General features: G+C 65.4%; 33 protein-coding genes, 1 other RNA gene and 1 pseudogene. 21 read left to right on the top strand and 14 right to left on the bottom strand.

Annotated elements, in window-relative coordinates:
- Positions 1–75 precede the first annotated feature (75 nt).
- From ruvA to AYJ54_RS19280, 3 genes are all read right to left on the bottom strand, one after another.
- Positions 76–693 (bottom strand): Holliday junction branch migration protein RuvA, encoded by a 618-nt coding sequence (gene ruvA, locus AYJ54_RS19290; protein WP_063701130.1) that lies wholly within the window; start codon positions 691–693, stop codon positions 76–78.
- 171 nt (positions 694–864) lie between these two features.
- Positions 865–1,392, bottom strand: a complete 528-nt coding sequence (gene ruvC, locus AYJ54_RS19285; RefSeq protein ID WP_063701128.1) for a crossover junction endodeoxyribonuclease RuvC — start codon at positions 1,390–1,392, stop codon at positions 865–867.
- 272 nt (positions 1,393–1,664) lie between these two features.
- Positions 1,665–2,411 carry a YebC/PmpR family DNA-binding transcriptional regulator gene (locus tag AYJ54_RS19280; RefSeq protein ID WP_063701126.1) on the bottom strand — a complete coding sequence of 249 codons (747 nt, stop codon included), beginning with the start codon at positions 2,409–2,411 and terminating at the stop codon, positions 1,665–1,667.
- Between the two features lie 212 nt (positions 2,412–2,623).
- Between AYJ54_RS19280 and AYJ54_RS19275 the strand changes: the two genes are divergently transcribed.
- The 5 genes from AYJ54_RS19275 (at position 2,624) to AYJ54_RS19255 (ending at position 10,271) form a co-directional block, all read left to right on the top strand.
- The gene (locus AYJ54_RS19275; RefSeq protein WP_063701125.1) at positions 2,624–4,369 is read left to right on the top strand and encodes a methyl-accepting chemotaxis protein; all 1,746 of its coding nucleotides are present in this window, start codon (positions 2,624–2,626) and stop codon (positions 4,367–4,369) included.
- Positions 4,370–4,519: 150 nt separating this feature from the next.
- Positions 4,520–5,944, top strand: a complete 1,425-nt coding sequence (locus tag AYJ54_RS19270; RefSeq protein WP_063701124.1) for a methyl-accepting chemotaxis protein — start codon at positions 4,520–4,522, stop codon at positions 5,942–5,944.
- A 336-nt stretch (positions 5,945–6,280) separates the two neighbouring features.
- Positions 6,281–6,745, top strand: coding sequence for a (2Fe-2S)-binding protein (locus AYJ54_RS19265; RefSeq protein ID WP_201724224.1), 465 nt, complete (start codon positions 6,281–6,283; stop codon positions 6,743–6,745).
- A gap of 8 nt (positions 6,746–6,753) precedes the next feature.
- Positions 6,754–8,931, top strand: a complete 2,178-nt coding sequence (locus AYJ54_RS19260; RefSeq protein ID WP_063701122.1) for a xanthine dehydrogenase family protein molybdopterin-binding subunit — start codon at positions 6,754–6,756, stop codon at positions 8,929–8,931.
- Positions 8,928–10,271 (top strand): c-type cytochrome, encoded by a 1,344-nt coding sequence (locus AYJ54_RS19255; protein ID WP_063701120.1) that lies wholly within the window; start codon positions 8,928–8,930, stop codon positions 10,269–10,271. The genes AYJ54_RS19260 and AYJ54_RS19255 overlap by 4 nt, the downstream gene beginning before the upstream one ends.
- Before the next feature lie 197 nt (positions 10,272–10,468).
- On the opposite strand, the gene AYJ54_RS19250 is transcribed toward AYJ54_RS19255, so the two are convergent.
- The 5 genes from AYJ54_RS19250 to AYJ54_RS19230 form a co-directional block, all read right to left on the bottom strand.
- A complete protein-coding gene (locus AYJ54_RS19250) occupies positions 10,469–11,293 on the bottom strand; it encodes a TIGR00282 family metallophosphoesterase (RefSeq protein ID WP_063701118.1) in 825 nt (274 codons plus the stop codon).
- Positions 11,271–11,867, bottom strand: a complete 597-nt coding sequence (locus AYJ54_RS19245) for a 5-formyltetrahydrofolate cyclo-ligase (protein WP_063701116.1) — start codon at positions 11,865–11,867, stop codon at positions 11,271–11,273. The genes AYJ54_RS19250 and AYJ54_RS19245 overlap by 23 nt, the downstream gene beginning before the upstream one ends.
- 186 nt (positions 11,868–12,053) lie before the next feature.
- Positions 12,054–12,215: non-coding RNA, 6S RNA (ssrS, locus tag AYJ54_RS19240), on the bottom strand.
- Positions 12,216–12,489: 274 nt separating this feature from the next.
- The gene (locus AYJ54_RS19235; RefSeq protein WP_063701114.1) at positions 12,490–12,873 is read right to left on the bottom strand and encodes a cell division protein ZapA; all 384 of its coding nucleotides are present in this window, start codon (positions 12,871–12,873) and stop codon (positions 12,490–12,492) included.
- Positions 12,870–13,190 carry a DUF4164 domain-containing protein gene (locus AYJ54_RS19230; RefSeq protein ID WP_063701112.1) on the bottom strand — a complete coding sequence of 107 codons (321 nt, stop codon included), beginning with the start codon at positions 13,188–13,190 and terminating at the stop codon, positions 12,870–12,872. Before AYJ54_RS19230 ends, AYJ54_RS19235 begins: the two co-directional genes overlap by 4 nt.
- 359 nt (positions 13,191–13,549) lie before the next feature.
- Here AYJ54_RS19230 and tkt point away from each other — a divergent pair, with 359 nt between their 5' ends.
- The 8 genes from tkt (at position 13,550) to AYJ54_RS19190 (ending at position 23,127) form a co-directional block, all read left to right on the top strand.
- Complete coding sequence (tkt, locus tag AYJ54_RS19225; RefSeq protein ID WP_136623804.1) at positions 13,550–15,565, top strand: transketolase; 2,016 nt, start codon at positions 13,550–13,552, stop codon at positions 15,563–15,565.
- Positions 15,566–15,721: 156 nt separating this feature from the next.
- The gene (gap, locus tag AYJ54_RS19220; protein ID WP_063701110.1) at positions 15,722–16,729 is read left to right on the top strand and encodes a type I glyceraldehyde-3-phosphate dehydrogenase; all 1,008 of its coding nucleotides are present in this window, start codon (positions 15,722–15,724) and stop codon (positions 16,727–16,729) included.
- A gap of 140 nt (positions 16,730–16,869) precedes the next feature.
- Complete coding sequence (locus AYJ54_RS19215; protein WP_063701109.1) at positions 16,870–18,066, top strand: phosphoglycerate kinase; 1,197 nt, start codon at positions 16,870–16,872, stop codon at positions 18,064–18,066.
- Between the two features lie 55 nt (positions 18,067–18,121).
- Positions 18,122–19,189 carry a class II fructose-bisphosphate aldolase gene (fba, locus tag AYJ54_RS19210; RefSeq protein ID WP_063701107.1) on the top strand — a complete coding sequence of 356 codons (1,068 nt, stop codon included), beginning with the start codon at positions 18,122–18,124 and terminating at the stop codon, positions 19,187–19,189.
- Positions 19,190–19,431: 242 nt separating this feature from the next.
- Entirely contained in the window at positions 19,432–20,457 is a 1,026-nt protein-coding gene (locus AYJ54_RS19205) for a class I fructose-bisphosphate aldolase (protein ID WP_063701105.1), read from the top strand.
- Positions 20,458–20,459: 2 nt separating this feature from the next.
- Entirely contained in the window at positions 20,460–21,134 is a 675-nt protein-coding gene (locus tag AYJ54_RS19200; protein WP_063701103.1) for a thiamine phosphate synthase, read from the top strand.
- Positions 21,135–21,143: 9 nt separating this feature from the next.
- Entirely contained in the window at positions 21,144–22,238 is a 1,095-nt protein-coding gene (locus tag AYJ54_RS19195) for a tetratricopeptide repeat protein (RefSeq protein WP_063701101.1), read from the top strand.
- A 100-nt stretch (positions 22,239–22,338) separates the two neighbouring features.
- Positions 22,339–23,127, top strand: a complete 789-nt coding sequence (locus tag AYJ54_RS19190) for an inositol monophosphatase family protein (protein ID WP_063701099.1) — start codon at positions 22,339–22,341, stop codon at positions 23,125–23,127.
- Positions 23,128–23,509: 382 nt separating this feature from the next.
- Here AYJ54_RS19190 and AYJ54_RS19185 read toward each other — a convergent pair whose 3' ends face one another.
- Both AYJ54_RS19185 and AYJ54_RS19180 read right to left on the bottom strand, forming a co-directional pair.
- Positions 23,510–26,671: a multidrug efflux RND transporter permease subunit gene (locus tag AYJ54_RS19185; protein WP_063701097.1), complete on the bottom strand. Its 3,162-nt coding sequence runs from the start codon at positions 26,669–26,671 to the stop codon at positions 23,510–23,512.
- Positions 26,672–26,677: 6 nt separating this feature from the next.
- Positions 26,678–27,871: an efflux RND transporter periplasmic adaptor subunit gene (locus tag AYJ54_RS19180; RefSeq protein WP_136623803.1), complete on the bottom strand. Its 1,194-nt coding sequence runs from the start codon at positions 27,869–27,871 to the stop codon at positions 26,678–26,680.
- 743 nt (positions 27,872–28,614) lie between these two features.
- Between AYJ54_RS19180 and AYJ54_RS19175 the strand changes: the two genes are divergently transcribed.
- The 3 genes from AYJ54_RS19175 to AYJ54_RS19165 all read left to right on the top strand — a co-directional run bounded on the left by AYJ54_RS19175 (position 28,615) and on the right by AYJ54_RS19165 (position 31,362).
- Entirely contained in the window at positions 28,615–29,631 is a 1,017-nt protein-coding gene (locus tag AYJ54_RS19175; protein WP_082905745.1) for a flagellar motor protein MotA, read from the top strand.
- A 146-nt stretch (positions 29,632–29,777) separates the two neighbouring features.
- Complete coding sequence (locus AYJ54_RS19170; protein ID WP_063701453.1) at positions 29,778–30,806, top strand: peptidoglycan -binding protein; 1,029 nt, start codon at positions 29,778–29,780, stop codon at positions 30,804–30,806.
- A gap of 109 nt (positions 30,807–30,915) precedes the next feature.
- Positions 30,916–31,362, top strand: coding sequence for a GNAT family N-acetyltransferase (locus AYJ54_RS19165; protein ID WP_063701092.1), 447 nt, complete (start codon positions 30,916–30,918; stop codon positions 31,360–31,362).
- 418 nt (positions 31,363–31,780) lie between these two features.
- Here the strand turns inward: AYJ54_RS19165 and AYJ54_RS19160 are convergent, their stop codons facing one another.
- Entirely contained in the window at positions 31,781–33,631 is a 1,851-nt protein-coding gene (locus tag AYJ54_RS19160; RefSeq protein ID WP_063701090.1) for an ABC transporter ATP-binding protein/permease, read from the bottom strand.
- 201 nt (positions 33,632–33,832) lie between these two features.
- Here AYJ54_RS19160 and rpmE point away from each other — a divergent pair, with 201 nt between their 5' ends.
- Positions 33,833–34,060, top strand: coding sequence for a 50S ribosomal protein L31 (gene rpmE / locus AYJ54_RS19155; protein WP_063701089.1), 228 nt, complete (start codon positions 33,833–33,835; stop codon positions 34,058–34,060).
- A gap of 173 nt (positions 34,061–34,233) precedes the next feature.
- Here rpmE and rcdA read toward each other — a convergent pair whose 3' ends face one another.
- Entirely contained in the window at positions 34,234–34,743 is a 510-nt protein-coding gene (gene rcdA / locus AYJ54_RS19150; RefSeq protein WP_063701087.1) for a protease adaptor protein RcdA, read from the bottom strand.
- 692 nt (positions 34,744–35,435) lie between these two features.
- A complete protein-coding gene (locus tag AYJ54_RS19145; protein WP_063701085.1) occupies positions 35,436–35,627 on the bottom strand; it encodes a DUF1192 domain-containing protein in 192 nt (63 codons plus the stop codon).
- Between the two features lie 115 nt (positions 35,628–35,742).
- On the opposite strand from AYJ54_RS19145, the gene AYJ54_RS19140 reads away from it, so the two are divergent.
- Together AYJ54_RS19140 and AYJ54_RS19135 are read left to right on the top strand one after the other, a co-directional pair.
- Positions 35,743–36,741, top strand: coding sequence for an NAD(P)H-quinone oxidoreductase (locus AYJ54_RS19140; protein ID WP_063701084.1), 999 nt, complete (start codon positions 35,743–35,745; stop codon positions 36,739–36,741).
- A 139-nt stretch (positions 36,742–36,880) separates the two neighbouring features.
- A complete protein-coding gene (locus tag AYJ54_RS19135) occupies positions 36,881–39,757 on the top strand; it encodes an EAL domain-containing protein (protein ID WP_063701451.1) in 2,877 nt (958 codons plus the stop codon).
- 175 nt (positions 39,758–39,932) lie between these two features.
- Here the strand turns inward: AYJ54_RS19135 and AYJ54_RS19130 are convergent, their stop codons facing one another.
- Positions 39,933–40,193, bottom strand: a complete 261-nt coding sequence (locus AYJ54_RS19130) for a DUF7662 domain-containing protein (protein ID WP_063701082.1) — start codon at positions 40,191–40,193, stop codon at positions 39,933–39,935.
- A gap of 142 nt (positions 40,194–40,335) precedes the next feature.
- Between AYJ54_RS19130 and AYJ54_RS19125 the strand changes: the two genes are divergently transcribed.
- Complete coding sequence (locus AYJ54_RS19125) at positions 40,336–41,823, top strand: sensor domain-containing diguanylate cyclase (protein ID WP_063701081.1); 1,488 nt, start codon at positions 40,336–40,338, stop codon at positions 41,821–41,823.
- A gap of 225 nt (positions 41,824–42,048) precedes the next feature.
- Positions 42,049–42,163 (top strand): annotated as a pseudogene (locus AYJ54_RS52500) (IS110 family transposase); the annotation flags it as partial.

Raw genomic sequence — 42,163 nt, 5'->3', positions numbered from 1 at the left:
CCTCCCCAACCCTCCCCCGCAAGGGGGGAGGGAGCGCAGATAGGCGCGCGGCAAGAGCGATGATGGAGAACTCGCTCACTTCGCGAGCTCCTTCAAGCCGAGGCGAATGAGTTGCGCCGTCTCGGCATTCTCACCGGCGCTGCGCGAAGCCGACGCGATGGCCGCGGCCGCCTGCGGCTGGCCGTAGCCGAGATTGACGAGCGCGGAGATCGCATCCGCCACGGGGCGCGGCGCGCGCTGGTCGTCGACGGCGCCGGCGAGATGCACGACGGCGGGATCGACATTGGCGAAGGCCGGCGCCTTGTCCTTCAATTCGGTGACGATGCGCTCGGCGACCTTGGGGCCGACGCCGGGCGTGCGCGACACCGCCGCCTTGTCGCGCAGCGCGATGGCGTTGGCGAGATCGGCCGGCGACAGCGTGCCGAGCACGGCCAGCGCGACCTTGGCGCCGACGCCCTGCACGGTCTGGAGCAGGCGAAACCATTCGCGCTCCTGATCAGAGCGGAAGCCGAACAGCTTTATCTGGTCCTCGCGGACATAGGTCTCGATCGACAGCACCGCGGCTTCGCCCGGCGACGGCAGATGTTGCAGCGTGCGCGACGAGCAATGCACCTGATAACCGACGCCGCCGACGTCGAGGATGACGAACTCCTCGCCATAGGAGTCGATAAGGCCCTTGAGCTTGCCGATCATCGTGTCGCGTTCCCCTCGTCACCTCCCCCCTTGCGGGGGAGGTCGGCGCGTAGCGCCGGGAGAGGGGTCAGCCGCGAGCGCCGGCGCCCGGGGCTACCCCCCTCCCCGGCCCTCCCCCGCAAGGGGGGAGGGAGAAGTATGTGCCTGTGGCTCATGACGTGCCCCACACCATTAAATCCCCACCACCTTCAGCCTTAGCGCCGTGCTCTGGCGGTGATGGGCGTGGGTGATGGCGATGGCGAGCGCGTCGGCGGCATCCGCTGATGGCGGCTCGGCTTTCGGCAGCAATATCTTCAGCATCATCGCGATCTGTTGTTTGTCGGCGTGGCCGGCGCCGACGACGGTCTTCTTCACCTGGTTCGGCGCGTATTCGGCGACCGTGATACCGAACATCGCGGGCGCGAGCATGGCGACACCGCGGGCCTGGCCGAGCTTCAGCGTCGCAACGCCGTCCTTGTTCACAAAAGTCTGCTCGACCGCGGCTTCCATCGGCTTGTGGTCGGACAAGACCGCGGCGAGCCCCTCATGGATCGCGAGCAGCCGGCTCGACAGCGGCAGCCCGTCCGGCGGTTCCACCGAGCCGCAGGCGACATAGACGAGACGATTGCCTTCGGCCTCGATCACGCCCCAGCCGGTGCGGCGCAGGCCGGGGTCGATGCCGATGATGCGAACGGGCTGGCGAATCGGGAGCGCGGTCATGGGCCAGTGATAGCGGCTGGCCGCGGTGGGGGAAACAGAAACAGAACAGAAGTCCCCGGGGAAGTATGGTCTCGTGGTCGAATGCTCGCGCGGCCTGCCACAAGAACCTGCCACAATGAACGGTGTCATACCCCGCGAAGGCGGGGTATCCAGTACGCTGCGGCTTCGCCGTAACACTCCGGCGTCTCTGGAATACTGGATCGCCCGCCCCGGTGCGCAAGCGCGCACAAGGCGGGCGATGACGGCAGAGTGTGGGAGAGACAGACGAGCCGTTACCCGCCCATCTTCGCCAGCAGCGCGTCGGACACCTCGAAATTGGCGTAGACGTTCTGGACGTCGTCGTGCTCGTTGAGCAGGTCCATCAGCTTGAGCAGCTTCTCGCCGGTCTCGTCGTCGACCGACACCGTGTTCTGCGGCTTCCAGATCAACGCGGCCTTGCGCGGCTCGCCGAACTTGGCTTCCAGCGCCTTGGCGACGTCGCGGTAGCTCTCGGTCGAGGCGTAGATCTCGTGGCCGCTCTCGCTCGAGATCACGTCATCGGCGCCGGCCTCGATCGCGGCATCCAGCACCGCGTCGTCGGAGGCGACGCTGCGGTCATATTCAATGATGCCGGTGCGATCGAACATGAAGGAGACCGAGCCGGTTTCGCCGAGGTTGCCGCCGGACTTGGTGAAGAAGGAGCGGATGTCGGAGGCGGCGCGGTTGCGGTTGTCCGTCAGCGCCTCGACGATGACGGCGACGCCGCCGGGGCCATAACCCTCGTAGCGGATCTCGTCATAGTTCTCGCCGTCGCTGCCGATCGCCTTCTTGATCGCGCGCTCGATATTGTCCTTCGGCATGTTCTCCTGGCGCGCCGCGATCACGGCCGCGCGCAGGCGCGGATTCATGTTGGGATCGGGCGTCCCCAGCTTGGCCGCGACGGTGATTTCCCGCGCCAGCTTGCCGAAGATCTTCGACTTCTGGGCATCCTGCCGCCCCTTGCGGTGCATGATGTTCTTGAATTGGGAATGTCCGGCCATGCGTGGTCTCTTCGAGTGCTCTCTTGGAATCGTCCGCCAATGAGGGTGGGAAGCGCGGCCTTATAGGCCGCCAACCCACCGGAATGAAAGGGTCTCTCGTACTTTACGGTAATATCGTAGGGGCTAATGCCTAGAGGTGAGGCATCGTTAACCCTGATTTCATTCCGACTTGCGAAAATAGCGTCCGCCCGTCCCCCGACAAGAGAGACCTGATGGCGTTCGGACTATTTCGGAAGCGTCTGCCGGACACAGTCGCGCCTGTGGCACCCACGCAGGCCGAGCCATCCGCCCGTTCCGAACCGATCCAGACGTCCGACGGCGATTCGGCCCGGGAAATCCTGGAGCTGCTGGAACTCGAGCTCGGTGCCATGATTCGCCAGCTCGAGCGTGCCGCCAATTCGGTCGCCGGAGGCGCGGAGGCGACCGCGGCGACGCTGGCCGCCATCCGCGAGCGCACCGATGCGCTGACCGGACGCACCAACGCCGCCCAGTCGACCGCGACCACTTTCGCTGAGGCCGCCGACAAGTTCACCCAGTCCGCGCAGGGAATCGGCACGCAGGTCCGCGCAGCCGGCAAGCTCGCCGATGAGGCCAGCGCCGCGGCGCAGGAAGCCCGCGCCAATGTCGACCGCCTGCGCGAATCCTCGGCCGCCATCGGCAACGTCGTCAATCTGATCGCGCAGATCGCGCGGCAGACGACGCTGCTCGCGCTCAACTCGACCATCGAGGCTGCACGCGCCGGCGCTGCAGGAAAAGGCTTTGCGGTCGTCGCCACCGAGGTCAAGGCGCTCGCGGTGCAGACGCAGGGCGCGACGGAAGAGATCACGAGGAAGATCGACGCGCTCCAGAAGGACGCTGCCAGCTCCGCCGATGCGGTGCACCGCATCTCGCAGGCGATCGAGGCGATCCGCCCGGTGTTCGAGACGGTCGACGGCGCGGTCGCGGAGCAGAACGCGACCACCAGTGAGGTCTCGGGTAACGCCACCAGCGCGTCCCAGTTCATCGTTGCGGTCGGCGAAAGCGCTGCCGAAATCGACGCCGCGACCAAGGCCGCCGAGACCCATGGCGAGGGCGTTGCCAGCGCCGGCAAGGCCGTCACCGCCTTCGCGCAGAAGCTGAAGTCGCGATGCGCGGTTCTGCTGAGGCAGAGCGAGCAGGACGACCGCCGCAAGACCGAGCGGCTGCCCTGCCACCTCAGATTCGAAAGCGCGCGCGGCGTGATGCCGGTCTACGAAATCGCAATGGACGGCGTGCTGATCGGCGGTGCGGATGCGGCAAGGCTTGCGCCGCACGCGGTGATCGAGGGCACTCTCGAAGGCGTCGGCGCCTGCCGCCTTCGCGTGACCGAGCAGTCGAAGTCCGGCGCTCGCGCGCGATTCGTCAGCCCTGTTGCGGAGCTGAGCGAAAAGATCGAAGACAAGCTCTGGTCGATCCACGAGGAGAACACCGAGTTCGTCACCCGCGCCATGGAAGCGGGCAACGCGCTGACGAAGATCTTCGAGCAGGCGGTCGCGCGCGGCGAGGTCAAGATCGACGACCTCTTCGACACCGACTATGCGGAAATCGCCGGCACCAATCCGCAGCAATACCGCACGAAGTATCTGGACTGGGCCGACCGCGCGCTGCCGCCGTTCCAGGAAGCCTTTCTGGCGAAGGAGCCGCGCATGGCGTTCTGCGCCATGGTCGATCGCAACGGTTTCCTGCCGGTGCACAACAAGATCTATTCCCACCCGCAGCGGCCGGGCGACGTCGCCTGGAATACGGCCAACAGCCGCCACCGGCGCATCTTCAACGATCCGGCGGGGTTAGCTGCGGCGCGCAACCTGCGCTCGTATCTGATCCAGAGCTATGCGCGCGACATGGGCAACGGGAATACGGTGATGATGCGCGAGATCGACGTCCCGATCCGCGTGCAAGGCCGGCACTGGGGTGGATTCAGGACGGCCTACAAGCTGTAGAGCATGATCCGGAACGCGCGACGACGATTCTTCGCGCTGAGTGCACGCTCAGGCAAGACGCCGAAGCGCGAATCACCTCCTAAACTCGGACTGGAATGGGAATGCCGCGGGGGAGCCGGCGAACGGCTCTGACTGGAGGACTCATCGAACATGTCCGTCGCACAACTTGCAGTACTGGACACCGTATCCAACCGCACGCTGGCCGAGCGTCTCATTGATCAGCTTGCCGACCGCATCGGCGGTCTCGGTGTGGAACTCGCCGACATCGCCGGGAACGTCCAGGAAGTCGCAAACCGCGTTGCGAACCAGTCGGAACGATTCCATCACCTGCAGAAGACGGCCGAGACTATGGTCTCGGCCAATCACGACATCGCCAATGCATCGCAGGCGGTGCAATCGACCACATCCGCCGCCGTCGGCGAGATCGCCCAGTCGCGCAGAGCGGTCGACACGGCGGTCAGCCACATCTCGGAGCTCGTCGCGGCCGTGGGACGGATCGAGGCGCGGCTCAGCGCAGTCGGCTCAGCGCTGGCACAGGTCGCGAAGGTGTCCGGGTCGATCGAGGCGATCGCGAAGCAGACCAACCTGCTCGCGCTGAATGCAACAATCGAAGCCGCGCGCGCCGGCAATGCCGGCCGCGGCTTCGCGGTGGTCGCAAGCGAGGTCAAGAACCTCGCGGAAGCCACCCGCCAGGCCACGCATCAGATCTCCGACACCGTGCGCGATCTCGACGGCCAGATCGAAGGCCTGATCGGCGAGAGCAGTGACGCCTCGCTGCGCGCGAAGACCGCCGGCGAAGGCGCCCAGCAGATCTCCGGCATCATCACCCGGGTGCAGCAGGGCTTTGCGTCCGTCGAAGCGGAGATCGACAGCGTCACCCGCGCCGCGACCTCCAATCTCGGCCATTGCGACACGGTCATCAGCGAGCTCAACGAGCTCGCCAAGGGCGTCGACCTCTCCTGCCGCGACCTCAAATATGCCGACGAGCGGGTGGCGAAGCTGCTCGACACCTCCGAAAACCTGATCGCGCTGATCGCCGACAGCGGCGTAGAGACGTCGGACGCGCCCTTGATCCGCGTCGTCGTCGATACCGCGAAACGGATCTCGGCCGAGTTCGAGGCCGCGATCGACCGCGGCGAGATCACGCTCGATCAGCTCATGGACGAGACCTATCGGGAGATCCCGGGCACCGATCCCAAGCAATATCTCACCAAGTACGTCGCGTTCACCGATCGCGTGCTGCCCACGATCCAGGACCCGATCCAGAAATCCGATCCCCGCATCGTGTTCTGCGTCGCCTGGGCCAAAGGCGGCTATCTGCCGACCCACAACCCGAACTACCGCCTGCCGCAGGGCAAGGACCCAGTCTGGAATAACGCCAATTGCCGCAATCGCCGCCTGTTCACCGACCGCGCGGTGAAGAAGGTCGCGGCCAACACCAAGCCGTTCCTGCTCCAGACCTATCGCCGCGACATGGGCGGCGGACAGTTCGTGCTGATGAAGGACCTGTCGTCGCCGATCGTGGTCCGCGGCAGGCATTGGGGCGCGTTCCGGATGGGCTTCCGGCAGGGCTGACGGCCGGCCGGACGCCGATCACGCGACGCCCTCGCTTGCGGGCCTTTCGCAATCGCACGAAATTCGTCATCGCACAGCTTGCGAATTCGCAGATCGCTTTGCGATGATCGTCGCCGCATGTGAAGAAAATGCGTCAAAAAATGATGCTTATCATATCAATTAGTCCAAAACTGAAGCAATCGTCCAGCACGATTGCGTGAAACGGATTGTCTGCTGCGTCGCGCGCGCAAATCTGCATTGCGAAAATTTTGTCGCCTCGCGCGCTGCATCAGTGCGATATGAACGCGCGATTTCGCAAATGTCCGCTGTCTGCGGCCATTGAGTAAGAGGATGCATATGGCAACGACGCTGACAATCAACGGCGAGCGGAAAACGCTCGACGCTCCGCCCGAAATGCCCCTGCTCTGGGTGCTGCGCGACATCCTCGGAATGACCGGCACCAAGTTCGGCTGCGGCATCGCGCAATGCGGCGCCTGCACCGTGCATGTCGATGGCAAGGCGGTGCGCTCCTGCGTGCTGCCGGTGAGCGCGGTCGAGAACCGCGCGATTACCACCGTCGAGGCTGTCGGCAACACGCCGGCAGGCGCGAAGGTGCAGAAGGCCTGGCTCGATCTCGAGGTGATCCAGTGCGGCTACTGCCAGTCCGGCCAGATCATGGCGGCAGCCGCGCTGCTGGCAGCAACGCCCAATCCCGATGACTCCGACATCGACGCTGCGATGGCCGGCAACATCTGCCGCTGCGGCACCTATGTACGGATCCGGGAGGCGATCAAGCAGGCCGCCTCCGGCCGTCAGTCGTGAGGTCCGCCATGATCGCAGACAAGACTCTTTCGAGCGTCTCCCGCCGCGCGCTCCTCACCGGCGGCGTTGCGACCGGCTTCCTCTTGGCCTTCCACCTGCCGCTGCGCGCTGCCGTCAACGAGCCGGTGCAGCCGCGCGATGCGACCGACGGCAAGTTCGCGCCTAACGCCTTCATCCGCATCGATGAGACCGGCCACACCGTCCTGATCATGCCGCAGGTCGAGATGGGCCAGGGCACCTACACCTCGATTTCGGCGGTGCTCGCCGAAGAGCTCGACGCCGACTGGGCCAAGGTCGAGGTCCAGCACGCGCCGCCCAATGACAAGCTGTACGGCAATCCGACTTTCGGCCTTCAGGTCACCGGCAACTCCAACTCGATCCGCGCCTGGTGGACACCGCTGCGCAAGGCCGGCGCGACCGCGCGCGCGATGCTGGTGCAGGCTGCCGCTGCCGAATGGCAGGTCGAGCCGGCAAGCTGCACGGCGTCGAAAGGTGAGGTCACGCATGCCGCAAGCGGCCGCAAGCTTGCCTATGGCGCGCTGGCGCAAGCCGCGCAAGGCCAGACGCCGCCAAAGGACGTCGTGCTGAAGGACCCCAAGGACTTCGTCTATATCGGCCAGCCGCTGAAGCGGCTGGACACGCCGGACAAGGTCAACGGCAAGACGGTCTATGGCATCGACGCGATCCTGCCCGGCATGAAGATCGCGACGGTCGCCACCTGCCCCGTGTTCGGCGGCAAGGTCGGCAAGGTCGACGACAGCGCTGCGATGAAAGTCCCGGGCGTGCGCAAGGTCGTGGTGCTCGACGACACCGTCGCCGTGATCGGCGATCACATGTGGGCGGCAAAGAAGGGCCTTGAAGCAGTCAAGATCGAGTGGAACGAGGGGCCGCACGCGAAGCTCACCACGAAGGACATCTGGCAGGACCTGCGCGCAGCCAGCGCGAAGGACGGCGCGGTCGCGAAATCCACCGGCGACATCGCAAAGGGCCTTGCGAGCGGCGACAAGTTCGAGGCTGCATACGAGCTGCCGTTCCTGGCGCATGCGTCGATGGAGCCGATCAACGCCACCGTGCATGTGAAGCCGGACTCCTGCGAGATCTGGACCGGCACGCAGATCATGACGCGGGTGCAGTCGGAGGCGGCGAAGGCTGCCGGCCTCCCCGTCGACAAGGTGATCGTCAACAACCATCTGCTCGGCGGCGGCTTCGGCCGCAAGCTCGAACCGGACATGGTGATCACGGCGGTGAAGATCGCCAAGCAGGTCGACTATCCCATCAAGGTGATATGGACCCGCGAGGAAGACATCCAGCACGACGTCTATCGCCCGGTCTATCGCGACCAGATCACCGCGTCTCTGGTCGACGGCAAGGTCGCGGCCTGGAAGTACAAGGTCGCCGGCTCCGCCGTGGTGGCGCGCTGGCTGCCGCCGGCGTTCCAGAAGGGCATCGACATTGACGCCGTCGACGCAGCCGTTGATGCGCCCTACGACTTCGCCAACTTCCATGTCGAATATGTCCGTGCCGAGCCGCCGGCGGTGCCGACCGGCTTCTGGCGCGGCGTCGGCCCGAACAACAACGTGTTCGCGGTCGAATGCGCGATGGACGAGCTCGCACGCAAGGCCGGCAAGGATCCCGTGGAATTCCGCAGGTCCATGCTGACCAAGAACCCGCGCATGCTCGCGGTGCTCAACCACGCGGCCGAAAAGGCCGGCTGGGGCCAGCCCTTGCCGGCGCGCGTCGGCCGCGGCGTCTGCGTGCAGCCATCGTTTGAGACCTTCATCGCAACCATCGTGGAGGCGGAGATCGACGACATCGGCGAGATCGCGCTCCGCCGCGTCACCTCGGTGGTCGACACCGGCATCGCGGTCAACCCTGATACGGTGAAGGCGCAGATCGAGGGCGGGCTGATCTTCGGTCTCACCGCCGCGCTCTATGGCGAGATCACCATCGAAAAGGGGCGCGTGCAGCAATCGAACTTCCACGACTACCGCATGATGCGCATCAACGAGACGCCGAAGATCGAGGTCATCGTGGTCAAGAGCGGCGAAGCGCCCGGCGGCATCGGTGAAGCCGGCGTCAACGCCGGACCACCGGCGCTGCGCAACGCGATTTATGCCGCAACCGGCGTCGCGCTGCGGCGCCTGCCGATCGATCGGAAAGCTTTGGCTGTGGGGAAGAAGGCATGAGTGGGGTGATGCGCATCCTCGCAAGCCTGGTCGTGATCGCGATCGTCGCGGTGGCGCTCGGCGTCTGGTACATCCGCGGGCCCGGCCCGCTCGATTTCGCGGGCGGCACGAAAGTAGCGCTGGCGGATTACCGCGCCGGCAAGCCGACCGGCGTGCCGGCGTCGCTCGAGAAGGCGAGCCTGGTCGAACGCGGCGAATGGCTTGCGAAGGCGGCGGACTGCATGGTCTGCCACACCAAACCGGGCGAGAAGGAATATTCCGGCGGGCTCGGCTTCAAGCTGCCATTCGGCATGCTTTATTCGACCAACATCACGCCGGACAAGGAGACCGGCATCGGCAATTACAGCGACCAGGACTTCCTCAACGCGGTCCGGCGCGGCAAGCGCCACGACGGCGCGCGGCTCTATCCGGCGATGCCTTATGCATCCTACGCCTACATGACGGACGAGGACGTTCTGGCGGTGAAGGCCTATCTGTTCAGCCTGCCGCCGGTGCGCGCCAAGGCGCCGGAGAACACGCTGTCCTTCCCGTTCAACCAGCGCTGGGCGATGATCTTCTGGTCGGCCGTGTTCAATCCCGACACGCGCTTTACGCCCGACACCTCGAAGAGCCCGGAGTGGAACAGAGGTGCGTATCTTGCGGAAGCGCTGGCGCATTGCGGCGAGTGCCACACGCCGCGCAACCTCGGCTTTGCGCTGGACAACCGCAAGAAGTTCGCCGGCGCCATCACGGCGGGCTGGCGCGCCTTCAACATCTCCTCCGACAAGGCGACGGGTCTCGGCAATTGGCGCGACCAGGATCTGATCTCGTATCTCTCGCTCGGACACGCGGCGGGCCACGGCTCGGCCTCGGGCCCGATGGGCGAAGCGGTCGATCACAGCTTCAGCCAGTTCGCGCCCGAAGACATCCGCGCCATCGTCGTTTACCTGCGCAGCGTACCGCCGCAGCCTTCGCCTGATCTGCCCGCAGTCACCGCGCCCGCGGCTCCTGCCTCGCACAGGGACGGCGTGACGGCGGATGCGCGCGGCAAGAGGGTGTTCGCCAGCGCCTGCGTCAGCTGCCATGGCTGGAGCGGCGAAAGCCCGATGTCGCCGATGGCGACGCTGACCGGCACCTGGGCCGTCAACGACCCCGCCGCCATCAACGTCGCGCAGATCGTGCTGTCCGGCACCAAGCGCCACACGCCCGACGGCGCACTCTCGATGCCGGCCTTCGGTAACGCCTACACCGACGACGAGATCGCGGCGGTGGCGAACTACGTGACGGCGCGGTTCGGCACGGAGGGCTCGAAGCTGACGGCGAAGGACGTCGCGGAGTTGAGGGAGCAGACGGCGGAGTAATTGCGCTGCAAATGCCGCTGCACCTTCTCCCCTTGTGGGAGAAGGTGGCGCGAAGCGCCGGATGAGGGGTTGCTTCCGCGAGTTCGAATGCGCGAGGCTCACGCGCGGAAAGAGACCCCTCACCCGTCTCGCCGCTAGGCGGCGAGCCACCCTCTCCCACAAGGGGAGAGGGCGCAGCGGATGTGTGACTCCGCTGTTCAGCTCAACCAGAACCTCGGCGTCGCCGGCTCGAGCCGGCCGCCGGCACGCACCGGGGCGATGCGGAGTGCAAGCCCCGTCGCATCATCCGTCTCCACTGCAACGCCACTCAGCGTCGCCGCGCCCGCCGCCGGCTCGAACCGGCCTGACGGAATGCCCGACGTAAACCGCCGCAGCGGTTCTTCCTTCTGCATGCCGATGATGGAATCGTAGTCGCCGGTCATACCGGCGTCGGTCATGTAGGCGGTGCCGCCGGTGAGGATCTGGTGATCGGCGGTCGGCACGTGCGTGTGCGTGCCGACGACGAGGCTGGCGCGGCCGTCGCAGAAGAAGCCGATGCCCTGTTTCTCGCTGGTCGCTTCGCAATGGAAGTCGACGACGATGGCATCGGCGGCTTGGCCGAGCGGACAGGCACCAAGCTCGCGCTCGAGCGCGGCGAAGGGATCGTCAAATGGAGTCATGAAGACGCGGCCGAGCGCATTGACGACAAGCGCATGCTTGCCGTTCTTGGTCTCGATCAACGCGGCGCCGCGGCCGGGCGTGCCGCGCGGGTAGTTCGCGGGCCGCACCAGGCGCTCCGCACGCTCGATGAACACCAGCGCCTCGCGCTGGTCCCAGGAATGGTTGCCGAGCGTCACCGCGTCGGCGCCGGCATCGAGAAGCTCCTGATAAATCGCTTCGGTGATGCCGAACCCGCCGGCGGAGTTCTCGCCATTGACGACGACGAAATCGAGCGACCAATCCTTGACCATGCCGGGCAGATATTCGGCGACCGCCGCGCGCCCGGCTCGGCCGACGACATCACCCACGAAGAGAATGCGCAACTTCAGGACTCCGGAAATCGAATACGTCCGATTCCGTTAGCACATAATCCAGCGCGACGTCGTGCGATAGTGCCGGAACCGCCTTGATCTCCTGCGCCGCGAAGGCGAGCCCGATGCCGACGATGTGCTTGGCCTTGCGCAAATGGGCAAAGGTGAAGTCGTAATGCCCCGCCCCATAGCCGATGCGATGGCCGAGACGGTCAAAGGCCGCGAGCGGTGTCAGCATGATGTCCGGGATGACCTCGGCCGCCGCAGGCGACGGCTCGGGAATGCCGAGCGGACCGAGCATCAGGCGGTCGTTCGGATGCCAGATGCGGAAGATCAGCGACTGGCCGCGCGCAGTGACGCAAGGCAGCGCGAGCCGGGCACCTTCGCCAGCGAGCTTCACCATCAACGGCATCGGATCGATCTCGCTGCGGATCGGCGAGTAGCCGGAGACGATGCTGCCGGGCAGGAGTTCGAACGGCAGGCCGCGCTTGGCGAGCTTTGCGGCAGCGGCGGTGCGCTTCTTCTCGCTCAGCGCGTCGCGCGCCGCGAGGGCCTTGGCGCGCAGGTCGGCTTTCGAATTGGACATGTGCTGGGTCCCCCAAGGTCATCACCCGCGCAGGCGGGTGATCCAGTATTGCAGAGGCGGTGGTGTTCACACTCGAACGCCGCGGCGTACTGGATGCCCCGCTTTCGCGGGGCATGACATCGTACCGAACTGAACCGCCGCAGTCTGACGCGCAATTCGACGGGCACAAAACGAAACGAACAGAAGCGCGAAGCCGCGGACGCCGTTGAAGCACTCGATCCCGGAGTTCCCTACGAAAGTAGGTGGGCACCATATGTCCGGGCCCACGGGCCCGGCCAGGGACAGTTCCCTAAAGGATCGATAAGGCCCCGGGGATATTATGGCTCCTGACGTGCGTCGCAGCCTCGCAACCGCAATCTAACAACGATACTGCCGAATCACCAGCCCAAGGGCAGCGGCCCCCCAAGGAACGATGAGATGAGGCGCCGTCGGGCGCCGCGGTGTTCACCTCTCCCCAGCGGGGAGAGGTCGGATTGCGAAGCAATCCGGGTGAGGGGCCGCAGCGCTCGGTGAGGACGTAACTCCTCACCCGGATCGCATCTTTCGATGCGATCCGACCTCTCCCTACGGGAGAGGTGAACCGAGCTCTCCTGGCAGTGCTCCAATCAAAACTGATCAAGTATCAGCCTATCGCGATCCCGCCGCCGACGGTCCGGTTCAGGACCTGGGTCGATTTCTCGATTCGCTCGGCTGCGGCATTCAGCGCATTCACCACCGCGGTCTGGGTCATCCTGGCGCGCTCGACGGCGGCATTGCGGAAATCCCGCAGTTCGTTCAGCTCCTGCTCCATGGTGCGGATGCGGTTGCCGGCATCGACCAGTTCGTCGCACGCAGTCAGCGCCGCCATCACCGTGAGCCGCGCATCGCCGATCTCGCCGAACTTTCCGCGCAGTGACTGGATCCGCATCTCCAGGCTTTCGGCGAGCTTCAACAACCGTACTTCCTGACCCTCCTCACAGGCCATGCGGTATTGCCGGCCATTGATGGTGACGTTGATGTGGCTCATCCATCCTCTCCGGTATCGAGTACCGAACGTATCGTGACGATCGCGGAATCCAGCCGATCGGAGATCTCGCGATTGGTGCGCTCGAGCTTGCGCGCCTTCACCAGCGCGCCGTCGAGCTCGTCGGCAAGCCGCGAGCGATCTGCGCCGAGGGCCTGGATTCGCGTCGCGAGTTCGTTCTCGTCGCGATCGGCATCGCGCCGCCGCTCGACTGCGCTTTCGAGCGCATCGAGTGCTGCCATGAGCCTGCGGGTCGCGATCTCGATCTCGACGGCAGATGACTCCGTCATGGCGGAACTGTTGGATACGCGATCGTTCATGCGGTCAGCGGCGAACTAGTGGCCTTTGCCCCGGGGACTTGCCGTCCGGCAAAAGACTCGGTTCGGCAAGCGGTTAGAAGCAGAAATTTACGTGGCAGGGAAGGGAAGCGCAACGCCGCGGGGAAACTATGCACCGATAGATCAGCATCGGGCATGCCGAACGGCTGGTTCCTGGTCTGCACATTCGCGGCTGCGGCTTTTCCGGATCGCGCTACGAGCAACTTTTCGGCCGGGGATGACGTTTGATTGCCTTGGACTCCCGGAACCGAGATGCTATCCAGCCCCCGACCTTGAGCAAGGCTCCTTCCCGCGCGGGCGTTCACCGCCACCAAGCGCCTCATTTCAGACGGATTTCAGACATGACGCAGGTCGATCTCACCCGTATGGCCAACACGCAGGTCGATCACACCCGTATGGCCAACGCGATCCGCGGGCTAGCGATGGACGCTGTCGAGAAAGCGAAATCGGGCCATCCTGGTCTGCCGATGGGCGCCGCCGACATTGCCACGGTGCTGTTCACGCAGTTCCTGAAATTCGACGCCGCCGCGCCGAACTGGCCGGACCGCGACCGCTTCGTGCTCTCGGCCGGTCACGGCTCGATGCTGCTCTACTCGCTGCTGTACCTCACCGGCAATGCCGACATGACGCTGGACCAGCTCAAGCAGTTCCGCCAGCTCGGCTCGCTGACCCCGGGCCACCCCGAAAACTTCCACACCAAGGGCATCGAGACCACCACCGGTCCGCTCGGCCAGGGCATCTCCACCGCGGTCGGCATGGCGCTGGCGGAGAAGATGCTGGCCGCCGAGTTCGGCAAGAAGATCGTCGATCACCACACCTTCGTGCTCGCCTCCGACGGCGACCTGATGGAAGGCGTGTCGCAGGAAGCGATCGCGATGGCCGGGCATTGGAAGCTCAACAAGCTGATCGTGCTCTACGACGACAACGGCATCTCGATCGACGGTCCGACCTCGATCTCCGATTCCGTCGACCAGGTGAAGCGCTTCAAGTCGGCAGGCTGGGCTGCCGAGAAGATCGACGGCCAGGACCAGGCCGCGATCGCAGCCGCGATCACGCGCGCGAAGAAATCGAACAAGCCGACGCTGGTCGCCTGCCGCACCACCATCGGCTTCGGCGCGCCGCATAAGGCCGGCACCGCGAAGGCGCATGGCGAGGCGCTCGGCGCCGACGAGCTCAAGGCCGCCAAGGAAAATCTCGGCATCTCGCTCGAGGCGTTCTCGGTGCCGGACGACGTGCTGAAGGCTTGGCGCGAAGCCGGCAGCCGCGGCGCGGCGGCGCGTCAGGAATGGGAAGGACGGCTTGGCGAGCTCGGCAGCCGCAAGCGCGCCGAGTTCGAGCGCCGCCTGCGCCATGAGCGTCCGGCCTCGCTCGCGAAGGCGCTGCGGGCGCACAAGAAGGAGCTTTTGGAGAAGCCGCTGACGGCCGCAACCCGCAAGTCCTCGGAAGCCGCGATCGAGGCGATCGCGGCCGCGATGCCGATGGAATTCGTGGCGGGCTCCGCCGACCTCACCGGCTCCAACAACAACAAGGCGAAGTCGGCAACGGCCTTCTCGGCCAAGACGCCGAAGGGCCGCTTCATCCATTACGGCATCCGCGAGCACGGCATGGCCGCGGCGATGAACGGCATCTTCCTGCATGGCGGGTTCGCACCGAACGGGGCGACATTCCTGGTGTTCACCGACTATGCCCGTCCCGCGATGCGCATTGCCGCCTTGATGGGCGCGGGCGTCGTTTACGTGATGACGCACGACTCCATCGGCCTCGGCGAGGACGGCCCGACCCATCAGCCGGTCGAGCATCTCGCCGCCCTTCGCGCCATTCCCAACATGCGCGTGTTCCGCCCTTGCGATTCCATCGAGGTCGCCGAGTGCTGGGAGCTCGCGCTCAACCGCATCGACGGGCCGACGGTGCTGGCGCTGACGCGGCAGAACCTGCCGCAACTCCGTACCACCGCACCCAACGAAAACCCCTGCCAGCAGGGCGCCTACGAGCTCGTGGCGGCCCAGGGCGAACCCAAGGCGACGCTGTTCGCCTCCGGCTCCGAGGTCGAGATCGCGGTCGCCGCCCAGAAGCAGCTCGCCGAACGCGGCATCCCGTCGCGGGTGGTCTCGGTGCCCTCGCTCGAGCTGTTGTTAGCGCAACCAGAGGCCAAGCGCGCGGCGATCATCGGCAACGCGCCGGTGAAGGTCGCGATCGAGGCCGCCGTGCGCTGGGGCTGGGATGCCGTGATCGGCCAGGATGGCGAATTTATCGGCATGCATTCCTTCGGCGCGAGCGCGCCGGCGAAGGACCTTTTCAAGCACTTCGGCATTACTGCAGAGGCTGCGGTTAACGCTGTGCTGAAGCGCGTTTCCTGAGAGTTGAGCTTGCCGGAAAAAAGGACTACGTAACTCCTCATATGATCAAGCCGCGCCCGGCCGAACCGGGCGTCCGCCCTAAAAAACCCTCGTCGGCGCGCTACGTGCGTCGTGCGGGATGACAAACGTCATTGAACGGTCATAAGGAGACGAAACATGGCAGTCCGCGTCGGAATTAACGGTTTTGGCCGCATCGGCCGCAACGTCCTGCGGGCTATCGCGGAGTCGGGCCGCAAGGACATCGAGGTGGTCGGCATCAACGATCTCGGCCCGGTCGAGACCAACGCCCATCTGCTCCGCTTCGATTCCGTTCACGGCCGCTTCCCCGGCACTGTCACCGTCGATGGCGACTCGATCAACCTCGGCAGCGGCAAGATCAAGGTGACCGCCGAGCGCGATCCCTCGAAGCTGCCCTGGAAGGATCTCGGCGTCGACATCGCGCTGGAATGCACCGGCATCTTCACCGCGAAGGACAAGGCCGCCGCGCATCTCACCGCCGGCGCGAAGCGCGTGCTGGTCTCCGCGCCCGCCGACGGCGCCGATGCCACCATCGTCTACGGCGTCAATCACGACACGCTGACCAAGAATCACCTGGTCGTCTCCAACGGCTCCTGCACCACCAATTGTCTCGCGCCGGTCGCGAAGGTGCTGAACGACCTCGTCGGCATCGAGACCGGTTTCATGACGACGATCCACGCCTACACTGGCGACCAGCCGACGCTGGACACGCTGCACAAGGATCTCTACCGCGGCCGCGCCGCGGCGATGTCGATGATCCCGACCTCGACCGGTGCAGCCAAGGCGATCGGCCTCGTGCTCCCCGAACTCAAGGGCAAGCTCGATGGTGTCGCGATCCGCGTCCCGACCCCGAACGTCTCGGTCGTCGACCTCAAGATCGTCGCCAAGCGCGCCACTGACGCCAAGGAAGTCAACGCGGCGATGAAGCGCGCGTCCGAGCAGCAGCTCAAGGGCATTCTCGGCTACACCACCGCGCCGAACGTCTCGATCGACTTCAACCACGACCCGCACTCCTCCACGTTCCACGAGGACCAGACCAAGGTGCAGAACGGCACGCTGGTGCGCGTGATGTCCTGGTACGACAACGAGTGGGGCTTCTCGAACCGCATGGCGGACACCGCCGTTGCGATGAGCAAGGTGCTCTAATCGTCAAGGTCTCGTGTCCCGGACGCGGAGCAGCGCGCTTGCGCTGCTTCGCGGAGCCGGGACCCATCTCACCAGTGTAGGTCCCGGTTCAGCACAGCGGCACTTCGCGCCGCAGTGCGCCCGGGACAAGAGAGCCGAAGATGACCAAAACATTCCGCACCCTCGACGACGTCGACGTGAAGGGCAAGCGCGTGCTGCTGCGCGTCGATCTCAACGTGCCCATGGACAACGGGCGCGTCACCGACGCAACGAGGCTCGAGCGCGTCGCGCCGACCATCACCGAAATCTCGGACAAGGGCGGCAAGGTCATCCTGCTCGCACATTTCGGCCGGCCCAAGGGACGCGATCCCAAGGAGTCGCTCAAGCCCGTCACTGAAGCGCTGTCGAACGTCGTGAAGAAGCCCGTCGCCTTCGCCGATGACTGCATCGGCGAGCCCGCGGCCACGGCCGTGGCGGCGTTGAAGGATGGCGACATCCTGTGCCTGGAAAACACCCGCTTCCACAAGGAAGAGGAAAAGAACGATCCCGCGTTCGTCGCGGAGCTCGCCAAGCTCGGTGACATCTGGGTCAACGACGCGTTCTCGGCCGCGCACCGCGCCCACGCCTCGACCGAAGGCCTCGGCCACAAGCTGTCCGCCTATGCCGGCCGCACCATGCAGGCCGAGCTCGATGCGCTGGAGAAGGCGCTGGAAGCGCCGACCAAGCCCGTCATCGCGATCATCGGCGGCGCCAAGGTATCGACCAAGATCGACCTGCTCGAAAACCTCGTCAACAAGGTCGACGCGCTCGTCATCGGTGGCGGCATGGCCAACACCTTCCTGCACGCGCAGGGCGTCGCGATCGGCAAGTCGCTGGCCGAGAAGGATCTCGGCGCCACCGCGGTGCGCATCATGGAGAAGGCGGAGGCCGCGAACTGCGCCATCATCCTGCCGGTGGATGCCACCGTCGCCTATCATTTCGCCGCCAATGCGCCCTCGCATGCCTATGGGCTCGATGCGATCCCGGCCGACGGCATGATCCTCGACGTCGGCCCGCAGTCGATTGCACGCATCCATGCCGCGATCGACGATGCGGCAACGCTGGTCTGGAACGGCCCGCTCGGCGCTTTCGAACTGCAACCGTTCGATCGCGGCACGGTCGCTGCCGCGAGGCACGCCGCCGAGCGCACCAAGGCCAAGAAGCTGATCTCGATCGCGGGCGGCGGCGACACCGTCGCGGCCCTCAACCAGGCCGGCGTCGGCTCTGATTTCACCTATGTTTCAACCGCCGGTGGCGCATTTCTTGAATGGATGGAAGGCAAGCCCCTGCCCGGCGTCGAGGTTCTGCGCGTCAAGTAAGTCAAGTCGGCAAGTAGTTAGCGGCCCTGCAGGCCCAAACGGGAGAAAAAGACAGATGGCTCGGATCACGTTGCGTCAGTTGCTCGACCATGCGGCGGAGAACGATTACGGCGTACCGGCCTTCAATATCAACAACATGGAGCAGGCGCTGGCGATCATGGACGCGGCCAACCAGACCGACGCGCCCGTCATCATCCAGGCCTCGCGCGGCGCGCGCTCCTACGCCAACGACGTCATGCTCAAGCACATGATGGACGCGGTGACCGAGATCTATCCGCACATCCCGGTCTGCGTGCATCTCGACCACGGCAACGAGCCCGCCACCTGCATGACCGCGATCCAGGCCGGCTTCACCTCCGTCATGATGGACGGCTCGCTGAAGGCCGACGGCAAGACCCCCGGCGACTGGGGCTACAATGTCGGCGTCACCAAGACCGTGACCGACATGGCCCATCTCGGCGGCATCTCGGTCGAGGGTGAGCTCGGCGTGCTCGGCTCGCTCGAGACCGGCATGGGCGACAAGGAAGATGGCCACGGCGCCGAAGGCAAGCTGTCGCATGACCAGCTCCTGACCAATCCGGACGAGGCGGTGAAGTTCGTCCAGGAGACCAAGGTCGACGCGCTCGCGATCGCGATGGGCACTTCCCACGGCGCCTACAAGTTCACGCGCAAGCCGGACGGCGATATCCTCGCAATGAACGTGATCGAGGAGATCCACCGCAAGCTGCCGAACACGCATCTTGTGATGCATGGTTCGTCGTCGGTGCCGCAGGACCTCCAGGACATCATCAACGCGTATGGCGGCAAGATGAAGCCGACCTGGGGCGTGCCGGTGCCCGAGATCCAGCGCGGCATCAAGAACGGCGTGCGCAAGATCAACATCGACACCGACAACCGCATGGCGATGACCGGCCAGATCCGGAAGGTCCTCAAGGACCATCCGGAAGAGTTCGATCCCCGCAAGTATCTGAAGCCCGCGATGGAAGCGATGACCAAGCTGTGCAAGCAGCGGCTCCAGGAGTTCAATACCGCCGGTCAGGCCTCCAAGATCAAGAAGGTCCTGACCACCGCCGAGATGGCCAAGCGCTACGCCAAGGGCGAGCTGGACCCGAAGGTGGCGTAAGCCAGCTAACTCCCTCTCCTCGTCATCCCGGGGGCGCCGCGCAGCGGCGAGCCCGGAATCCATAATCACAGCCTGGGGTTATGGATTCCGGGCCTGCGCCTTTCGGCGCATCCCGGAATGACGCCGTTTGGCAACGTTACGATCCCTCCCCCCTTACCCTGCGACGAACGTTAACTCGGCAATTGCCCGAGAACGGTCTATTTTCACAGGCAAGGGCAGAATCGTTTTGGGAGGACCTCTCGATGAATCTGACTGAGCTCAACAGTACCGCGACCGCCATGGTCGCCCCCGGCAAGGGCATCCTCGCCGCCGACGAATCGTCCGGCACCATCAAGAAGCGCTTTGACGCGATCGGCGTGGAGTCGACCGAGGCCAACCGGCGCGACTATCGCGAGATGCTGTTTCGGTCGAAGGAGGCCATGAGCCAGTACATCTCCGGCGTGATTCTTTATGACGAGACGATCTGGCAGGACGCCAAGGACGGCATGCCGCTGATCAAGCTGATCGAGGAGAGCGGCGCCATCCCCGGCATCAAGGTCGACGAGGGCACGCAGGCCTTGCCGATGTGCCCGGGCGAGCTCGTCACGGTCGGGCTCGACAAGCTCGCCGAGCGCCTGAAGAAATACTACGAGCGCGGCGCACGTTTTGCCAAATGGCGCGCGGTGATCGACATCGGCAGCGGCATTCCCTCGATTACCGCGATCAGCGTCAACGCCCACGCGCTGGCGCGCTATGCCGCGCTGTGCCAGGCCGCGCAGATCGTGCCGATCGTCGAGCCGGAAGTGCTGATGGACGGTGGTCACGACATCGACCGCTGCTTTGATGTGACCCAGCGCGTTCTCAACAAGACCTTCCAGGAATTGCGCGTACAGCGCGTCGCGCTCGAGGGCATGGTGCTTAAGCCGAACATGGCGGTCGCCGGCAAGAAGTCGCCAAAGAAGGCGTCCGTCGAGGAAGTCGCGGAAAAGACGGTGCGGATGCTAAAGGCCTGCGTGCCGGCAGCGGTGCCCGGCATCGCCTTCCTCTCCGGCGGCCAGTCGGATGAAGAGGCAACCGCGCATCTCAACGCCATGCACAAGCTCGGCCCGCTGCCATGGGGCCTGACCTTCTCCTACGGCCGCGCGCTCCAGGCCGCGCCGCAGAAGGCCTGGTCGGGCAAGGCCGAGAACGTCGCGGCCGGCCAACGCGCATTCAGCCATCGCGCGCGGATGAATGGCCTTGCCGCCAAGGGCGAATGGGCGAGCAGCCTGGAAAAGAAGGCGGCCTAGACTTGTCGAACAAATCGCCTCCGCCGCGCCCGGCGCCGCGCCTCTATCTCGCGACGCCGCTCGTCGATGATCCCGCTTCACTCCTGGCCGAGTTGCCCGGGCTGCTCGCATCCGCCGACGTCGCAGCCGTGCTGGTGCGGCTGAAGGAGACCGACCAGCGCAGCATGATCTCGCGGATCAAGGCCTTGGCGCCGGTCGTGCAGAACACGGGCGCGGCGCTGCTCGTCGACGGCCATGCCGAGCTGGTCGCGCGCGGCGGCGCCGACGGCGCGCACCTCTCCGGCATCGCGGTGCTGGAAGAGGCGATGCCGTCGCTCAAACCCGATCGGATCGCCGGCGTCGGGGGGCTTGCAACACGGCACGATTCCATGAGTGCGGGCGAGTTGGGCGCGGACTACGTGCTGTTCGGCGAGCCGGACGCGGACGGCCAGCGGCCGTCATCCCAGGCTATCGCCGAACGGCTCGACTGGTGGGCCGAACTGTTCGAGCCGCCCTGCGTCGGCTTTGCCACGTCGTTCGCCGAAGCCCATGACTTCGCGGCGAGCGGAGCCGATTTCGTCCTGGTCGGCGATCTCATCTGGGGCGATCCGCGTGGACCCAAGGCCGCGCTGATCGAGGCCGACGCGGCGATCAAGAAGGCCTATACGGCTGCGCCCGCGAGCCAGGGGCACGGCTAGCGGCACACCATGAAGCTCCCACGCATCACCCTTCTGGTCACGTTGGCTCTGACGGCGCCCGCGGCCGCGCAGCTCCAGATCACTCCGCCGGCCGCGACGCCGAGCCCCTCGCCCGCAAAGCCGACGGAAAAGCCCAAGGAAAAACCGGCGACGAAGCCGCACATGATCACCAAGAAGAAGGAGGCGGCGCCTGCGCCAAAGCCGTCACCGTCGACCTCGCCGAGCCCGCCTCCGGCCGCCACCGTGATCCCCGCGCCCAAGACCGACAATTCAAATGTCGATCTGGTGTTCGGCGCCTATCAGCGCGGCCAGTACAAGACCGCCTTCGAGCTCGCCACCGCGCGCGCCCAGGCCGGCGATCCCAAGGCGATGACGATGCTGGGCGAGCTCTATTCCAACGCCATGGGCATCAAGCGCGACTACGCCAAGGCGGCGGAGTGGTACAAGCGCGCCTCCGATGCCGGCGACCGCGAGGCGATGCTCGCGCTCGCGATGATGCGCATCGCCGGCCGCGGCGGCCCGGTCGACAAGGGCGAGGCGGTCAAGCTGATGGCGTCCGCCGCCAAGCTCGGCGAGCCCAAGGCCGCCTATAATCTCGCGCTGCTTTATCTGGATGGACAGACCCTGCCGCAGGACGTCCAGCGCTCGGCCGAGCTGCTCCGCCAGGCGGCCGACGCCGGCCTTCCCGAGGCGCAATACGCGCTCGCGACCTTCTACAAGGAAGGCACCGGCGTGCCGAAGGACCCCGACAAGGCGGTGCGCCTGCTCCAGGCGGCCTCGCTCGCCGACAATGTCGATGCCGAGGTCGAATATGCCATTGCAATGTTCAACGGCACCGGCACGCCCAAGAACCAGCCGGCGGCTGTCGCATTACTCCGCAAGGCGGCGCGCCAGAACAGCGCCATCGCGCAAAACCGGCTGGCCTGGGTGCTGATCAACGGCATTGGTGCGCCGGTGGACAAGGTCGAGGGCTTCAAATGGCACCTCGTCGCAAAGACCGGCGGCAAGGGCGATCCGGAGCTCGACAAGCAACTGGGCGACTTGCCCGCCGACGACCGGGCCAAGGCGGAGGCCGCCGCCAAGAAATGGCTCGGGACCAAATGACTTGACGCAATGACTTGACGCAAAGCCCCTCGCAGGGCACCCAATTCCCTCAAATGGGCGCTGTTCCGCGCCGTCTCTCTCCCGATCAAGACCGGAACTCATGCTGTATTCCGCCACTATCAATGTCATGGTCAAGGCGGCGCGCCGCGCCGGCCGCAGCCTCAAGCGCGATCTCGGCGAGATCGAGCATCTCCAGGTCTCGCTGAAGGGGCCGGCGAATTTCGTCTCGCTCGCCGACAAGCGCGCCGAGGAGATCCTCTACCAGGATCTCGCCAAGGCGCGGCCCGGCTACGGCTTCATCGGCGAGGAAGGCGGCACGCGCGAGGGCACCGACAAAAGCCACACCTGGATCGTCGATCCCCTCGACGGCACCACCAACTTCCTGCACGGCATCCCACAGTTCGCGATCTCGATCGGGCTCGCGCGCGAGGGCACGGTCATCGCCGGCGTGATCTACAATCCCGCCAATGACGAACTCTACATCGCCGAGCGCGGCAAGGGCGCCTTCCTCAACGACCAGCGCCTGCGCGTCGCCGGCCGCCGCCAGCTCAACGAATGCGTGGTGGCCTGCGGCCTGCCCCATATCGGCCGCGGCGACCACGAGGAATTCCGCCGCGAGATGACCGCGATCCAGGACCGCGTCGCAGGGCTGCGCCGCTTCGGCGCCGCCTCGCTCGACCTCGCCTTCGTCGCCGCCGGTCGCCTCGATGGCTACTGGGAGCGCAACCTGCAATCCTGGGACATCGCCGCCGGCCAGATCATGGTGAGGGAAGCAGGCGGCACCGTGAGCGACATCGACACGCCCGGTGATCCGCTGACGACCGGGCACGTCGTATGCGGCAACGAGTTCGTGCACGGGGAGCTGGTGAAGATCTTGCGGAAGCGATAGCAGGAAGTGATACGCACGGCCGCAATTGTCGCCGTAGCCGTTTGGTCCGCTATGGCCCTCGCGCTCTTCCCCTGGCGCATCGAGCCACTGCTGCCGGCGCGCGGCGGCACTACTTGCTTTGCCGCGGACTACAGCCCTCCCGCCCCGTCGACCCTGCCGGTGCAGGCGGTGCCGCAGTGCCTCGAATGATAGCACCTCGGCCGACATGCATGAGGAGCTGGTGAAGACTTTAAGGCTTCTGACAAAGTAAGCGGGCACTTTCCCCACTCGTCATTCCGGGACGCGCCTCTTTGGCGCGGGCCCGGAATCCATTCATCCGCGTCGATGGTGGCGCCATGGATTCCGGGTTCGCGCTTCGCGCGCCCCGGAATGACTAAGGGGATTATCTTGGCCGCGCCGGCGCCGGCGGGCCGTAAACCTCAGCTTCCGTCTTCGCCGCCTCCGGCTCCAGGTCCCCCGCCAGCACGCGCTGCACGGAGACGAAGAACACCGGCACCATCAGCAGCGCGAGAATCACGACGGCGATCATGCCGCCCATCACGACGGTGCCGAGCGATTGCTGGCTGGCGCCGCCGGCGCCATGCGCGATCGCCATCGGCAGCACGCCGCAGATGAAGGCGAGGCCTGTCATCAGGATCGGGCGGAAGCGCAGGCGGCAGGCCTCGATGGTGGCTTCCAGCAGCGGCTTGCCTTCTTTGCGCAGATCCTTGGCGAACTCGATGATCAGGATCGCGTCCTTCGCAGCAAGGCCGATGATGGTGATCAGGCCGACGGTGAAGTAGACGTCGTTGGGCAGGCCGCGCAGCATCGCGGCGATCACCGCGCCGGTGACGCCGAGCGGCACGGTGAGCAGCACCGCGAGCGGAATGGTCCAGCTCTCGTAGAGGGCGGCAAGACACAGGAACACGACGAACACCGACAGCGCCAGCAGGAACGGCGCTTGCGAGCCCGACAGCTTCTCCTGGAGCGACTGTCCGGTCCATTCATAGCCGAAGCCGCGCGGCAGCCGGCCGGCAAGCTTCTCCATCTCGGCGATCGCATCGCCCGAGGTGAAGCCGGGCTTTGCCTCGCCCGAGATGCGCACGGCGGGATAGTAGTTGAAGCCGGCGATCTGGGTCGGACCGCGCGCCCATTCGACGGTGGCGAAGGAGGAGAACGGCACCAGCTGGCCGCGGCTGTTCTTGACGTTGTAGTTGAGGATGTCCTCGGTCTTCATGCGATCGCGGGCATCGGCCTGCACCACGACGCGCTGCATGCGGCCGCGATTCGGGAAGTCGTTGATGTAGTTCGATCCGAGATTGGTCGAAATCGTGTTGTTGATGTCCTCGAAGGTGACGCCGAAGGCGCCGGCCTTCTCGCGGTCGATCACGAGATTGACGACGCCCGCCTCGGGCAGGCCTTCGATGTACGCCTTCTGAAGCACCGGGCTCGCATTCGCCTCCGCGATCAACTGGTCGGCGGCGCGCATCAGCGCCGGATAGCCCTTCTGGCCGCGGTCCTGGAGGCGGAACGAGAAGCCCGAGGAGTTGCCGAGATTGTCGATCGGCGGCGGCTGCAGCGCGGAGATTTTTGCGTCACGGATTGAAGACGACAAATCGCGGTTGATGTCGGCGACGATCGCGGCCGCCGAATCCTTCGGTCCGCGTTCCGACCAGTCCTTCAGCGTGATGAAGGCCTGTGCGGTGTTCATGCCCTGGCCGGAGAAGCTGAAGCCGGTGAGGAAGGTGACGTCGTCGACGCCCGGCCGCTGTGCCAGATATTTCTCGACCTTCTCGATCACGGCCTCGGTGCGGGCATAGGACGAATCGGACGGCGTCTGCACGTCGGTGGTGACAAAGCCCTGGTCGTCGACCGGCAGGAAGCCGCCGGGCAGGTTGACGAAGGCCCAGGACAGGCCGGCGAGCAGCGCGACATAGACCAGCATCAACCGTCCCGTGCGCTTCAGCGAGAAGCCGACGGTGCGGGAGTAGCCTTCCTTGCCGCCTTCGAGCATGCGGTTGAACCAGCCGAACACGCCCTTCTTGGCGTGGCCGTGACCGGCGGCGACGGGCTTGAGCAGCGTCGCGCACAGCGCCGGCGTCAGCGACAGTGCGAGGAACGCCGAGAAGCCGATCGCGGCGACCATGGTGACGGAGAACTGGCGGTAGATGATGCCGACCGAGCCCGGGAAGAACGCCATCGGCACGAACACCGCCATCAGCACCAGCGTGATGCCGATGATGGCGCCGGTGATCTGCGACATCGCCTTGCGTGTCGCCTCCTTCGGCGGCAGGCCTTCCTCGGCCATGATGCGTTCGACGTTCTCGACCACGACGATGGCATCGTCGACGAGGATGCCGACCGCGAGCACCATGCCGAACATCGAGAGCATGTTGATGGAGTAGCCGGCGAGCAGCAGCGTGGTACAGGCGCCCAAGAGCGCCACCGGCACCACGATGGTCGGAATGATGGTGTAGCGGATGTTCTGAAGAAACAAAAACATCACCACGAACACCAGCACCACGGCTTCGACCAGCGTCGAGAGCACCTTCTTGATCGAGGCCTCGACCACGGGGGTGATGTTGTAGGGGATCTCGTAGGAGATGTTGGCCGGGAAGAAGCGCGACAGCTCCTTCATCTTCTCTTCGACTGCGCTGGCGGTCGCCAGCGCATTGCCGGTCGGTGACATCAGCACGGAGAGACCGGCGGTCGGCTTTCCGTTCAGGCGGGTGTTGAACTGGTAGCTGAGGCCGCCGACCTCGATCCGCGCGACGTCGCGCAGCCGCACGGTCGAACCGTCCAGATTGGCACGCAGGATGATGGAGCCGAATTCATCCGGCGAGGACAGCTGGCCCTTGACCAGCACCAGTGCGGAGGTGCGCTGGCTCCCCGTCGACGGCTCGGCGCCGATGCTGCCGGAGGCGACCTGCGCGTTCTGTGCGGCGATCGCCTTGTTGACGTCGTCGGCGGTGAGCCCATAGCCGACGAGCTTTGCCGGATCGACCCACACGCGAAGACTTCGCTCGGTCGAATAGAGCGTGGCCCGGCCGACGCCGGGAATGCGGCGGATCTCGCCGAGCACGTTGCGGATCATGAAGTCGCCGAGACCGACCTCATCCAGGCTGCCGTCGGTCGAGTTCAGCGTGATGATCTGGAGCACCGCGCTCGAGGCTTCCTCGATCAGGATGCCCTGCTGGATCACCGCGCGCGGCAGACGCGCTTCGACGCGCTTGATGCGGTTCTGCACCTCGACGGAGGCCGCGCTGGTATCGGTGCCCGGCACGAAATTGGCGATGATCTCGACCTGGCCGAGCGAGTCGCTGGTGGATTCGAAGTTGAGGATGCCGGAAGCGCCGTTGAGCTCCTCCTCGATCAGGCGCGTGACGCTGTTGTAGAGATTTTCGGGCGAGGCGCCGGGATAGCTGGTCGAGATCGAGATCGAGGGCGGCGCGATGATTGGATATTGCGCGATCGGCAGCAGCGGGACCGAGATCGCGCCGATCAGACAGATGAACAGCGCGACGACCCAGGCGAAGATCGGCCTGTCGATGAAGAAACTCGGCATGGCGTGTTACCGCGTGACCTGCTGAGCGTGCCGGTTGTCCGCGGTCGCATCCGCTTCCGACCAGGATTGCGGCTTGACCTTGTCGCCGGCCGCGAACTTCTGGAAGCCTTCGACCACGACCTTGTCGCCGGCCTTCAGGCCGTCGGTGACGAACCAGACGCCGTCCTGCACGGAGCCGGTGCGGACCGGCTGCACCGCGATGCGGTTGTCGTCCTTGACGACGAACACCTCGCTGCCGCCGCCACCATTGCGCTGGATCGCCTGCTGCGGCACCGCGATCGCGTCGGAGTCGAGGCCCTGGTCGATGCGGACGCGGACATACATGCCCGGCAATAGCTCGTGCTTGGGATTGCGGAACTCGCCGCGCAAGGTCACCTGCCCGGTATGGGTGTCGACCTTGGCGTCGGAGAACAGCAGCTTGCCATCGAGCGAATAGGTCGTGTTGTCGTCGAGCACGAGGCGCACCTTGGCGGCATCGGGCGCGATGCGCTCGAGGTCGCCGCTCTCGAAGGCGCGGCGGAGCTGGTTCAGCTCGGTCACCGACTGGGTGAAGTCGGCATAGATCGGATCGAGCTGCTGGACGGTGGCGAGATTGGTCTCGTTCTGGACCACAAGTGCGCCCTCGCTGACCAGCGCCGCGCCAACCACGCCATCGATCGGCGCGCGCACGGTCGCGTAGTCGAGATTGAGCTTGGCGCGCGCGAGCTCGGCCTTGCGGCCCTCGACCTCGGCATGCGCCTGCCGCTCGGCCGCGATCGCCTTCTCGTTCTCGGCTTCGGGAGCGGCGCGCTGGCTGGTCAGCGTGGCGATGCGGTGCGCCTGCTGCCGGGCCTGCGCCAGTGCGGCCTCGGCCTTGGCGAGCGCCGCTTCGTTGGCCATTACCTCGACCTCGAACGGACGCGGATCGATACGGTAGAGTGGATCTTCCGCCTTCACCTCGCTGCCCTGGCGGAACAGACGTTCGACCACGATGCCGGACACGCGCGGCCGCACCTCGGCGACGCGCGTCGGCGCGATCCGGCCGGGCAGTTCGCGCACCACGGCCCGCGGCTGCGGCTTGACGACGACGATGCTGACATCGGGATCGGCGGGTGGGGCGGCGGAGACGGCTGAGCTGGACTCGTCACAGCCCGCAAGCAGCGGCGCAAAGGCCGCGAGCATCATTGCAACGCATGCCGATCGCGCACGAAGTCCTGACATGGAGAAAAGTGCCCCGAAGCTTGTTGAAACTGAATCACGCTCCGCACGAAACCAATCAAAGCGATTCCGCACGGCTGACCGAGGTCAAAATAGAATGGAGTTGCTGCGACGCAACGCGTTGCGCGGGCGGCTCAATGTCACATGACCTATCGTGCTGAGTTCAGACCGCTTTTCGGGATTCACCGGATTGTGAGTCGAGTTCCATCATCGCGTGCTGCGACAGAACATCGCAATCAGTCGGTGGCCTTCATCCGGCATGCTCGACCGTCTGCCGCAGCGCCTCTTCCTCCGCCTCCTGCGAGGTGGTCGCACTGACTTGTAGCAGGACGACTATTTGCGGTTAGGACGAGAACCTGTGCGAAGAGGATGATAGGCACCTCGCAATGCTTGGATTGCGGGCATCCCTGTGCTCGGCGATCGGCCGCAGCATCATCCGGCCTGTGGAGGCAAGGGCGCTCCCCGGACCAACTAGGCTGACGGCTGCTGCGCAACCCGGGCAAACGCCATCAGAACCGCGAGCGAGAGCGCGATGACGGCCAGTCCCCCGAGATACGTCACCATGCAAAAAATCCGACTTGAGCCTGTGGAAGGTCGAAGTTTTACAAAATAGGTAAGCTTCAAAAGCCCGGTTTCAGCCTTAGGTTCCCTGTCCCGCGCCGAAATCGGTCCCTTCCCGCTTTTTTTGGGCTCGCGCTGTGCCATAGTGCGGGCCGCTCAGGCTTTCGTAACGGATGACATCGGCTATGCGCACGCCGTCAGGCACCTCGCCTCACATGGACATCGAACTCACCAAACTGTCGTCGCCCAGCGTGTTTCTCGTTCGGATGCTGGTCTTCCTTGTGCTCTGCACTCTGATCTCCGTGGTGCTCTACAAGCAGATAACGAATGCCTTTTTCTTCAATCCGGGCCTCAACGCGCTGATCGGAGCGGTCCTTCTCATCGGCATCATTCTCTCCTTCCGGCAGGTCATCCGGCTCTACCCCGAAGTGAGGTGGGTCAACGGCTTCCGGATTGCCGACCCGGGGCTGGTGCCGAGCGGCCATCCGCGGTTGCTGGCGCCGATGGCGGCGATCCTCGGCGGCGAGCGGAGCGGACGCATGACGATCACGCAGCAGACCATGCGCCATCTGCTGGACTCGATCGCGACCCGCCTCGACGAAGCCCGGGATATCTCCCGCTACCTGACGGGGCTGCTGGTCTTCCTCGGCCTGCTTGGCACCTTCTGGGGCCTGATCGAGACGGTCGGCTCGGTTGGCGCGATTATTGGCGGCCTGAAGGTCGGCGGCGATGCCGGCGCGCTGTTCGACACGCTGAAGGAAGGCCTCGCCGCCCCACTTGGCGGCATGGGCATCTCGTTCTCAAGCTCGCTGTTCGGCCTCGCCGGCTCGCTGATCCTCGGCTTTCTCGACCTGCAATCGAGCCAGGCGCAGAACCGCTTCTACACCGATCTCGAGGATTGGCTCGCCACCACCGTGCGCGAATACGGCCGCGGCGAGGTGACCGTCGCGGCCGGCGGCGGCGTTGCCAGCGGCGAGCTCCAGGCCGCCGTCGAGCGGCTCCGCTCCGTGCTGGAGGAAGGCAACGCCAGCCGCGGCACGACGGCGGCGATGGCAAGCCTTGCCGAGGCCATCCAGGCGCTGGTCTCACATATGCGGACCGAGCAGCAGATGATCCGCGAATGGGCCGACGGTCAGGGCGAGCAGAACCGCGAGATCCGGCGCCTGCTGGAACGCATCGCGCGCCAGCCGGAGAAGAGTTAGGCGCTCTCGCGCCCCGGACACGACGCAGCATGCAATGATGCGTCGCTGAGCCGGGGCCCGGCGTTACCCTGGATGTGAGTCCCGGCTCTGCGGAGCAGCGTTGCACGCTGCACCGCGTCCGGGACGCAAAAGTGGAGACCAACGACATGGCTCTAGCTCGCACCCGCCGCAGCGACGGCCCCTTCAACTACTGGCCCGGATTCGTCGACGCGCTGTCGACACTGGTGCTGTCGATCGTGTTCCTGCTGTCGGTGTTCCTGGTCGTGCAGTTCTTCCTGTCGCAGGAGGTCACCGGCAAGGACAAGGCGCTGGAGCTGCTCAACGCCAAGATCGCGCAGCTCAACGAGCTGCTGTCGCTGGAAAAGCTCGGCAAGCTCAGCCTCGACGACCAGGTGTCGCAACTGAAGGCAGGCCTCGCCTCGGCCGAATCCGAGCGCGACCGCATGAAGGGGCTCTATGAGGGGCTCGCCAGTGCCGGCAGTGACGCGCAAGGAAAGACCGCCGAGCTCAACAAGGCGCTGGATTCCGAGAAGGCGGTCTCAGCCCGGGCGCTCGCGCAGATCGAGGTGTTGAACCAGCAGATCAGCGCGCTGCGGCGCCAACTGGCGGCCTTGGAAGAAGCGCTCGACGCCTCGGAGAAGCGCGACAAGGAATCGCAGAGCCGGATCGCCGACCTTGGCGCGCGCCTCAACGTGGCGCTGGCGCAGCGCGTACAGGAATTGTCGCGCTACCGCTCGGAATTCTTCGGCCGCCTGCGCGCGATCCTCGGCAACCGTCCCGACATCCGCGTCGTCGGCGACCGCTTCGTGTTCCAGTCCGAAGTGTTCTTCGACACCGGGCAGGCGACCTTGCTGCCGGAGGGCCGCGCCGAGCTCGACACGGTGGCGAATGCACTGATCGAACTCGACAAGAAGATCCCGAGCGAGATCGCCTGGGTGCTGCGCGTCGACGGCCACACCGACGTGCGGCCGGTCACCGGACCGAACTTCAAGTCGAACTGGGACCTGTCGGCGGCCCGCGCGATCTCGGTGGTGCAATATCTGATCTCGCTCGGCGTGCCGGCCCAGCGCCTGGTCGCCGCCGGCTTCGGCGAATTCCAGCCGCTCGACCCCGGCAGCACCGAAGAGGCCTACAAGCGCAACCGCCGCATCGAGCTGAAGCTAACGGAGCGGTAGGGGTGTCTCTTAGGGCAGTCATTCCGGGGTGCTCGCGTCAGCGAGCGAACCCGGAATCTCGAGATTCCGGGTTCGCCCTTCGGGCGCCCCGGAATGACGGAGACCGACGATGACCGTCCTCCACCTCCACCCCTACCGCCCCGAGGACGAGGCCGCCGCGATCGACCTCTGGCATCGCACCTGGCAGAAGGCCTATCCGCAGATCGACTTCGCGGCGCGGCTGGAATGGTGGCGCGAGCGCTGGCGCAAGGACCTGGTGCCGAAAGCCTCGATCGTGGTCGCCGAAGAGGACGGCGCGCTGATCGGCTTCGTCACGATCGACGGCGAAGGCTATCTCGACCAGCTCGTGGTCGATCCCCAACACTGGGGCTCGGATGCGGCGCGGCTGCTGGTCGATGAGGCCAAGCGCCTGTCACCGACGGGGGTCACGCTGCTCGTCAACAAGGACAACACCCGCGCCATCCGCTTCTACGAGCGCAACGGCTTTGCTCATGCGGGCGACGACGTGAACCCGACCTCGGGCCGGCCGGTGCTGAGGATGGCGTGGAAGCCGTAGGCAGCCGCGCTAACCTCTCCCCGACGTCGTCCCGGCGAAGGCCGGGGCCCATACCGCGGAATCTATCGACTGCGGTCGGTCGCAGTACCGAACGACGAATCTTCGCCAAACCACGCCCTGTGGTTATGGGTCCTGACCTTCGCCGGGACGACATCGAGTGTGCGGTGACTTCTTTGCGCTCTGCAGATGCGACCGTCATTGCGAGCGCGGCGAAGCGCTGTGTCCACGGTGGGACTCTGGATTGCTTCGCTGCGCTCGCAATGACAGAAGCTTGAGGCACTTACGCCCCACCGCCGGCGGCTACCGCGCTTCTTTGCATGGGGTTGTTTTCGAGATTTTGGTTGGGAGTTGCCCACCGGCGTCTCTGGAATACCGGATCACCCGCTCAACACCGTGACTGGGGCTGCGGCTGGGACCCTTACGCCCCCTCGAACTGTAACCGCGCGAGCCGAGCATAAAGCCCGTTCGCCGCCACCAGCTCCGCATGCGTGCCCTGCTCGACGATCCTGCCCTGGTCCATCACCAGGATGCGGTCGCAGGAGAGCACGGTCGCGAGCCGGTGTGCGATCACCAGCGTGGTGCGGTGGCTCATCAGTTCCTCCAGCGCAGTCTGCACCAGCGTCTCGCTTTCGGCATCGAGCGCGGAGGTCGCTTCATCGAGCAGCAGCAGCGGCGCGTCACGCAGGATCGCACGCGCGATCGCGATGCGCTGGCGCTGGCCGCCGGACAGCGTCACGCCGCGCTCGCCGAGCGGCGTCTCGAAACCTTCGGGCAGGCGGCGGATGAATTCGGCGGCGTGCGCGAGCTCGGCGGCGCGCTCGACCTCGGCATCTGTCGCATCGGGCCGGCCGAAGCGGATGTTCTCGCGGGCGCTTGCCGCAAACACGTTCGACTCCTGCGGCACCAGCGCGATGCGCGCGCGGAAATCGCGCGGATCGGCTGCCTTGACCGGCACGCCGTCGAGCGAGATCGCGCCGCTGCGCGGATCGTAGAAGCGCAGCAGCAGATGAAAGATCGTGCTCTTGCCGGCGCCGGACGGGCCGACGATCGCAACCTTCTCGCCGGGGCGCACCGTGAACGACACGGCGTCGAGCACGTTGACTTCGGGCCGCGCCGGATAGGCGAAGCTGGCTTGATCGAAACCGACCTCGCCGCGTGCCGGCACCGGCAGTGCGCGCGGAGAAGCGGGCGCTGTGATCTCCGGCTTCACATGCAGGATCTCGAACAGGCGCTCGGCGGCGCCCGAGGCGGCCGAGACCTCGCCCCAGACCTCGCTGAGCTGGCCGAGGCCGGCGGCCGCGAAGGCGGCATAGAGCACGAACTGGCCGAGCCGGCCCGGCGTGATGGCGCCGGTCAGGACGTCATGCGAGCCGATCCAGAGGATCGCGACCACGCTTGCGAACACGATGAAGATGATGATGGCGGTGAGCACCGCGCGCGCCTGGGTCGAGGTGCGCGCGGCTTCATAGGCGTGCTCGACCTCGCCGCCGAAACGCTTCTCGGCGAGCCCCTCGCTGGTATAGGCCTGCACGGTGCGGATGGCGCCAACCAATTCGCCCGCATAGGCGGAGGCATCGGCGAGCGTATCCTGCGCGTTGCGCGACAGCCGCCGCACCCAGCGCCCGAAGGCGACCAGCGGCAGCACGATCAGGGGAATGGCGAGCAGCACGAAGCCGGAGAGACGCGGGCTCGTGATCACCATCATCGCCGCGGCGCCGAAGAACATCATCAGGTTGCGCAGTGCGATCGACACGGAGGCGCCGACCGCGGACTTGATCTGGGTGGTGTCGGCGGTGAGACGCGACACGAGTTCTCCGCTGCGCGCGGAATCGAAGAAGGCCGGCGAGAGCGAGAGCAGATGGGCGAAGACATCGCGCCGCAAGTCAGCGACGATGCGCTCGCCGATCGTCATCACGAGGTAGTAGCGCGCAGCGCTCGCCAGCGCGAGCACGGCGACGACCGCGATCATCACGGCGAAATAGCTGTTGATCAGCGCGATGCCTTCCGGCGTGAGGCCGAAATCGATCATCCGCCGCACCGCGACCGGCACCAGCAGCGTGGTCAGTGCGGCGATCGTCAAGGCGACGAAAGCAAGCGCCGCCCGGCCGCGATAGCGGCTCACATAGGGCGCGAGCGCCAGCAGCGGACGCAGCCGCGCACGGCCCTTGGCGGGCTGCTCGATCAGCTCGGCTTCGATCGACGGGGTCTCGGCAGGCACGGCTGCGCCCTCATCACGGTACCGATCGTCAAGCCGTTCCACTGCGCTCATGACATCCGACCCAAGGAGACAAGTTAACTCCAAATAGGCCGGTGCAGGGGGAGTGGCAAATCCGGGATGTCCCTTAAGTGACGGCCCGGTTCTGCTGTTCCGACAATGGCTTGTTTTAGGGGTCCCTGTGAGGTATAGAGCCGCCCAAATCCGTCATCGATAGTCACTCAAGCGAGAGGCGCCGGGCGCCGGCGAATTGCCATGAAAGCCGAAATTCATCCGAATTACCATACGATTACGGTCGTCATGACCGACGGAACCGAGTACCAGACCCGCTCCACCTGGGGCAAGGAAGGCGACAAGCTCCACCTCGATATCGACCCGAAGTCGCACCCGGCCTGGACCGGCGGCGCCCAGCAGATCATGGATCGCGGCGGCCGCGTCTCGCGCTTCCAGAAGAAGTTTTCGGGCTTTCTCAAAAAGGATTGATCCGGCCGCTCTGGCCGAGAACGAAAAACGCCCCTGGGAGACCAGGGGCGTTTTTGTTCTTGGGTCCGTCATTCCGGGGCGCGACGAAGTCGCGAGCCCGGAGTCCATAACCACGATCGCGAGCATGCCCGCGCCAAGAGGCGCGTCCCCGAATGACGGTTGTTGCTGAGAACTTACCGCTCGAACGCGGCCTTCAGCGCGTTGAGGTGCGGCACCAGCGGGTTGCCGATCGCGGTGCGATCGGTCGGCGGTGTGTGGATGGTGGTGTCGAGGCGGCGAACGCGCGCCTGGAGGCTCATCGAGCGATGGATCAGGTCCTGCAGCTGCGACGGCAGCTTCTCGATGGTGTCGGCGGGGCCGGGATCGGCGGCGCTGAGCTTGACCTTGGTCTTCTCGCGGTTGGCCTGGCTCAGCGTCATCTCGCCTTCCTTGACCGCGCGATGCAGGAGCAGCCATGAGGCGAGCTGCATCAGGCGGGTGGTGAGACGCATGCTCTCGGTCGCGTAGGTGAGGCTGACGGCACGATCGAGCGCCTTGGCCTCAGCGCGGCCGGCACCGTCGAGATAGGCGGCGGTCTCTTCGACGAGGTCCATGCCCTCCCGGAACAGGGCGCCGAACGCCGCAGAATTGGTGAATCGCTCGCTGAGTTGAACGAGAGCGCCGTCGGCCTGCAAACGTTCCATGATTAACGCCCCTTACGCAACTGTTACCGCCCGGCTTTGACGCCGGCTTATGATGAACAAATCATTGCGCGGGCGAGGCGCGGAGTCCAGCGGCAAGCGCCGATATGGTTTCCGCGGGTCAATCCTCGGAATGCAACCGCCACTAGACGCAAAACAAAAAAGAGCCGCCGGAGACCGGCGGCTTTGAAAGTTGATAACAGGGAGGCGTCAAACAGAGTGGACAGGAGCCACTCGGTGTCCAAACGAGGACAGTTCCAGTCATAAACCCGAAAGCTTAATCGACCGTAAACGAACGAATTTTTTGAGGGTTCGTTAGCCATGTCGGTCATTGGCCGAGCGAACTCGCGGCGCCGGTTCTTTAACGTCCTCCTCTCGTCATTCCGGGGCGCGACAAAGTCGCGAGCCCGGAATCCATTGCCACGAGCGGATGGAATGGCCCGGCTCTATCAGCCTGCCCCTCTCAAAGGTCTGTGGTTATGGATTCCGGGCTCGGCGCTGGCGCGCCGCCCCGGAATGACGCGGGAAAAGTTCGGCGTCGTGTTTGCCCCTCATGGTGAGGAGCGCACATCGCGCGCGTCTCGAACCATGAAAGGCCCCGCTCTCACCCGCGACCATCCTTCGAGACGACCGCTGCGCGGTCTCCCCAGGATGAGGACTATGGTATGGGGCCAGCCCCGTTCCGGCGTCGGGCGCTACGACTTGAAGAAGCTGTCCGCCGCATCGCGCGAGGCGCGCTTCTTGGTGGCGGCTTCCTCTAACCTCACGATCTCTGTCTTCAGCAGCGCGACGCGCTCCGTCAGCTCCTCCACCGACAACAGTGAGAGGTCCTGTCCGATCTCATGACTGACCTTCTTGCGAGGCTTGTCGTCGTCTTCCATCGGCATTGTCGTTCCTCCTGCTTTCGCGCGGCCAAACGAGGCTGAGACGGTTGCCAGCGTGGACCGCGCTAGCTAATCAATGGCCCTCATTCCATCTCGCACCCTTGCTCGAGGACAAATCATGGAAAAGCTGCCCGCGCAAATGACCGTGGTCGCCATCTCCAAACCCGGCGGTCCGGAGGTGCTGGTGCCGGAGCAACGGGCGCTGCCCCAGCCCGGTCCCGACGAGATCCTGATCAAGGTGCAGGCCGCGGGCGTCAACCGCCCCGACGTGGCACAGCGCTCCGGGTCCTACCCGCCGCCGCCCGGCGCCAGCGACCTGCCGGGGCTCGAGGTCGCCGGCGAAGTGGTGGCGGTCGGCAGCAACGCCAAGCGGCACAAGATCGGCGACAAGGTGATGTCGCTCGTCGCCGGCGGCGGCTATGCGCAGTACTGCATCGCCCAGGATGCCCAGGCCATGACGGCGCCGCCGGCGCTGTCGATCAAGGAAGCCGGCGCGCTGCCGGAAACCTTGATGACGGTCTGGCACAACGTGTTCGAGCGCGGCGGCCTGAAGGGCGGCGAGACGCTGCTGATCCATGGCGGCTCCTCGGGCATCGGCACCATGGCGATTCAGCTCGCCAAGGCGTTCGGGGCAAGGGTGATCGTCACCGTCGGCTCGCAGGACAAGATCGATGCCTGCCTCAAGCTCGGCGCGGACCGCGCCATCAACTACAAGACCGAGGATTTCGTCGCCGTCGTCAAGGCGGAGACCAGCAATGCCGGCGCCAACCTGATCCTCGACATGGTCGCCGGCGACTATGTCGACCGCAACTATGATGCCGCCGCGGTCGACGGCCGCATCGTGCAGATCGCAACCCTCAACGGCCCCAAGGTCAACGTCAACATCGCAAAGGTGATGGTCAAGCGCCTGACGCATACCGGCTCGACGCTGCGCCCCCGTAGTAATGCGGACAAGGCAGCGATGGTCGCCGCGATCGAGGCGAAGGTAATGCCCCTTCTGCGCGAAGGCCGCATCAAGCCGCTGATGGACAGCACTTTCCCGCTGGAAAAGGCTGCCGACGCGCACCGGCGGATGGAGACGAGCGCACATATTGGCAAAATTGTGTTGGAGGTCTAGTTCACTGGCCCACTAAGCAAGGTGGAAACCCTTTGATTTTCCTCGCTTTCGTGGCATCTATCGCGACGTGCCGAACCATCTCGTTCCGTTCGGAAAATGCCTTGCACTGAAGAGTTTCGTCGAACGCGGAGAACTGACCTTGCGTCTGATCAGGTGCCTCGCGCCCATAGCGCTGGGCTTCATGATTCTTGTCGCCGCGTCCCAAGCACGCGCGCTTGACGCCGTCAGCGTCCGCAGCGACGCGCCCGCGATTGACCTCACCGCCGTCCTCGAGCATCAGCGCAGCGATAGCGACCGCATCCAGGTCTCCACCGCGCCCGGCACCGACGGCATCGTCCGCCGCATCGAGGTGCGCGCCCGCGAAGGCGGTCAGAACTGGGTGGTGTTCGCGCTCGCCAACAACACTGACGACCAGCTCGACCGCCTGATCGTCGCTCCGCATTATCGCATCGTGTCGTCAGGCCTGCTGTGGCCTGACCTCGGCCTGTCGCGCATCGCGACCATCACGCCTTCGGTCGGTGACCGGCCCGAACGCCAGGAGAGCGCAACCGCGGACGTGTTCCGCATCACCCTCGATCCCGGCGCCGTCGTCACCTTCGTCGCCGAACTGCGAACCGACAAGCTGCCGCAGCTCTATCTGTGGGAGCCGGAGGCCTACAAGGACAAGGTCAACTCGTTCACGCTGTACCAGGGCATCGTGATCGGCATTTCGGGGCTCCTGGCTCTCGTTCTCACCATCCTGTTCGTGGTGAAGGGCAGCATGATGTTCCCGGCGGCCGCAGCGCTGGCCTGGGCGGTGCTGGTCTATATCGGCGTCGATTTCGGCTTCTGGGGCAAGGTGCTCGACATGTCGAACAACGCCGAGCGCATCTGGCGCGCGGCGGGCGAGGCGATCCTCGCGGCAACGCTGCTCGTGTTCCTGTTTGCCTATCTCAATTTGAGCCGCTGGCATGTGCGCTACTCGCACATCACGGTGGGCTGGCTCGCCTTCCTCGGCTCACTGGTCGCGCTCGCTTTGTTCGATCCGGCCGTCGCCTCCGGCATCGCGCGCATGTCGCTGGTGCTGATCGCCTTCGCCGGCTTTGCGCTGATCGTCTATCTCTCGACTCACGGCTTCGACCGCGCGGTGCTGCTGATCCCGACCTGGTTCCTGCTCGTGGTCTGGGTGGTCGCGGCCGGCATGACGGTCGCGGGTTCCGTCACCAACGACATCGTCGGCCCCGCGCTGCTCGGCGGCCTCGTGCTGATCGTGATGCTGATCGGATTTACGGTCATGCAGCATGCCTTTGCCGGCGGCGGCGCGACCACCGGCGTCGTCTCCGACATCGAGCGGCGGGCGCTCGCGCTCGCCGGCTCCGGCGACCTGATCTGGGACTGGGATGTCTCCGCCGACAAGGTTTTCACCAGTCCCGAGACCGAAGCCCTGCTCGGCCTGAAGCGCGGCACGCTGGAAGGGCCGGCCGCGTCCTGGCTCGAGGTGCTGCATCCGCTCGACCAGGACCGTTTCCGTGCCGCGCTCGACAGCGTGCTCGACCAGCGCCGCGGCCGCCTGGTGCAGGACTTCCGCCTGCGCACGCCGGACGGTCATTTCATGTGGTTCGCCCTGAAGGCGCGCCCCGTGGTCGGATCGGACGGCGAAGTGTCGCGCGTGGTCGGCACCCTCACCGACGTCACGGAGCTGCGCAACGCCGAGGAGCGCCTGCTGCACGACTCCGTCCATGACAATCTGACCGGCCTGCCCAACCGAAAACTGTTCATGGACCGGCTCGGCGCAGTCGCCAATTTCGCCAAGACCATGCCGGCGCTGCGGCCGACGCTGATGGTGATCGACCTCGACCGCTTCAAGCAGGTCAACGATTCCGTCGGCATCGCGGTCGGCGATTCCATCCTGCTGACGCTCGCCCGCCGCCTCACCCGCATCCTGAAGCCGCAGGATACGCTGGCGCGGCTTGCCGGCGACCAGTTCGGCCTGATCCTGCTCTCGGAGCAGGACCCCGCCCGCATCACCGCCTTCGCCGAGACCATCCGCAAGACGATCCGCGCGCCGATCGCCTTCAACGACCGCGAGATATTCCTGACCGCTTCGATCGGCCTCGCGCTTTCTGATCCCCAGACCCAGCTCACGGATGAGATCATCAAGGACGCCGAGCTGGCGATGTATCATTCCAAGCGCATCGGCGGCGACCGCATCGACGTCTACAAGCCGGCGATGCGCGCCCGCAAGACCGACCGGCTGACGCTGGAAAGCGAGCTGCGCCGCGCCATCGAGCGCCAGGAGATCACGATCCTCTACCAGCCGATCGTGCGGCTGGAGGACCGTTCGATCGCGGGCTTCGAGGCGCTGTCGCGCTGGGACCATCCCAAGCTCGGGCGCATGTCGCCCTCGGAGTTCATCTCCATCGCGGAAGAGACCGGCCTGATCGTCGACCTCGGCATGTTCGTGCTCGACCAGACCGCAAAGCAGCTTTCGGTCTGGCAGCGAGCGATGCGCTCGCGCGATCCGATCTTCGCCAGCGTCAATGTCTCCTCGCGGCAACTGCTGCGCCACGATCTCATCCACGACATCCGCACCGTACTGTCGCGCTCCTCGGTCGCGCGCGGCACGCTCAAGTTGGAATTGACGGAATCGCTGGTGATGGAGAATCCGGAGCACGCGGCGCAGATGCTGACGCGGATCCGCGAGCTCGGCACCGGTCTCTCGCTCGACGATTTCGGCACCGGTCACTCCTCGCTCGCCTATCTCCAGCGCTTCCCGTTCGACACCATCAAGATCGACCAGTCATTCGTGCGCACCACCAGCCGCGGCACGCGCCCGGTGATCCTGAAGTCGATCATCGCGCTCGCGCACGATCTCGGCATGGACGTGGTGGCGGAAGGCGCCGAGACCGATTCGGACGCCGTCGAGCTCTACCAGATGGGCTGCGAATACGCGCAGGGTTTTGCGTTCGGCGAGCCGATGGACGCCGACGCCGCGATGCGCCTGCTCACCGAAGTGCGGCTGGAAGCGGCGAGCTAACTACATCCGTCGTCCGGACAGCGCACCGCGCTGTCCGGAGCGCTCGATACCGATGAGATTATCGTCATTCCGGGGCGCCTCGAAGAGGCGAACCCGGAATCTCGAGATTCCGGGTTCGATGCCTCGCATCGCCCCGGAATGACGACCGCGACGATCGATATCTCGCCGTTTAGCCTTACCGCCGCTCGCTCTTCTGCTTCCTGAACCGCACGCTCTGGCCGTCAGGCATCCGCGTCGCGACGAAGCCTGCGGCAAGGCAGGCCTCGCGCTGCGGCATCTGGATGTCGGGGCTGCGCAGGCTGTCCCACCATGAGGCTCGCTGCGCGGCGCGCGGCAGGGCGGCGCCGATGATTTCCTCGATCTCTTCAAAGCTCAGCACGAATTCCGTCTGCTTCTGCCGCATCAGATAATCGCGCAACGCGTCGTAGTCGTTCACCGCCGTCCTCACCTCACTGGTCCGAAGCCCTGCGCAAAAACGTCAGCTGCGGAAACCAATTCTTAACTCATTGCGCCACCGCCGTCGCGGCTTAAACACTACTCAAGAATTCGAGCGCATCCACTACTGTCGGGAGCAAGCGATGCTGTCTGGGTGGCGCGAAGTCATGGCCCGCCGGCCGTGGCGGATTTCGGCGAAGCTGCTGATCGTCTCGTCCGTGGTGACGGTGATCGGCTTTTCCGCCATTTGTGTGAACGTGATGCTGGACATGCGTCGCGGCGAGGAGGCGCTCGCGCGCCAGACGCTGGAAAACCTGGCCACGACCATCGAAGCCGACATCAGCCGCAACATCGAGATCTACGACCTGTCGCTGAAGGCAGTCACCAGCAACATGCTGCTGCCCGAGATCGGCACCGTCTCGAAGCCGATCCGCCAGCTCATCCTGTTCGACCATGCCACCACGGCGAGGCATTTCGGCGCCATCCAGGTGTTCGATACCGACGGCAAGCTGATCATCGACGCCTCCACGCTCGATCCCCTGCCGGAGAACCGCGGCGACGAAGACTATTTCAGGGTCCATCGCGACGATCCCGGCGCTGGTCTGTTCATCAGCCGGCCGATGCTGTTTCGCGGCGCCTATTCGATCGTGCTGAGCCGGCGCATCAGCGATACCGATGGCGGGTTCATGGGAGTCGTCGCCGGCTCGATCCGCTTCAGCTACTTCCACGAGCTGTTCGAGCGGCTGAGCCTCGACCCCGAGGACACCATCACCGTTCTCAAGCGCGACCGCACCATCATGATGCGGCGGCCATTCGATCTCGACGTGATCGGCAAGAATCTCTCCGAGCGTCGGGACTGGAAGGCCGACAATCTGAAGGCCGGCGGCTCATTCGCCGGACAGGGGCCGATCGACGAAACACCGCGCCTTTACGTCCGCAGCGGCGGGACCAATCCGCTGTTCGTGGTGACCGGAAAACCGCTCAACATCGTCTTTGCGCTGTGGCGCACGGAGGCGCTGCGCATCGGCGCGGTGGTGCTGGTGCTCGCGCTGGGATCGACCATCGTGCTCGCCCGCGAGATCGGCCGGCGCGCCGAGGCCGAGCGCAAGCTCGAGGAGATGGCAACGACGGACGCGCTAACGGGCCTGCGCAACCGGCGCAAGTTCGATCACGTGATCGATCAGGAATGGCGGCGCGCGATGCGCCAGAAGACACCGGTCGCGCTGCTGATGATCGATGCCGATCACTTCAAGGCCTACAACGACACGTTCGGCCATCAGGCCGGCGACCAGGTGCTGGTCGGCATCGCGATCTGCATTTCCGACTCGGTGCGCCGCGCCGGCGACTGCGCCGCGCGCTATGGCGGCGAGGAATTCGCCGTGCTGCTGCAGAACACCTCGGCCACCGACGCGTTCAAGGTTGCCGAGATGATCCGCGGCAAGGTGCAGGGCTGGTCCGATGACCAGGCGGCGTCGACGGTGTCCTGCGGCGTTGCGAGCCTCGTTCCCACCGCCGGGGTGGACTGGTCCGTGCTGGTGACCGCCGCCGACAAGGCGCTCTACGCAGCCAAGGCCGGCGGCCGCAACCAATCCGTGGTCGCGAGCATTCCGAAGCTGTCGCTGGTGGCCTAAGCCGTCCCGCAGCCATTAGTTAGAGCGGAGCAATCCACCAAACCTTCGGTGTCGTCCCGGCGAAAGCCGGGACCCATACCGCGGAATCCATCGATTGCAGACGATAGTAGTACCGAACAAAGAGTCTTCGCCAAACTACTCCCTGTGGTTGATGGTGTGGACGGCCCCCTACGGCATCAGTGTGCCAGAATGAGGTTGTCGAAATCTCAGACAAGGGAGCCGTCCGTGAGCCAGATTATCCGCATTGGGATGGATACGTCGAAGTATATTTTTCAATTGCATGGGGTTGATGCATCGGAATCGGTCGTGCTTCGCAAGCGGCTGAGCCGCAAGGCGATGC

The sequence above is a fragment of the Bradyrhizobium centrolobii genome (genome assembly GCF_001641635.1).
Lineage (GTDB): Bacteria > Pseudomonadota > Alphaproteobacteria > Rhizobiales > Xanthobacteraceae > Bradyrhizobium > Bradyrhizobium centrolobii.
This window is presented reverse-complemented; position numbering and strand designations above follow the sequence as displayed.

What these genes read in the sequence shown, in the direction of transcription:
- ruvA (WP_063701130.1), bottom strand. Translation starts at nt 693, where the DNA reads ATGATCGGCAAGCTCAAGGGCCTTATCGACTCCTATGGCGAGGAGTTC.
- ruvC (WP_063701128.1), bottom strand. Translation starts at nt 1,392, where the DNA reads ATGACCGCGCTCCCGATTCGCCAGCCCGTTCGCATCATCGGCATCGAC.
- AYJ54_RS19280 (WP_063701126.1), bottom strand. Translation starts at nt 2,411, where the DNA reads ATGGCCGGACATTCCCAATTCAAGAACATCATGCACCGCAAGGGGCGG.
- AYJ54_RS19275 (WP_063701125.1), top strand. Translation starts at nt 2,624, where the DNA reads ATGGCGTTCGGACTATTTCGGAAGCGTCTGCCGGACACAGTCGCGCCT.
- AYJ54_RS19270 (WP_063701124.1), top strand. Translation starts at nt 4,520, where the DNA reads ATGTCCGTCGCACAACTTGCAGTACTGGACACCGTATCCAACCGCACG.
- AYJ54_RS19265 (WP_201724224.1), top strand. Translation starts at nt 6,281, where the DNA reads ATGGCAACGACGCTGACAATCAACGGCGAGCGGAAAACGCTCGACGCT.
- AYJ54_RS19260 (WP_063701122.1), top strand. Translation starts at nt 6,754, where the DNA reads ATGATCGCAGACAAGACTCTTTCGAGCGTCTCCCGCCGCGCGCTCCTC.
- AYJ54_RS19255 (WP_063701120.1), top strand. Translation starts at nt 8,928, where the DNA reads ATGAGTGGGGTGATGCGCATCCTCGCAAGCCTGGTCGTGATCGCGATC.
- AYJ54_RS19245 (WP_063701116.1), bottom strand. Translation starts at nt 11,867, where the DNA reads ATGTCCAATTCGAAAGCCGACCTGCGCGCCAAGGCCCTCGCGGCGCGC.
- AYJ54_RS19235 (WP_063701114.1), bottom strand. Translation starts at nt 12,873, where the DNA reads ATGAGCCACATCAACGTCACCATCAATGGCCGGCAATACCGCATGGCC.
- AYJ54_RS19230 (WP_063701112.1), bottom strand. Translation starts at nt 13,190, where the DNA reads ATGAACGATCGCGTATCCAACAGTTCCGCCATGACGGAGTCATCTGCC.
- tkt (WP_136623804.1), top strand. Translation starts at nt 13,550, where the DNA reads ATGACGCAGGTCGATCTCACCCGTATGGCCAACACGCAGGTCGATCAC.
- gap (WP_063701110.1), top strand. Translation starts at nt 15,722, where the DNA reads ATGGCAGTCCGCGTCGGAATTAACGGTTTTGGCCGCATCGGCCGCAAC.
- AYJ54_RS19215 (WP_063701109.1), top strand. Translation starts at nt 16,870, where the DNA reads ATGACCAAAACATTCCGCACCCTCGACGACGTCGACGTGAAGGGCAAG.
- fba (WP_063701107.1), top strand. Translation starts at nt 18,122, where the DNA reads ATGGCTCGGATCACGTTGCGTCAGTTGCTCGACCATGCGGCGGAGAAC.
- AYJ54_RS19205 (WP_063701105.1), top strand. Translation starts at nt 19,432, where the DNA reads ATGAATCTGACTGAGCTCAACAGTACCGCGACCGCCATGGTCGCCCCC.
- AYJ54_RS19195 (WP_063701101.1), top strand. Translation starts at nt 21,144, where the DNA reads ATGAAGCTCCCACGCATCACCCTTCTGGTCACGTTGGCTCTGACGGCG.
- AYJ54_RS19190 (WP_063701099.1), top strand. Translation starts at nt 22,339, where the DNA reads ATGCTGTATTCCGCCACTATCAATGTCATGGTCAAGGCGGCGCGCCGC.
- AYJ54_RS19185 (WP_063701097.1), bottom strand. Translation starts at nt 26,671, where the DNA reads ATGCCGAGTTTCTTCATCGACAGGCCGATCTTCGCCTGGGTCGTCGCG.
- AYJ54_RS19180 (WP_136623803.1), bottom strand. Translation starts at nt 27,871, where the DNA reads ATGTCAGGACTTCGTGCGCGATCGGCATGCGTTGCAATGATGCTCGCG.
- AYJ54_RS19175 (WP_082905745.1), top strand. Translation starts at nt 28,615, where the DNA reads ATGCGCACGCCGTCAGGCACCTCGCCTCACATGGACATCGAACTCACC.
- AYJ54_RS19170 (WP_063701453.1), top strand. Translation starts at nt 29,778, where the DNA reads ATGGCTCTAGCTCGCACCCGCCGCAGCGACGGCCCCTTCAACTACTGG.
- AYJ54_RS19165 (WP_063701092.1), top strand. Translation starts at nt 30,916, where the DNA reads ATGACCGTCCTCCACCTCCACCCCTACCGCCCCGAGGACGAGGCCGCC.
- AYJ54_RS19160 (WP_063701090.1), bottom strand. Translation starts at nt 33,631, where the DNA reads ATGAGCGCAGTGGAACGGCTTGACGATCGGTACCGTGATGAGGGCGCA.
- rpmE (WP_063701089.1), top strand. Translation starts at nt 33,833, where the DNA reads ATGAAAGCCGAAATTCATCCGAATTACCATACGATTACGGTCGTCATG.
- rcdA (WP_063701087.1), bottom strand. Translation starts at nt 34,743, where the DNA reads ATGGAACGTTTGCAGGCCGACGGCGCTCTCGTTCAACTCAGCGAGCGA.
- AYJ54_RS19145 (WP_063701085.1), bottom strand. Translation starts at nt 35,627, where the DNA reads ATGCCGATGGAAGACGACGACAAGCCTCGCAAGAAGGTCAGTCATGAG.
- AYJ54_RS19140 (WP_063701084.1), top strand. Translation starts at nt 35,743, where the DNA reads ATGGAAAAGCTGCCCGCGCAAATGACCGTGGTCGCCATCTCCAAACCC.
- AYJ54_RS19125 (WP_063701081.1), top strand. Translation starts at nt 40,336, where the DNA reads ATGCTGTCTGGGTGGCGCGAAGTCATGGCCCGCCGGCCGTGGCGGATT.